The sequence below is a fragment of the Aeromonas sp. R5-1 genome (assembly GCF_040908265.1).
GTDB classification, from domain to species: Bacteria; Pseudomonadota; Gammaproteobacteria; order Enterobacterales; family Aeromonadaceae; genus Aeromonas; species Aeromonas caviae.
On the sequence record NZ_JBFODJ010000050.1, the window covers coordinates 1 to 40718 of the forward strand.

The following is a 40718-nucleotide window of genomic DNA, read 5'->3' on the forward strand; positions in this document are numbered from 1 at the left end:
TCAAGCAATACATTCAAAACCAGCGGGGCTGACGCCCCGGCGAAATTCCCCTCCCACCTACGTCGGAGGGAGTCCCCTTTCGCATTTAAGATGGATCCAGACCCACAGCCAGCAGGAGATGAGTTACCCCGCCCTGCACGGCTTCCTGTGCGCCCGTCTGACGGGGCCCGTTGCCCCCGACTGGCAAGATCCGCTGGCCGGCCTGCTGCCTCATGATGCAGCGCTGGACGGGAAGAGTGCCGAGGCGCTGCATCACCTGATCGCCGAGCTGGAAGCCCAGGCCGACGACGCGCAGCTGGCCCTGCCGAGCCAGTGTCGCCTCTCTACCGACAACCCGGAGCAGGTGTTTGACAAGCGCCATCCTCTGGGGCAATGGAGCTATGGCTTCAGTCAGGGGGTGGCCTGCTGGCCGGCGCCGACCGACCTGAACGATCCGGCGACCCGCCATCGCTTCAGCCTGGTGGCCGAGCTCTGCCTGTTTCGCGACAAGCCCATGGCCATGATGCTGCACCAGGCTGCGGCCAGCGAGCTCCCCTTCCTCGATTTTTGCAAGCGTCAACGCCAGCAGATGAAGACGGCCCTCAACCTCCTGCTCGGCCAGGATCACTACGAGGCCGAGCCTGAAGAGAGCCCGTCCCTGGACAACGAGCAGACTCGCCAGTGGCAGCAGTGGTTCGAGCTGGCGGCAGAGAGCCGCGATCCCCTCCCTCGCCTTGGCTGGTTCGAGCGCATCATTGCCGATGCCAACCTCCTGTTCGATGAGGCATTCTGGCAAGCCCACGCGGGCCATGGCTGGCAGGTCCCCGAGGCACGCCCTCTGATCGCGGCCAGGGCCGGTCGAGCCGATTGCCTGCTGCGACTTGGGCAGCTTGGGCAGGCACGGGATGAGTACCTGGCCCTGCTCGCCCTCTGCCGCGCCGACGAGCCCGCTTGCCGCCACCCCCTCTCCACCCTCTATGCCTGGCAAGGGGAATGGGATGCCCTGCAACAACTGCTGGTGCGCTTTGATGAAGCCTCCTGCTGGCTGCTCTACAACAAGGCCTTGATGAGCTTTGTCTGCGAAGGGGAAGCGGCGGCGCGCCCTCATCTGGCGGCGGCAATGGAGGTCAATCCCCATGTGCCCGCCACTTTGCTGGGCCAGCGCCGCTTGCCCAAGCAGGAGCCTCGCCGCTGGCAGGGAGGCAGCCGTGACGAGGCGGCGCTCTACGCCTTGCAGAGTCGCGAGGCCTGGCTGACCCACAACGCCTTGATATGGCTGCGAAAGAGTGCGGGCAAGCAGGCCAGTTGAGACCCCAATTGCCGATTCGATGACAGAACACGTGCGCAAACGCACATTTTTCTGGTGACTGGTCAGACAAATGCCCCTGTGTTACGTATCATCAAGGCCAAAGTATCAAGAGAAACTGCACCCGATGCAGCCGCCACAGCAGGATGTCATATGTCGAAGATCATTGAGCTGCTCGCGCACTACCCTCCTTATCAGCTGGTTCACGCCGCTGAGATGGTGCGCGATACCTTTGAACAGTTTTATCAGCAGCGGTACCAACTCACCGTGCCCCAGTGGCGCCTGATGATGGTGCTCGGCCCCCACTACCCCATCAGCCAGAAGGAGCTGGTGGAGGCGAGCGGCATGGACAAGGTACGGATCTCCCGCGAGATCCATCGTCTGGTGGAGAAAGGCATCCTGTTCACCGAGAACAGCGTGCAGGACAAGCGCATCAGCCTGGTCTCCTTCACCCCAGCGGGGCTCACCCTGTTCCAGCAGCTCAAGACGGAGGCGGGAAGCTGGCAGCACACCCTCACCGACTATCTGCCGGCCGAGGCGCGCCAGAGCATTCGCCTGCACCTGCAGAGCGTCAGCGATGCCATCGAACAACTTCACCTGCTGGACAACGAGCAACCCTCATGAAGCTGAACAACTTTGCCACCATGGATGTCAACATGCTGCTGAGCCTGGTCAACATGCAGCTACGTGATCACTACGAGGATCTCGATGATCTTTGCCGGGCGCAGGATCTCGACAAGGAGGCCCTGGTCGCCAGGCTGGCCAGCGGCGATTTCCACTATCAGGAAGATCAGAAGCAGTTCAGATAGGGATCCGGATCACAACCCGACCCATGCCGCTGGCTCCGTCGGCAAAAGCTGCTAAGGTGGTGGCTACCCGGTCCGTTGATGTTCGCAAGAGGTATGGATACATCTTGTTGTCACAGACCGCGGTTAGCCTCTTGTTCACCACCCGCAGCCAAGGATGACCCATGATGCGCCTCATTCGACCAACCAGCCTGATCACCCTCTGCACATTGCTGGTGATCAGCCTCTTCCTCCCCCAGGTCCCCAACAGCGCCGAGCAGTGGCTCACCACCCTGCTGCTGGCCTCCCTGGTGGCGGTCTTTCTGATGGTCGGCAGCGGCTGCCGCCACTTCCTGCGCGAATAACGACGCCAGAGCGCGATGACCGCCCAAAAACAACAACGCAGCCCGAGGGCTGCGTTGTTGTTTCAGGATACTGGGGGCCAAGGCCCCGAGTCGCATCAGTAAGCCAGGGTTTCCAGCTGCTCCTTGGCTTGCTCGATCCCCTTGGCTTGCGCCTCCGGACCCATGCCCATGCCTTCGGCATAGATGAAGTCCACTTCGGTGATGCCGATGAAGCCCAGCACGGTACGCATGTAGGGGGTCACCAGGTCGGTGGCATTGCCCACGTGCATGCCGCCACGGGGGCTGACCACCAGGGCGCGGGTGTTCTCCACCAGGCCGACCGGACCGGTCTCGGTGTAACGGAAGGTCACGCCGGCACGGGCCACCAGATCGATCCAGTTTTTCAGCTGGGTCGGGATGTTGAAGTTGTACATGGGGGCCGCGATGATCACCAGATCGCTCGCCTTGAGCTCGGCGACCAGCTCGTCGGACTGGGCCAGCACCGCTTGCTGACGCTCGTTCAGGTTCTCGCCACCACGCAGGCCCATGGCCAGCTCGCCGTCCAGCACCGGCAGGTTCAGGGTCGCCAGATCGCGTACCTGGATGGTGTCACCCTGGCGCTCGGCCAGGTAGCCGTCGATCAGGGCGTTGGATTGGGAATACTGGCCCAGGATGCTGGACTTCAGAACGAGGATATTGGCCATGGTGAAACTCCATTTGATTGTCAATTGAACAGCCAGGCTGTCGATGGAGGTCACTATAAAGACTGGCATTAAAGCCTGATAGCGAAAATAGATGCTCAAGTCATTCAAAAAATTTGATGTCTGTGCATTTCCTCGGCAGAGAGGGGCTCATCAAACTCCGCACCCTTGGCATGACAAACGATTGCCGTTATGATCCGCCGCACTTTTTGTACGTGATCCGGATCTCATGACCTCCTCCCGCAGGCACTCCCCCTTTGCCGGCGCCGTCTGGATGATGGTGGCAGGCCTCTGCTTCGCCGCCGTCAACAGCCTGAGCCAGTATGTCAGCTTCACGCTCGGCCTCCCCTCGACCCAGGTCGCCTTTCACCAATATCTGATCGCCCTGGTCTGCCTGCTGCCCTGGCTGGTGCGCCACGGTCTGCGCCAGTCCCTGATGACGAACCAGCTGCGCCTGCACCTGCTGCGGGTCGCCCTTGCGGTGACCGGCATCCAGTTCTGGCTCTGGGCACTGGCGGTCCCCGTCCCCATCTGGCAGGGGATCGCGCTCTTGATGACCTCCCCCCTGTTTGCCACCCTGGGATCAGCCCTCTTTCTCAAAGAGCAAGTGAGCCGGGCCCGCATTCTCGCGACCCTGGCGGGGTTTGTGGGCGCCATGCTGATCCTGGCACCCTGGACCGACGACTTCACCCTGGCCTCCCTGCTGCCGGTGGCGGCCGCCCTCTTCTGGGCAGGCTACTCCTTGCTGGTGCGCTATCAGGCGGCCAGCGAGTCGTCCCACACCATCGTCGTCTACCTGCTCGTCTTCAGCACCCCGTTCAACGCCATGCTGGCAATCCCTGAATGGCAGTGGCCGAGCGAAACCCAGTGGCTGCTGGTGGCCGCCTCTGGCGTACTGTCGGCACTGGCCCAGATGTCCATCGCCCGCGCCTACAGCGTGGCGGAGGCCTCCTTCGTGCAACCTTTTGATTTTGCCAAGCTGCCCATGAACGTGCTGGCCGGCTGGCTGGTATTTGGCTGGGCGCCCCCCGGTCGCTTGTGGCTGGGGGCGGCCATCATCATCGGCGCCATCACCCTGCTCACCCATCTGGAGCAGCGCGCCCACCCACCCACTTCCTGAGGTACGCCATGCGTACCTCTTTTTTTGCTCACCCGGATCAGCCCTGCTGACCACCGACCTCAGGAGAGATCAGATGTTTGGAACCGCCACCCGCCCCACTGCGACCCGCGCCCTGCTGCTGGGATCAGGCGAACTCGGCAAGGAGGTCGCCATCGAGCTGCAGCGGCTCGGTATCGAGGTGATCGCCGCCGACCGCTATGCCAACGCCCCCGCCATGCAGGTGGCCCACCAGGCCCGCGTGCTGGACATGCTGGATGGCGCCGCCCTGCGCGCCCTGGTGGCCGAGGTCAAGCCCGACCTCATCATCCCCGAGATTGAAGCCATCGCCACCGACACCCTGGCCGCCCTCGAGCAGGAAGGGGTCAAGGTGGTGCCCAATGCCCGCGCCACCCAGCTCACCATGAACCGGGAGGGGATCCGTCGCCTCGCCGCCGAAACCCTGGGACTGCCCACCTCTGCCTACCGCTTTGCCCAGAGCAAGGAGGAGTTTGTGGCCGCCGTCGAGGCCATCGGCTTGCCCTGCGTGGTAAAACCGGTGATGAGCTCCTCCGGCAAGGGGCAGAGCCTGCTGCGCGACCTCGCCAGGCTGGATGAAAGCTGGACCTATGCCCAGGAGGGGGGCCGTGCCGGTCGTGGCAAGGTGATTGTCGAAGGCTTCGTTCCTTTCGAGTACGAGATCACCCTGCTCACGGTGCGCGCCGTCGATGGCATCCACTTCTGCGAGCCTATCGGCCATCGTCAGGAGGATGGCGACTACCGCGAATCCTGGCAGCCCCAGGCCATGAGCGAGCTGGCCCTGGCCCGCTCCAAGGAGGTGGCGGCCAAGGTGGTCGAAGCCCTTGGCGGCTACGGTCTGTTCGGGGTCGAGCTCTTCATCAGGGGTGACGAGGTGTGGTTCAGCGAAGTCTCCCCCCGCCCCCACGACACCGGCATGGTGACCCTGATCTCCCAGGATCTCTCCGAGTTCGCCCTGCACGTGCGCGCCATCCTGGGGCTGCCCGTCGGCACCATCACCCAGTACGGTCCGAGCGCCTCTGCCGTGGTGCTGCGGGAAGGCCACAGCCAGGATATCCGCTATCAGGGGATTGGCGAGGCACTGGCCCTGGTGCCGGGTGCCCAGTTGCGTCTCTTTGGCAAGCCGGAGATCGCCGGTCGTCGTCGCCTCGGGGTGGCGCTCGCCCGTGGGCAGGATTGCCAGGAAGCCGTGGAGCAGGCCAAGACGGTGGCAGCCCGGGTAGAAGTACTGTTCTAGGCAATCCGCTTTACCACGCAAAAACAAACGTTTATCTGCGTGATCCGGCGCAAGGGGCAGGTGACTGCCCCTTTCCCATTGAAGCACCAGGCTTATAATCCCCCCTTCACCTATGTCAGGAGTACAAGATGTTAACTGCCGTGATCTTCGATATGGATGGTGTTCTGATCGACTCGGAACCCTTCTGGCAACGGGCACAGATGGCCGTCTTCGCCGAACTGGGCCACTTCCACACCGAGGAGGACTGCAACTCCACCATAGGGGTGCGCATCGATCAGCTGGTGGCCCACTGGTACCGGATCCGCCCCTGGAGCAGCCCCAGCCAGGAAAAGGTAGTACAGCGCATCCTGGATCAGGTGATCGCGCTCATCCTGCAAGAGGGACAGCCCAAGGCCGGGGTGCTGGAAGCCCTCGACCTCATCGAGGCCCAAGGGCTCAAGATCGGGCTCGCCACCTCCTCACCGTTTGCCATGGTCGAGGCGGTGCTCGGCAAACTCGGCATCCAGGACCGTTTCATGGCGGTCCACTCCGCCGAGGTGGAGCGCTTTGGCAAACCCCACCCGGATGTCTATATCCACGCCGCCGAGAAGCTCGGCGTCGAGCCTGTGCACTGTCTCGCCATTGAGGACAGCTTCACCGGCCTGCTGGCGGCCAAGGCAGCCTCCATGACGGCGCTGATCGTGCCGGACCCGGCGCTGGTCGGCGATCCCCGTCTGGCCATCGCCAACCACGAGCTGCGCTCTCTTGCCGAGCTGAACGCAGAGATGCTGGCCGGCTGGGTCAAGTAGGCAACACCCTGGCGGACTGACCTCCAGCCTCCCTTTATCCCGCTCATAAACGTGCGCTTGCTCGCGGTTGCGCCGCCCTGTGGCGACTAGAATCAGCAGGAGCACAGAGACGGCCCACGGGCCCGAGGAGGTCACCATGATCGAATACACCAGCAAGCGTATCGTCTGCCCCCACTGCGGCCACCACACCCGGGTCGAGCTGGATGCCAGCCAGGGGGATCAGGAGTTCTACGAAGATTGCATGGCCTGCTGCAACCCCATCCATCTGCGGCTGCACCGGGATGAAGCCCGCGACTGCCTGCAACTCTTCGTGGATGCTGACGACGAGCAGCTGTTCTGAATCCCCCTGTCCAGACACAGACAAAAACAAACGGGACCCTGTGGGTCCCGTTTGTTCTGGTGCCGTCGTCAGGCTGGGTCACGCCTCCCTCAAGCACGCCGCCTTCGCCGACGTCATGGTCGGAACAAACTCCACCACCTGATAATCGGCCGCCTCTGCCTGTTTGAAGGGATCCTCTGCCAGCATCGCCTCCAGGGCGTCTCGGCTCACGCCCTGCGCCAGTATGACGCCCCCGACTCGGGGTACCTGACGCCCGGACGCCAGAAAATGGCCTGCGGCATATTGCCGCTCCAGCCACGCAATGTGGGCCGGGATCAGGGCATCGATCTCCGCCAGCGGTTTCACATAGGTCAATGTCACGACAAACATAGAGAAGTCTCCAAGGCTCTGGGGCGGCGCCTCTTCCACAAGAGGGCGCCTTTCCCGTGATGCCGCCCTCCTCTTCGAACCCTGGGGGCAGCGCTCAGGTGGTTACTGGCGCGCCGCCAGCACCCGCTCCACCGTGTCGACGATGGCCTGGGTCTGGGGGTCTATCTCGATGTTGGTCCGCCAGCCGGCCTTGACCCAGCCCAGGTTGGTCCGGGCCAGGGTCTCGGGGATCAGGTTGACGCAGAACTCGCTGGCGCGCACCTCGCCCACGGTGAGGCTGATGCCGTCGATGCCGATGTAGCCCTTGGTCAGCACGTACTTCATCAGCGCAGGATCGAGGCGATACCACACCTGGCGGTTGTTGGGGGTGTCGATGACCGAGGTCACCTCGGCCGTCCCCATGATGTGGCCGGACATGGCATGGCCGCCAATCTCGTCCCCAAAGCGGGCGGCCCGCTCCACGTTGACCTTGTCACCCACCACCAGTTGCCCAAGGTTGGTGAGGCGCAGAGTCTCCTGCATCAGATCGAAGCTGACCAGATCCCCCTCCACCCGGGTGACGGTCAGGCAGCAGCCGTTGTGGGCCACCGAGGCCCCCAGGGCCAGCCCCTCGCCCCAGGCCGGGCTCGGCATGCGGATCACGTGGGTGCGAAAATTGGGCAGTGAATCGATGGCCACCAGTTCGGCGGTCCCTTGTACGATGCCGGTGAACATGAGTCTCTCCAGGCTGTGAAAATTGTCGGCAGGTTACCCCCGGCCACCTTGCAAGACAAGGGTGCCGGCTGACAAGGAGAAGCGCGATCGCTATAGTGACCCCAATCAATCCAGACTGAATGAGGAAACAAAAATGCAGGTATATCAATGCTGTGAAGCCATTCGCATCGCCTACAACCAGATTGGCTCCGGCGAGCAGGGTTATGTGCCCCAGGCCATCGCCGCCAGCATACGGGCGCTCAACGCCGTGGCCTCCGACGAGCGGGTACCAGAGGATCTGCGCGAGCAGGCGGCCTATGCCGCGGCCAACCTGCTGATCAGCGATCACGAAGACGCCTGATCCCGGCTACAAATCTGCCGCCGACCTTCCCCGTTGGCGGTTTTTCAGGCTAGAATGACACCCCCGCATTTTGTCTCCTCAGGACGAGGAGGCAAAAGCCCATCTCTCTTGCCCGCTCTTTCTCTTTTATCTGATCCACTCGGAGGTGTCAGTGCAACGTTATTGGTCCGAGGCGAAGCAGCTCGTTCGTCTAGCCAGCCCCATTCTAGTCGCCCAGGTGGCCCAGATCGCCATGAACTTCGTCGATACCGTGATGGCGGGACAGGTGAGCGCCGTGGATCTGGCCGCCGTGTCGGTGGCGTCCAGCTTCTGGTTGCCGATCATCTTGCTGGTGCAGGGCATCATCATGGCCCTCACCCCCATCGTTTCCCAGCTCAACGGCGCTCGCAAGCAGGACGAGGTGCGCCCCGCCGTGCACCAGGGCTTCTGGCTCGCCCTCATCGTCACGCCCATCGCCATGGTGGCACTCTACTTCAGCCCCCTGGCACTGCAATTCATGGACGTGGATCCCGTCATGGCGGCCAAGACTGCCGGCTACCTGCACGCCATCCTGTGGGGCCTGCCCGCCTTCGTGATGTTCCAGGTGCTGCGCAACTTCAGTGAGGGGCTCTCCCACACCATGCCGACCATGGTGATCGGTTTCGTGGGGCTCGCGGTCAACATCCCCGCCAACTACATCTTCATTCACGGCCACTTCGGCATGCCGAAACTCGGCGGCGTCGGCTGCGGCGTGGCCACTGCCATCGTGCTCTGGGCCATGCTGCTGGCGATGATCGTCTATGTGAAGTGCTCTGCCCACTTCAAGCGCATCAACCTGTTCGCCCAGCTGGCACGCCCCAACGGCAGCCGGATCTGGCGCCTGTTTCGCCTGGGGTTCCCCATCGCCATGGCCATCTTCTGCGAGGTGACCCTGTTTACTGTGGTCGCCCTGATGCTGGCCCCCTTCGGCGCGGAGACGGTGGCGAGTCACCAGATTGCGCTCAACTTCTCCAGCCTGGTCTTCATGCTGCCCCTCTCCATCGGTGTCGGCGTGACCATCCGGGTCGGTCACAACATAGGGGAAGGTCAACCGGATCAGGCCAGGGTCGCCGCCCGCACCGGCCTGATGCTGGGCATGGGAGTCGCCGCCGCGACCGCCGCCCTCACCGTGCTGCTGCGCGACCCCATCGCGGGGATCTACACCGACGACCTGCAGGTGATCGGCCTCGCCGCCACCCTGCTCTTCTTCGCCGCCATCTACCAGATCTCCGACTCGGTGCAGGTGGTGGCCGCGGCGGCTCTGCGCGGTTACAAGGACACCCAGGCCATCTTCTACGTCACCATCGTCGCCTATTGGGGGCTGGGTCTGCCCACCGGCATGATCCTGGGGCTGACCGACTGGGTGGTACCGCGCATGGGCCCGCAGGGCTTCTGGATAGGCTTCATCGTCGGTCTCACCTCCGCCGCCCTGATGCTGGGGGCTCGGCTGCGCGTCATCTACGGCCGCTTCGCCAGCCCCGCAGCCTGCACCGCCCTCTCTCGGGCGCAATAGGGCGCGGCCAGGGGCACGGGGAGCCGCACTTTTGGGACGGCTCGCCTGTAAAATCAACAGGCTGCACAAGAACTGGGCAAACAGTCTCCTTTGTGCATGTCCCTTGTTGACAGCCTTGGGGGCCATGGGTAGTATGCCGACCACGCCAGCAGTGCTGGCGGGATAAAACGGGTCTTCAGCCCGGTTTATGAAGTGGGTTTATAGCTCAGTTGGTTAGAGCACTACCTTGACATGGTAGGGGTCGTTGGTTCGAATCCAATTAAACCCACCACTTTTCGTGATGCGTCCTTAGCTCAGCTGGTTAGAGCACCACCTTGACATGGTGGGGGTCGGTGGTTCGAATCCACTAGGACGCACCATCACGAAACCCTGTTATGCGTCCTTAGCTCAGCTGGTTAGAGCATCACCTTGACATGGTGGGGGTCGGTGGTTCGAATCCACTAGGACGCACCATAACAGTTTGAATAAATTGCAGATATGAATTTGATGTGGGTTTATAGCTCAGTCGGTTAGAACAGTACTTTGACATGGCGTAGGCAATGTCGTTGGTTCGAATCCGGTTGAACACAGATGTGGGTTTATAGCTCAGTTGGTTAGAGCACTACCTTGACATGGTAGGGGTCGTTGGTTCGAATCCAATTAAACCCACCACTCCCCTGCAATGACACACAAAGTCGCTTTGCGCACCCTGCGTCCTTAGCTCAGCTGGTTAGAGCATCACCTTGACATGGTGGGGGTCGGTGGTTCGAATCCACTAGGACGCACCAGATTTGAAAAGCCCGCTTGATAGCGGGCTTTTTGCATTGGTCGGCTCTGACACCCGCTCTCCCCCGTCATCTGCCTCCCTCTGTTTCCTCTGGCACGCGGGCAGCCGTTGTCGTGCCATGGCCGCCGCGTTTACCTCGCGTTGTCAGAAGAGATCGAGCTGCTGGCCGCAGATCCGCTCGAACGACTCCCCCACAAAGGGAAGGATGGCGTCGGCGATGGGCCTGAGCTGCTTGTCGATGTAGTGCTCGTAGTCGACGGCGCTGCGCCGGTACTCCAAAGGCTCGGGGCCGTTCAGGGTCATCAGGTAGGCGATGGTGCCCCTGTGCTGATAGCGCTGGGGCAGGCCGCGGCGCAGGTTCTCCTCGTCCGCCAGGCGCGCCGCCCGTACATGGGGCGGCACGTTCTTCTGATACTCCTCGAGTTTCTGGCGCAGCCGCTTGCGGTAGATGAGCAGATCGTCGTGACGGCCCGCCCGGGTCTCGTCCACCATGGTGCGCACATAGCTGCTGGGATCCTGGTCGTGGAACACCATTTCGTAGAGCCGGGTCTGGAATGCCTTGGCAAGGGGGGTCCAGTCGGTGCGCACCGTCTCCAGCCCCTTGAACACCAGATGCTCCCCTTCCCCTTCGCCCACCAGTCCCGCATAGCGTTTCTTGCTTCCCTTCTCCAGCCCGCGAATGGTGGGCATCAGGAAACGGCGGTAGTGGGTCTCGTACTGGATCTCCAGATGGCTCGGCAGGTCGAACTCCCGCCTGATCAGCGCGGCCCAGTTGTCATTGATCATCTTCGCCAGTCGCTGGCCAATCTCGTCCGCCTGTTCGAGACGGATATCGCTCCCCAGGTGCACGAAGGTGGAGTCGGTATCCCCATAGATCACCTCGAACCCTTCTGCCTCTATCCACTCCCGGGTCTGCTGCATGATGCCGTGGCCCCGCAAGGTGATGGAGGAGGCGAGCCTTGGGTCGTAGAAGCGGCAGCCCCCCGACCCCAACACCCCGTAGAAGGAGTTCATGATGATCTTGATGGCCTGGGAGAGGGCCTTGTTACTGGCGGCCTTGGCCCGATCCCGCGCCGCCCACAGGGTGGCGATGAGATCCGGCAGGAAGTGGCGGGTTCGGGAGAACAGGGCGCCGCGAAAGCCTGGAATGGCGTTAACCGGGTGTTTGAGCCCCTCCACCAGCCCCATGGGGTCGATGCAGAAGGTGCGGATGATGCTGGGATAGAGGCTCTTGAAGTCGAGCACCAGCACGTGGCGATAGAGCCCCGGCTTGGAGTCCATCACATAGCCGCCGGGGCTTGCGAGCCCGCCGTCTGCCGGCAGGTTGGGCGCCACATAGCCACCGCGGTGCAGCCGTGGCAGATAGAGGTTGGTGAACGCCGCCACCGACCCGCCCACCCGGTCGAGCTCAAGACCGGTGAGGGAGGCGCGCTCGATGGCGAAGGGGATGAGGTGGCAGAAATCGAAGATCTCCCACACCAGCCTGCAATCTTCCAGGTTGTAGCGGGCCAGCGCCTCCTTGTCGGAGTGGAACAGCTCGGTGATCTTCTCCCCCCGGTTGGCCACGTCCTCGATGTCCTTGCCCCGCCCGAGCAGCTCGCTCGCCACCGCATCCAGGCTGTAGCTCGGGAACTGCCAGGTGGCGCTCTTGAGGGTATCGATGCCGTCCAGCACCATGCGCCCCGGGATGATGACGTTGCCGCTCTGGGGGTCGTTTCGGGACGAGCGCCAGAAGCAGAGCTCCCGCCCGCGCCCGAGCCGCAACCACCGCTTGTGGAGTTCGGCGCGGCGCAGCAGCAGGCGAAAGTCGAAATTCACCACGTTCCAGCCGATGACGAGATCGGGATCGTGCAGGCTGAACCAGCCCTCCAGGGCACCGAGCAGGGCAGGCTCGTCCGCCACCCACTCGACGGGGGTCTCCCAGTCCTGCGAGTCCGGCTCCGGGGCACCAATCATGATGACCCGCGCGTCCTCTTCGCTATGGAGCCCCACCGAGAAGAGGGTGCCATCCATGGCGCACTCCACGTCCAGGGAGACCCAGGAGAGGGTCGGCGTCACCGCCTGCGGCGCACAGCGCGCCTCGTTTACCTCCCAGTAACCCTGCCTGCCCCCCTTTCGCCTCGCCTTGCCGTCAAAGCGCATCCCGGCGGTGATGAAGCGCTCCATGAGAAAGCGCTCGGGCAGGCGGATATCCGCCTCGAAGTGCTCCAATCCGCGGATGAGCAGCAGCTCGATGGCGCGGTGAAAGGCGCTCAGGGTGGCAAAGTAGCAGCCCACCACCCGGCTCCCCTCGAAGGTGTGCATGGGGAGGCGGCGAAAACGCCCCCTCACCCCGGCCCCCTTGAAGAGCTCTGCCGCCTCCTCCAGGTGGCGTTCCGGCAGGAAGAAGACCGGCTCCTGCCCCGGCACCACCACCCGTACCGGTCCCTGTGCGCTCCAGAGCCACATCACGATCTCGGTACGCCCCTGCACATCCCGACCATGGCGGGTCAGGATGAAGCCGTCGAGCGGCGGGGTCACGGGAGGGAGGGGCTGGATGTCGGTCATGCAGGTGGTCGGGCTCAAGAGTGGGATGGGAGTATTGTACGTTCATACAGTACCCTGCTGCAATTGCCGGGCTAGGCCCTCAGGGCAGGCGCTGTGCCCCGTCTTTGCCATCCGGCGCCGGATTGGGGCATAGTAACCTCGGCATCACTCACCGGCACCGGGCGAGACGGCATGTCCAACTTCCGGCAGACGCTGCGGCCTGCGCGCGCCAACCTTTTCCTCGACAAGGAGCACCCCATGACACAACAGTGGCAACGCATTGCCTCCCGCCTCACCGATGTGGGCGGCATCCCGGTGGCTCGCGCCATCCCGGTCAAGGAGCGGCGCACCATCGGGCCCTGGTGTTTTCTCGATCATATCGGCCCGACCCGCTTTGCCCCCGGCGCCCCCGGCATGGATGTGGGGCCCCACCCCCACATCGCCCTGCAGACCTTCACCTGGATGCTGGAGGGGGAGATCCTCCACCGGGACAGCCTGGGCAGCAAGCAGGTGATCCGTCCGGGCCAGGTGAACCTGATGACCGCAGGACGGGGCATCGCCCACACCGAGGAGTCGGTCCCGAACCAGCCCGATCTGCACGCCGCCCAGCTCTGGATAGCCCTGCCAGAGGCGGATCAGCATACCCCGCCCCGCTTCGATCACTACCCGACGCTCCCCCGCTGGCAGCAAGGGGAGATCACCCTCACCCTGCTCATCGGCGAGCACGGCAGCCAGCGCGCCCCCACCCTGCACTTCTCCCCCATTCTGGGGCTGGATCTGCACGCCCCCGAGGGAGGCGAGATCACCCTCCCCCTGGACCTCGCCTTCGAGCACGGCCTCTTTCCCCTCGCGGGGGAGACCATCGTCGCAGGGGAGGCCCTGGCCCCGGAGCAGCTGCTCTACCTGCCCCCCGGCAACCGGGAGGTGGCGCTGACCCTGCGCCCGGGCGCCCGGCTGCTGCTCATCGGCGGCGAGCCCCTGCCCAGACCGCTGCAGATCTGGTGGAACTTCGTGAGCGTCGACAAGGAGGCCATTCGCACCGCCGCCGCCGACTGGGAGAGCGGTCATCCGCGCTTTGGCGAGGTGACGGGTTACCAGGGGCCCCGTCTCAAGGCACCGCCCCTGACCGGACTCTGAGCCAGAGTTCCAAAACAAAAGAGCGCCCATGGCGCTCTTGTTGATTGGAATGAAGGCCCGTCAGGACTCCTCTTCCTGCTCCGCCTGCAACCTGGCCCGGCGGGCCATGGCCTCCTCCTGGGCACTCTCTATCTCGTGCAGCACGCCATCCAGATCGATGGCCTCCCGGCTCTCTTCGAACAGGCCGGTGAGCTCGGTCTCGGGGCCCAGCTTGCCATCCTCGAACAAGGACCACATCTCCCGGGCATACCGGGTCTTGAGCAGCTCGGGGGCATACATGCCGTAGTAGTTGCGCATGTTGTCGACATCCCGCTCCAGCATGGCCCTGGCCTGGTTGTTGGCGGCGGCATCCACCACCTGGGGCAGGTCGATGATGACGGGCCCCTCTTCGTCCACCAGCACGTTGAACTCCGAGAGATCCCCGTGAATGAGGCCGGCGCAGAGCATGCGCACCACGTAGCGGATCACCTTGCCATGATCCACCAGAGCCTGCTCACGGGTCAGGGCCACGTCGTTGAGACGGGGAGCGACGTTGCCGTCGGCGTCGGTGATGAGCTCCATCAGCAGCACGCCATCGAGGCAGACATAGGGCCTGGGCACCCGCACCCCGGCCGCCGCCAGCTTGAACAGGGCATCCACCTCGGTGTTCTGCCACACCTCTTCGTGCTGCTTGCGACCGTACTTGGAGCCCTTCTCCATGGCGCGGGCATCGCGGCTGCTGCGTACCCGCCGCCCTTCCTGATAGACCACGGCCTGCTTGAAGCTGCGCTTTGACGCCTCTTTGTAGACCTTGGCGCAGCGGATCTCGTCGCCGCAGCGCACCACATAGACGTCGGCCTCTTTGCCGCTCATCAGCCGGCTGATGACATCGTCCACCAGGCCGTCATCAACCAGAGGTTGGATTCGATTTGGAATTTTCATGACCGCCCTTTTACCCTATTTGCACCTTGTTTGCACCTGTTTGCTGGTGGCCTGCCACCCCTGTCAGAAACGGCCCGCAAGGGGGCCGTGTCGATCAAGGTTCCGGTGGCAGCCCCTGGCGGATGCGGCGGATCCCCGCCTCGTAGAGACCGTCCTCGCCCTGATCGTGCTCCTGGGTTTCGAAGATCTTGAGAAACCACATGTACTGCTCGGGGAAGCGGCCAAGCTGCTGCTCCACCATGCGGTTCATCTGGTTGACGTCCGCCACCAGATCCGCGGTGGGATAAGGGTCGAACGGCGCCTCGATCTCCAGCCGGTAGCCCCCCTGATCCTCGTCGTAGCAGGCCAGAATGGGCACGGCGCGGGCACCGGTCAGCTTCACCAGCTTGGGCAGGGCCGGCAGGGTCGCCTTGGGGTGGTTGAAGAAGGGCACGAAGAGGCTCGCCTCCCGGCCGTGATCCTGATCCGGCAGATAGAAGAAGCTGTCGCCGCTGCGCAGGGCCTTGATGGCGGGCTTGATGCCGACGCTGCGCTCGTAGATACGCCCGCCCTTGCTGCGCTCGCGGTTGATATACCAGTCGAACACCGCATCCTTGGGGCTTTTCATCATGGTGCACATCTTGATCCCCTGGAGGGGGAAGTAGCGGCCAATCATGTCCACCGCCCAGGTGTGGGGCACCACGAAGATCATGGGGCGACCGGCTGCCCGCTCCGCTTCCACGTGCTCCCAGCCGCTCACCTTGACGCGCCCCTTGAGGAAGTCGGGGCTGCGCCAGGTCAGCTCGCCAAAGCCCAGGAAGGTCTTGAGCCCCACCCGGATGGATTTCAGCAGCAGGGCCTGACGGCCCGCCTCGTCGAGATGGGGGAAGCAGATCTTGAGGTTGGTGTCGGCGATGTAGGCCTGCTTCGTGGAGACGCGCAGCAGCAGGGGGGCCAGGTAGTCGGCCAGCTTGTCCCGTGCCCTTGCCGGCACCCAGGCCAGCAGGGAGAGCAGGGCGACGGCCAGCCAGCTGCCCCATAGACGGGGGTGCAGCAGGCGCGGATGAAAAGAGGTATCAAACACCGGATCTTGTGCGGACATGGTCGCCATCGAATCATCAAAACAGACCGTCATTTTAGTGATCCTGACAACTTTTTCTACCCTGCCCTGCACAGCGCCACCGCGCCAAGTCACTGATCAGACAAGTTAGAAATAAAAAGTGGCCCGCTTGGGGCCACATTTTTGCACCGGGTGAGCGCAAGGCTCAGGGATGAGGAGCAAGGCCCCGGCGGATGCGCCGGATCCCCTCTTCGTAGAGGCCATCCGGCCCCACCTGATCCTCACGGGTGTCGAAGATCTTGAGGAACCACATGTACTGGCCCGGGTGGCGGCAGAGCTGGCGCTCCACGCTGTCGTTCATGCGGCAGGTATCCGCCATCAGATCCGCGCTCGGGTAGTCGGCGTAGGGAGCCTCGACCTCCAGCCGGTAGCCGTGCGCCTGCTCGTCATAGCAGGCCAGCACCGGCAGGGCCCGGGCACCGGTCAGCTTCACCAGCCGTGGCAGGGCCGGCAACGTCGCCTTGGGGTGGTTGAAGAAGGGGGCGAACAGGCTCGCCTCCCGGCCGTGATCCTGATCCGGCAAGTAGAAGAAGCTCAGGCCGGATTTCACCGCCTTGATCACCGGCTTGATGCCGGCGCTGCGCTCATAGACGCGGCAGCCGTGCCGGGCCCGCGCGCCGTTGATGTGCCAGTCGAACACCGGGTTGCGGGCGCTCTTCATCATGGTGCACATGGGCAGGCCCCGCTGGGCGAAGTAGTAGCCCGCCGCGTCGATGGGCCAGCTGTGGGGCACCACCAGGATCACCGGTCGGCCAGCGGCCTGCTCCGCCTCGATATGCTCCCAGCCGCTGACCTGGATCCGCCCCATCACGTGGGCGGGGCTGCGCCAGGTGAACTCGCCAAAGCCCAGCAGGCTCTTGAGGCCGACCCGGATGGAGGTCATCAGGATGGCCTCCCGCTCGGCCTCGCTCTTTTCTTTGAAGCAGATGGCGAGGTTGGTCCTGGCGATGTAGATCTGCTTCTTCGAAATGGCGCATACCAGGGGCGTCAGAGCATCGGCCAGGCGATCCCGCCAGCGCGGGGGCACGAAGGCGAGCACACCGATGGCGCCGAGGGCGAGCCAGCTCAACCAGTAACGGGGGTGCAGCAGACGAGGCTGGAATCGGGCGTCAAACACGGGATCAGATGAGGACATGGGGCACGACAAAACAGTGGGAAGATAAAGTGGCGCGCATCGTGACAGGTATTACCAGTTAACGCCAACTGAATGTCGCCTGCATGGGCAACTATTTAAGCCACTTCACGGATTGACAAAATTAATCTGCTTCATTTGATTCCCCTCTGCGTCACTGCATCACGAACGGCAGACCCCGCACGGGCGGGGTCGATGACGAGGGGGGATGAAAACCTTGTGCCTAGCGGCGTGCGGGCTGCCCCGGCAGGTCATCCTGCACGGCCGGCAGGAAGAACATCAGGTAACGCAGGGCCACGTAACCCACCACCAGGGTGGCCACCCCCAGCTCCAGATAAGCCAGCTGATGGAGCTGCTCGGCATAGCGGGCCGCCTGTGGCCACTGCGACAGCAGGTGACTCACCTTGAACAGGGCGGTGGCCCCGATCACCAGGGGGAAGGTGAAAGCGGCGTAACCCGGCGAGAACGGCAGGCGCAGCAGCTTGATGAAGGCCAGGTAGATGATGCCGGTCATCAGCACGGCAATCCCGAGCAGCACCGCCACCAGCAGCAGGGAGGGATCCTGACTCACGGTGAGGTAGCCGGCCAGCGACAGGCTCGCCGGGGCGGCCAGGATGGCGATGGTGGGCTTGGCGGCATCCGGCACCTCGTGGCTGAAGATGAGGCGATAGAGCATCAGCGGCAGCATCAGGCCGTAACAGGCCATGCCGAACCAGAGCAGGCCGGTGGCCAGGGATGCGAAGGGACCGCCCGGGTAGGCCACGTCAGCCACGATGATCCCCACCGGCGGCACAAACCAGCTCGGCACCATGTGATGGATTTCAAACGCTCTGGCCCTGTGCCAGACGAAGGTGGCGAGGAAGACGAGGTGGACGATGACCGCAAACAGCCAGAGCCCCTGCCCCAGGGTCGGGGCGAGCAGGCCGACCGCCTTGGAGACCACCATGGTCCCCATGGCGTAGGTGGGCACCACGCTGCCCACCACGGGATGGGCGAGATCCTGCCACAGCAGGCGCGGGTGGATCAGAAACTTGAAGGTCAGGACGAGGAGCAGCACGGCGGCGATGGCGGCCCCCAGCAGTTGCAGACGGCCATCGAACTGACCGGCATTTTCCCAGCACCAGCCGAGGCTGGCGATCCCCAGAGCCAGACCGGCCATGGGGGTCGGGGCGGCGGCCAGGGAGCGGCGGGTTCTTGCGATCATGGCGGATACCCTCTTGATGATGACGATGGGCATAGGATAAAGGGGGTCTATCGTTTACGATATCTAAATGAATTGAACTTAGCGTTTAGGAAAATCAAACGATATGAAGCTCACCCTGCAACAACTCAAGGTGTTTGCCACCATCGCCCGCCACGGCAACCTGGGGGGCGCCGCCAATGAACTCTGCCTGAGCAAGGGGGCCGTCTCCCAGTCGCTGCAGGAGCTGGAGCGCCAGCTCGCCACGCCCCTGTTCGATCGGGTGCACCCGAGGCTTCAGCTCAACAGCGAGGGGCGCCTGCTGCAACCGGCCGCCGAGGAGCTGCTGACCCGGATGCAGGAGATAGAGCAGCTCTTCAGCCCCGATGCCGAGCCGAGCGGCCAGCTGCACCTCGGGGCCAGCCAGACCATCGGCAACTACCTGCTGCCCGCCCTGCTGGCGGAGGGGGCCCAGGAGCTGGGGGTCGCCCCCAGGGTCACCATCGCCAACACCCACCTCCTGTGCCATGCCCTCGCCCACTTCGAACTGGATCTCGCCCTCATCGAGGGGGAGAACCACCACCCGGACCTGGTGAGCGAACCCTGGCTGGAGGACGAGATGCTCATCATCGCCGCCCCCGGTCACCCCCTGGCGGATCAGCTCGAGCTGCCCCTGCGCCGGCTTGCCGGGGAAACCTGGGTGCTGCGCGAGGCGCAATCCGGCAGCCGCGAGCAGTTCGAGCAGCAGCTCCAGCCCCACCTGCCCCGCTGGCAGGCGGGGATAGAGCTCAATACCCTGGAGGCGGTGATGCTGGCGGTGGAGAAGGGGCTCGGCATCTCCTTCATCTCCCGCCTCGCGGTGGCGGATCGGCTGGCACAGGGGCGCCTGGTGGCCCTCACCCCGAGTCGCCGCTTCCCCCGCCAGCTCTCCCTCGTCTGGCACAAGCAGAAGTTCCACTCCGTCGCCCTGCGCCGCTTCCTGGCCTTCTGCCGCGCCCAGACCCTGGCGTGAGAAGCCCTTCGGATACGACAAGGGCGCCATTGGCGCCCTTGTCGTTCAGCCGATGCTCTCCCCGGCCATCAGCCCTTCCCCGGCCTCAGCCGGCGAGTCCCCCTTCAATCCAGCCGAGCACCTGCCGGGTCACGGCCTGGGGCACCCAGGGGGAGTCCAGCAGCCGGTGGCGCAGGCAATCGGCAAAGTGATCCGCCTCGTGCTGCATGCCGCCCCCCTCCACCGGCAGGTAGATGTCCGCCGGCCAGATGACGGGAGCAGGCCCCCCTTGCCAGCGAATGTGCTGGGGATTCCACCACTTGCCCTCGATGACCAGGCGCCATCCCTCCCCGGACAAGGACGCTTCCCGCTCGAGATCCTCGATGATGGAGGCCCCGAGTTCGGCCCGAAACGGCTCATCGAACGTGAAGCTGGCGGCGAGATCCACCTCCCCCGGAGCCCGCGTCAGCGTCACCTCGGGGGCGGTGCAGCCCAGCCCCAGCCGATGGCAGAGGGCGGCATGGAGCCAGAGGGGATAGACCCCCACGTCCCAGGCAGCGCCGCCATCCAGCGCCGGATCGAACAGCTTGCCCACCTTCGGCTGGGCCGAACCGAACGCCGCCCGCAGCTCGCGCGGCGGCGGCAGCAGGGGCAGGCGCTGCAACAGGGCGCGCATGGCGGGGAAGCACATTACCTTCATGGCCTCGAGCAGCAGCAGGCCCCGTGCGTGGGCGAGCGCCACCAGGGCGTCCCAGTCCGCTACCCGGGTCACCGCCGGTTTCTCCACCAGTACGTGCTTGCCCGCCAGCAGCATCTGCCTCACCAGGCCCGCGTGCTCCGGGTGGATGACCGCCACATAGACGGCCTCCACCTCGGGGCTGGCGGCCAGGGCCTCATAGCTGCCATAGGCGTGGGGCAGCCCCAGATCCCGGGCGAACTCGTCCGCCCGTCCCTGGTCCCGGGCGGCGATGGCCACCACCTCGGCTCCCCTGGCGTGCCCGTTCACATCGCGGCAAAAACGCCGGGCGATGGCCCCCGCCCCGGCAATGCCAAAGCGCAGGGGCGCCCTTGTCTCGTCGTGCATCGTCTCTCCTTGCTACCCAATGGTGGACCCCGGCATCACGCCGGGCGCGGGCTCCCGGCCAGGCTGCGCAGCCAGCTTATCTCCTCGCCCCAGATGGACTCGTCGATGGTCTCGAGGATCAGCGGGATGCCGTCAAAACGGTCGTCGTTCATGATGTGGTGGAACACCGCCTCGCCGAGGTTGCCCTCCCGCAGGCTGTGGTGACGGTCGACCCGACTACCGAAGGTACACTTGGCGCCGTTGATATGCATCCCCTTGAGGTACTCGAACCCCACGATGCGGTCGAAGTCGGCAAACACCGCCTCGCACCCCTCGGGGGTACGCAGATCGTAACCGGCGGCGAAGGCGTGGCAGGTGTCAAAGCAGACGCCGACCCGACTCTTGTCCTCTACCCCGTCGATGAGGGTGGCCAGGTGCTCGAACGACCAGCCGAGGTTGGTACCCTGGCCGGCGGTATTTTCGATCACCGCCGTCACCCCTTCACTGCGCTCCAGCGCCCAGTTGATGGACTCGCTCACGAGCTTGAGGCTCACCGCTTCGGGGATCTGCTTGAGGTGGCTGCCCGGGTGGAAGTTCAGGTAGCACAGCCCCAGTTGCTCGCAGCGCTTCATCTCGTCCAGAAACGCATCCCGGGACTTGGCGAGGGCATCGGGGTCGGGATGACCCAGGTTGATGAGGTAGCTGTCGTGGGGCAGGATCTGCTCGGGGCGAAAGCCCTCCTTCTCGCAGGCGGCCTTGAAGGCGCGAATGCTGGCCTCGGAGAGGGGCGCCGCCTGCCACTGGCGCTGGTTCTTAGTAAACAGGGCGAAGGCGTTGGCCCCGATGGCTTTGGCCCGGGCGATGGTGTTTTCCACCCCGCCCGCCGCACTGACGTGGGCTCCGATAAATTTCATCTCATCTCCTGTGCACTGTGACCGGGTGCCTGCCACACTGGCCACCGCACCCGTTGCCGGGGCGCCATTATGCCCAAGCCAACCCCTTGCGCCAAACCGGGATTGTCGATGGGGGCAATGGAAAAGGCGCCCGAAGGCGCCTTGATGAGAGACAGAACATCCCTGTCCGTCAATAGGCCAGACCGGCCCCGTAGGGATAGAGCGGGCTTTGTGAGTCCTTGGCCACGTCCGGGGACTGGGCCAGCACCGCCTGCCAGCTCGAGGGCAGCTCGAAGGGGAGCTTGCCGCGTGCCTTCTGGGTGCCGCTCATGACATCGAACAGGGCCTGATCCAGGGCGCCGAAGTTGGCCAGCAGCACCCGGGCCGCCGGGGCCACCTCGGTCAGGATGGCGGGCCTGTCCAGATAGACGGAGAGCACCAGGGGCACCCCGGCCTGCTCGATGGCCTGGATGGCGGCATAGTCATCCGCGCCGCGGTAGACCCCTTCGTGGGCCGTCTCCTGCACCACCTGATCATTGCTGGCAAAGCCGAGCTGGCCGAAGTGGATGCTGCCAAACGGGAAGCGGGGATCCTGCTCGCCCGGGGCGTTGACCCGCACGATGGCAAGCTCCGCGTCGGCCAGGTTCGTCACCACCGTATAGCCGTTGGCCCTGGCCACCTCGGCGTTGACATTGTGCAGATAGACCCGCTTGCCGTCCGCCTTCAGCGGCAGCAGGGCCCCTTCGTTCTTCAGCAGCACGTGAGACGCCGCCTGGGCGGCCTGGGCCTCCTGCTGGAACTCGGCCTTGCCCACCAGGGCCACCGCGGCCTCGGCATCCACATAGGGATTCTCGAAGAGCCCGAGGGCAAACTTCTGGGCCAGGATCCGCTCGGCCGAAGTGGTGATGGCCGCCTCGGTCACCAGACCGCTCTGCACCGCCGCCAGCAGGGGGGCTGGGTCTTCCACGCCACCGAACTGATCCACCCCGGCGTCGATGGCCTTGGCATAACGCTCGGCCTTGGTGAGCTTCTCCACGCCCCAGGACATGCCAAAGGGCACGGTCCAGGGGCTCACCCCGGCATTGACTTCCTCCTGGGTCAGCCCCTGCTCGCAGCGGCTGTCACAGTCATTGACGATGCCCCAGTCGCTCAGCACCACGCCGTCAAACTTGAAGTGGCCCCGCAACAGATCCGTGATGATCTGGCGGTTGAAACCAAACCCCACCTCCTCGACGGGCTGCCCATCCTGGGTCAGGCCCAGGGGCATGGCGTAATAGGGCATCACGGCGGCCACCCTGGCCTCGAAGGCACCCTCGAAGGGCACCAGGTGGTAAGCAAACTGGCCGCCGGGGTAGATCTGCTCCTTGCCCCAGGGGTTGTGGGCATCCAGCCCGTCCTTCTGGGGACCGGCCCCGGCGAAGTGCTTGACCACGGTGACCACGCTCTCCTTGCCTATCCCCTCGCTCCCCTGCTGGAAGCCCTCGATGTAGGCCTTGACCAGGGACTTGGCGAGCAGGTTGTCTTCCCCGAAGGTGCCGTTGATGCGGCCCCAGCGCGGCTCGGTCGCGAGATCCGCCTGGGGCGAGAGGGCCTCGTGGATGCCGACGGCCCGGTACTCCTGACGGGCGATGTCGCCAAAGCGCTGTACCAGGGCGGCATCACCGATGGCGGCCAGCCCCAGGGTCTCGGGCCACTGGGAGAAGGCCCCGGCACCGATGCTGGTGGCGTTCGGATCATGGGTGAAGTGGTTGCGGGGATCCGTGCTCACCGTCATGGGGATGCCGAATCCCACTCCTTCCAGCAGGGCCTGCAGGGTGTTGTTGTCCGCGGCGATGGCCGCCGGATCACCGGCCATGCGGGTGATGAAGGTGTTGACCCCGTCCTCGCGCAGCATCTTGTCCATGGCTGCGAGGTTCACCCGCCCCGCCCCGTCCAGCACCAGGGTGCCGTGCATCATCAGCCCTGCCTTCTGGGCCAGGGTGAGCCTGCCCACCAGATCCCGGGCTCGCTCGGCGGCGCCGAGGCGCCAGTCCTCGTAGGGGGTCAGGGTGCCGCTGCCATCGAGATCCTTGAATTGCAGGCCGTCCTGCTCGATGAGGGTGACGGTGCGGTGGCCCAGAACGGGCTGCTCGGGCTTGGGGGTGGAGTCGTTGTCGTTGCACCCTGCCAGCAGCAGGGCCCCGATGGCGAGGGCGACACGGGTTCGGGAGAGCGAGTGGTGTTTCATTGTTGTTATCTTCCTTGTGTGTGTAGGAGTCGCCACTCTATGCAAAAGCGGCCCCTCTCACTTGCCCGTCGGGTGCAGGAAGTTGCCGGTTGGGAGCAGGATTGAAAAGTGTGAAAAGGGTTGCAGGGTTACCCTTGGTTACAAATCTGAAACATGAAAGCGGCGCTGGCTCACGGCAATCCGCCGCCGTTGGCCGATGATGGTGGGCCACCGCTGACAAGGATTTTTGCCGTGAAGACCGTCTCCAACCGGATTGCCCTGCACTGCCTCAACCACTGGCAGGCCCGCGGGCGGGATCCTGCTGCCCTCCTGCACCCCTGCGGCATCGCTCACGAAGAGCTGCTGATCCCCCAGGGGCGGCTCGACACCGGGCGCCACTTCCGGCTGCTGGCCGGGGCTGCCCCCCACGTGGATCTGGCCCTCGACTGGACGCCCCCCGCCCTCCCCGGCCTCTTTGCCGACTTCATGTCGCTGGCGAGCCTGTGCTGCAACGCCGCCACCCTTCGCCAGGCCCTGCACTTCTTCCTCGCCTACCGCCCCCTTATCGGCGAGAGCGACGAGATCCGCCTGCAAGAAGAAGAGGGGCAGGCCAGGATCAGCTACCACTCGGAGTCCGACCACCCGGATGTCATCGCCCTGAGCAGCCTGGCCAACCTCTGCCACCTCTATGCCCTGCTCCAGTTCTACCACCCGGGCCAGGGGCTGCTGGTGCTGCCCACCCCGGTACGTCCCAGGCTGTGGCGTGAGCTGGCAGGCTGGCTGGAAGGGCGGTTGCAACAGGGGGCGGCCTTCGAGCTGCACTTTCCCGCCGCCTTGCTCGATCTCGCCCACGGGCAGTGCAACCTGCCCCTGCAACCCCTGCTGCTCGGGGAGCTCGACCGGCAGATGGCCCAGCTTCGCCCAAGCAGCCGCTACCGGGACAGGGTGATGGCACTCATCCGCCAGCAGCTGTGGCAAGAGAGCGCCGAGGCCTCCTCTCTGCTCGATGGGGTGTGCGAGCACCTCAAACTGACCCGCTGGACCCTCAACCGCCATCTGCGGGAGGAAGGGTGCCACTTCTCGGGCCTGCTGGAGCGGGTGCGCCGGGAGGAGGCCTGCCGCCTGTTGCAGGATCCCGCCCTCCCCCTGCAGACAGTGGGGGAGCGCCTGGGTTTTGCCCGCCAGAGCAGCTTTACCCGCTTCTTTCGTGAGGCGTTTGCCCTCTCGCCGAGGGAATTTCGCTCAAGACGCAGCCGCCTCTGAGGTGCCCCCGAGATGGGCGGCGAGTAACCCCGCCAGCCAGTGGATGAAGAGCTGGACCCTGGGGGCCAGTTGGCGGCGATGGGCATAGAGGGCGTGGATGGGGAGCGGCGGCGGCTGCCACTGGGGCAGGATGCTCACCAGCTCGCCCCCCGCGAGCAGGGATTCGACCCCCACCCGCGGCATCTGAATGATGCCAAGCCCCGCCAGCGCCGCCGCCAGGTAGGTCTCGCTGTCATTGACCATGAGGGCCCCCGCCATGGGCAGCAGGGCGCGGCGGCCATCTTCCGCCAGGTATTCAAAGCCGGGCTCGCTGCGCCCCTGCCCGGCACCAAACCCGGGACCATAGTGCACCAGCCGGTGGCCCGCCAGATCCCCAAGGGTGCGGGGCACCCCGTGGCGAGCCAGGTAGCCTGCGCTGGCACAGTTGATCTGGCGATAGTGACCAAGGGGCCTGGCCACCAGGCTCGAGGGCTCAAGCGCCCCGACCCGCACCACGCAGTCAAACCCCTCGCGCACCAGATCCACCCGCCTGTCCGTGCTGCTCAGCATCAGTTGCAGGGCGGGATGCTGCGCCAGAAAGTCCGGCAGGGCCGGGATCACCAGGTGGCGGGCCATCCGGCTTGGCATGTCGACCCGCAGTTGTCCCGAGATCTGCCCCCCCTGGCGAAACAGGCCGTCAAACTCCTCCATGTCCGCCAAAAGCTCCCGACATCTGGCATAGCAGAGCTGGCCGTCCGTGGTGAGCTGCACCCGCCGCGTGGTACGCAGCAGGAGCCGGGTCCCCATGCGCTCCTCCAGCCGGCGGATGGCGGCAGAGAGGGTCGCCTTGGGGATGCCCGTCTGCTCGGCGCAGCGGGTAAAACTCTCCAGCTCGGCAACCCGCACGAAGGCTCTCATCGCATCCAGTTGATCCATGGCCTGATTGTCTCGATAAACGGAACAGTGATTCTATTATCACGCTATTTATCCAGTTTAAAAGGAACAATACAGTGATCCGGTCGGCTCGTATCGAGCCTGTGTCCGCCACCCTGACAGGAGTCATACCATGACCAGACCCATCGCCCTCATCACCGGGGCCAGCCGCGGCCTTGGCAAGCACGGGGCCCTGGCCCTCGCCGCCAAAGGCGTCGACCTCATCATCACCTACCGCAGCCAGGCCGCAGAGGCGGAGACGGTGGTGACCCAGGCCCGCGCCCTCGGTGTCCGGGCCCATGCCCTGGCACTGGACGTGGGCGAGAGCGCCACCTTCGCGGCCTTTGCAGAGGAGGTGACGCAACTGCTCGCCCGGGAGTGGCAGCGCACCCATTTCAACTTCCTGGTCAACAACGCCGGGATCGGCATTCATGCCAGCTTCGAGCAGACCACGGAGCAGCAGTTCGACACCCTGCTCAACATCCACCTCAAGGGGACCTTCTTCCTGACCCAGGCGCTCCTGCCCCTCCTGGCAGATGGCGGTCGCATCCTCAACCTCTCCACCGGCCTCACCCGCTTCGCCATGCCGGGTTATGCCGCCTACGCCGCCATGAAGGGAGGCGTCGAGGTGCTCACCCAGTATCTGGCCAAGGAGCTGGGCCCCAGGGGCATCGCGGTCAACGTGCTGGCCCCCGGCGCCATCGAGACCGATTTTGGCGGCGGCGTGGTGCGCGACAACAAGGGAGTCAACGACTTTCTCGCGAGCCAGACCGCCCTTGGCCGGGTGGGTCAGCCCGACGACATCGGTGGTGCCATCGCCGCCCTGCTCTCCGATGACTGCCGCTGGATCACCGCCCAGCGCATCGAAGCCTCGGGCGGCATGTTTATCTAGGCGGTCATGGTTGCCTGCTGCACAAACAAGGAAGGCCCCCTCCGATGAGGGGGCCTTCCGGCATTGGGCAGACGAGGTGCGGCGCACCGGGCCCGTTACAGGGTCTTGCCACCGCTTGCAATGACCTGGCTGTACCAGTGGAAGCTCTCTTTCTTGATGCGACGAAGAGACCCTCCCTGCTCATCCCTGTCCACGTAGACAAAGCCGTAGCGCTTCTGGTAGCCGTTGAGCCAGCTCAGGATGTCGGTGAAGGACCAGGCGCAATATCCAATCAGCTCGACCCCGTCCTGCATCGCCTCCTGGCACGCCTTGAGGTGGCTGTGCAGATAGGCGATACGGTAGTCGTCGTTCACCCTGTCCCCGGCTTCCAGCTTGTCGAACTCCCCCAGGCCGTTCTCGGTGATCATCAGCGGCAGGGCGTAGCGGGAAGAGAGCCGGCGCAGGGCGATGCGCATCCCGGTGGGATCGATGGCCCAGTCCCAGTTGCTGGTCTCAAGGTGCGGATTGGGGGCCGTCTTGTAGAGGCCGGGAATGCCGCTGGAGGGCGTAGTGCCCTTCTTGCCCGTGGTGTTGATGCGCTGCATCGTCTGGCCGCCGAGGGGGTTGTCGGTGAAGGTCAGGGTGTAGTAGTAGTTGACCCCGATGTAGTCGGGGGTGCCTTCGCGCAAGAGCTCGAGATCGCCCGGCAGGATCTCCGGCGCCTCGTCGGTCTCCCGCAGATAGGCGAGCGCCGCCTGGGGGTAACGGCCGAAGCAGTAGGCATCCAGCCACCAGAGGTTGGTGAACTCCTCGGCATTCTCGAACGCCAGCATGTCGCTCGGGGCGCAGGAGGCCGGATAGGCGGGGGAGTACGCAAAGCTCGGCCCGATCAGGCCGTTTGGCACGTGCTGGCGAAACGCCTTGATGACCCGGGCATTGGCGAGAAACGCGATGTGGTTGGCGGCGAAGAAACGCTTTCTGTCCTGCACCGCGGGAGGATGGGTGCCAAGCTGGTAGGCGTTGGTCAGGTTGTAGTTCTGCTCGTTGAGGGACACCCAGTACTTCACCTTGCCGGCGAAGCGCTGATAGAGGGTCACGCAATAGCGCTCGAAGTCGTCGATGATGCGCCTGTCTTCCCAGCCGCCGTACTCATCCTGCAGGGCCTGGGGGAGATCCCAGTGATAGAGGGTCAGCACCGGCTCGATGCCGTGGGCCAGCAGGGCGTCGATGAGCCTGTCATAGAAGGCGAGCCCCGCCTCGTTCACCTCGCCACGCCCCGTCGGGTAGATGCGCGGCCAGCTCACCGAGAAGCGATAGGCCTTGAGCCCCATCTCGGCCATCAGCGCCACGTCCTCTTCCACCCTGTGGTAGTGATCCACCGCCACGTCTCCGTTGCTCCCTTCAAAGGTCTTGCCCGGCAGCTTGGTGAAGCTGTCCCATACCGAGGGGCCCTTGCCCTCCTCGTTCCAGGCCCCTTCCACCTGATAGGCGGCGGAGGCGGCGCCCCAGAGGAAGCCGTTCGGGAAGTCGTTGAACCTGTGATGATGCATCTGGTGTTGCTCCTTCTGCGCGGATGGCGGAGGCCATCCCGTGATACGTCGACCCCGTACAGGGGTCCGAAATGAGTTGGCACCAGCATCCAACACTTCTAGAATTCCGTCCAATGACAAATATGGCCACCTATCATTCCCATCTGGAATCAAGCGAGGCACCATGGAGTTGAGAGATCTGAAAGCCTTCGTCACCCTGGGGGAGGTATTGCACTTTGGTCAGGCGGCGGCGCGCCAGCACGTCACCCAGTCGGCCCTGAGCAAGCAGATCCGCCGGCTGGAGACGGACCTTGGCGGCGAGCTGTTCGAGCGCAACGCTGGCAGCACCCGGCTGACGGTGCTCGGGCGCGCCCTCTACGCCGACGCCTGCACCCTGGTGGCCCAGAGCGAACAGCTCGCCCGCAGCGCCCGCGACGTGCTGGCGGGCCACGCGGGTACCCTGCGCATCGGCTTCGGGGTCGCCACCAAGCTGCTGGTGCCCGCCGCCATCGCCCGCTTTCGGGCCAGCCGCCCCGGGGTCGCCATCGAGCTCAACGATCTCTCCACCCATCACCAGTTGCTGGCGCTGGCGGAGGGGCGGCTGGATCTCGGCTTCTGCCGCCTGCCCGCCCCCAAGGGCTGGCCGGTGCTGCCCGTGGTGCGCGCCCATTTCGTCGCCGTGATGCCCGCAGGCTATCAGGGGGTGGCAGGGCTCGCCGATCTGCAGGAGAAACCGCTCGCCATCCTGCGCCGGGACAAGGCCCCCTCTTTTTACGATCAGTTCATCCATTACCTCGCCCAGAGCGGCCTGCGCTTTCAGGACATCCAGTACGTGAACGACTTCGCCGCCGGCATCGCCACCGCGGCGGCCGGCATCGCCTGGACCCTGGTCCCCTCCTCCACCACCATTGAGCATCCCGATGTGCTGACCCTGCCCCTCGGGGAGGCCGACGCGAGCTGGATCATCGGGCTCATTCGCCCGCCGGGCAACGACAATCCCCTCGTCGCCCCCTTCTGGCAGACGGTGGCGGAGCTGGCGGATCCCGCCCTCACCGGCCTCATGACGACAGGGGACGGGGCTGCCGCCCGGGACACGCCATGAAAGGGAACCATTCGAGAATCACATTAACGATGGCATTGGGCGGACACCCCCCTTAAAATTGCCGCACTGCCCCGACGCCACGACAAGGATCCGTTTCGTTCATGCACTCTCACTGGCTGCTGAGGTTTGATCTGCATCGCCTCATCCTTGCGCTGGCCGTCATCGGCGTGCTGGCTACCTTTGGCAACAGCTTTTACGCCATCTATCAGGCACAAAGACAACTGCTCATCGACAGCACCCTGGAGGCAAACCGGGTCTATGCCACCAAGCTCGCCGCCTCCACCGAGACCATGCTGCGCTCGGCCCAGGGACAGCTGGCCTATGGCGCGGCCCGGCTCGCCCCCTTGCTGCAGGACAACGACCTCCATGGACTCGAGGAGGTGGCAGGCCAGTTGCGCCAGCAGACCAACACCTTCAACTCGGTGGCCATCGTGAACACCGATTCCGTCATCGTCGCCGTCTCTCCCGAGGCATTGCATGTGAAAGGGGTCAAGCTCACCTCGGCCAATGCGAGCCGGACCCTGGCAAGCCAGCAGCCCCTCATCGCGGATCCTCTGGTCTCCCTCACTGGCAACTACCTCATCAGCCTCTCCCACCCCATCTTCTCGGCAGACAAACGCTACCTCGGCTATGTTGCCGGCACCATCTATCTGGAGTCCGCCAGCGTGCTCTCCAGCCTGCTGGGGCAGCACTACTACCAGGATGGTTCTTATCTTTATGTGGTGGACCGCCAGCGCACCCTCATCTATCACCCGAACCCGGAGCGCATCGGCCAGAGGATTGGCAAGAACCGGGTGGTGGATGCGGTGCTCAAGGGGCAGGATGGCGCGCAAAGCGTGCTCAACTCCCGGGGCAGCGAGATGCTGGCAGGCTTTGCCCCGGTGGCGGACGCAGGCTGGGGGATAGTGGCCCAGCGCCCCCGCAGCGCCACCCTGGCCGGCCTGGATGAACAGATGCTGGAGATCCTCAAGGGGATGATCCCGGTCACCCTCTTCATTCTCTTCGTCATCTGGCTCTCGGCCACCATCATCGCCAGACCCCTGCGACAACTGGCCAACCGGGCCGGACTCATGGATCAGCAAGGGGCCGCCACCAGCATCTCGGGGATCCGCGCCTGGTATTTCGAAGCGGCCCAGTTGAAGCAGGCCATCCTCAAGGGGCTGGGGCTGCTCAACACCAAGATCGACAAACTGCACACCGACAGCCACACCGACCCCATGACGGGCCTGTTCAACCGCCGGGCCATGCAGCAGATGCTGGACGAGTACGAGGTCGAGCGTCAGCCCCTGACGGTGATTGCCCTGGACATCGATCACTTCAAGGCCATCAACGACCGCTTCGGTCACGACGTGGGGGATGCCGTCATCGTCTCCCTCGCCACCCTGATGCAGCAGGATCTGCGTTCCGATGCCGCCTTGTGTCGAAGCGGCGGCGAAGAGTTCCTGCTGCTGCTGCCCGGGGTCTCCCTTGCACAGGCGCAGAAGATCGCCGAGCGCCTGCGTACCCGGGTGGCGAGCCACGACATGGAGGTAGCAGGCCACATCACCATCTCCCTCGGCGTCGCCCACTGGGGAGCGGATGCCACCAGCATCGCCGCCGTGCTCAAGGAGGCGGACAAGGCGCTCTATGATGCCAAGAGCCAGGGCCGAAACTGCGTGGTGGTGGCCCTGGGCTGATCGGCCCAGGCTTTGCCGGACACCGTTCGGCCATAAAAAACCCCTGCCATGGCAGGGGTCGGACGGTATCCATGTCAGGAGATCAGAGCGTGACAGCCAGGCTCTCGACCGAGGCGGCGCTCGGGGTCACCAGTACGGGCACCGATTTGGAGGTGGGGGTGAAAGAGCCCTCCCCTATGCTCTCGATGGCCACCAGGGGGTTGGTCTCCGGGTAGTAGGCGGCGATGTTGCCTTTCGGGATCTCGTAGAAGATGACGCTAAAGCCCCGCACCACCCGCTCGCGCCCGTCGTTGCACACCGCACTCATGTCCACCCGCTGCTCCTCGGCGAGCCCCAGCCTCCTGGCATCCTCCTCGTTCATGAAGACCACGTTGCGTCGCCCCTTGATGCCGCGATAGCGGTCATCCATGCCATAGATGGTGGTGTTGTACTGATCGTGGGAGCGCAGGCTCTGAAGCAGCAGCACGGGCTGGTCCACCATCTGCTCCGCGTGGCTGGTGCACTCGGGCAGGATGGAGTCCGGCAAACGGCTCGCCCTGAATTCGGCGCGCCCGCTCGCGGTGTTCCAGCGCAGCAGGGCGGCGCTGTTCTCCAGATGGAAACCGCAGGGCTCCTCGATGCGGCGGTTGAAGTCGCCAAAGCCCGCGATGGTCTCCTCGATGAGATCCCGCAGCAGCCCGTAGTCATCCCGCAGCGCCAACCAGTCCACCCGATCGCTGCCAAGCGTTGCCTCGGCCATGCGGGCCACGATGTCTATCTCGGAGAGACAGAGCGGCGAGACCGGCTCGTTCATCCCGGTGGAGGCGTGCACCATGCTGAAGGTGTCCTCCACGGTGATCTTCTGCACCCCGGAGCGCTGCTGATCGAGCTCGGTACGGCCCAGGCAGGGCAGGATCAGGGCATCTTTTGACACCATGAGGTGGCTGCGGTTGAGCTTGGTGCTGATCTGCACGTTGAGCTCGCTCCTTCGCATCGCTTCATAGGTGAACTCGGTATCCGGCGCGGCGGCTGCCAGGTTGCCCCCAAGGCAGATGAGCACCTTGCTCTTGCCGCCATGAAGGGCTTTAAGGGCCTCGTAGACGTTGTGCCCCGGCGTGCGCTTGAAGCCCACCGGGAAGCGGCGCTCCAGGCGATCGAGGAAGGCGGCATTGGGTTTCTCGTTGATCCCCATGGTGCGGTTGCCCTGCACGTTGCTGTGACCGCGCACCGGACAGAGTCCGGCCCCCGGCTTGCCAATCTGGCCGCACATCAGGTGCAGGTTGACGATTTCGCGAATGGTGTCGACCGAATGCTTGTGCTGGGTGATCCCCATGGCCCAGCAGCTGATCACGCTCTCGCTGCTTGCGAAGATCTGCGCCGCCCGGGTGATCGCCTCCCGACCGAGACCGGATTGCGCCTCGATCTGCGTCCACTCCGTGGCCTTCACCTGGGCCACATACTGATCAAACTGCGTCGTATGCTGCTCGATAAAGGCGAGATCGATGCGCCCCCCCTCCTCTTCCAGGATGTATTTCGCCATGCCGCGAATGGCCGCCATGTCACCGCCAAGTTTTGGCGTGAGGTACTGGTGGCTGATGGTGGTGGCCGCCGGGGTCAGTAGCTCCGCCGGGCTCTGGGGGCTCGCGAAGCGCTCGAGGGCCACCTCTTTGAGGTTGTTGAAGGTGACGATCTGGCACCCCTGGCGCGCCGCCTTGCGCAGGGCGTTCATCATGCGCGGGTGGTTGGTGCCCGGGTTCTGGCCAAAGACGAAGATGGCTTTGGCGGCGTCGAAATCATCGAGCACCACGGTGCCTTTGCCCACCCCGACGGACTGGATAAGCCCCACCCCGCTCGCCTCGTGGCACATGTTGGAGCAGTCGGGGAAGTTGTTGGTGCCATAGAGGCGGCCAAACAGCTGATAGAGGTAGGAGGCTTCGTTGCTGGCGCGTCCCGAGGTGTAGAACTCCACCTCGTCGGGGCTGGCCAGGCTCTTGAGTTTGTCGGCGATGAGGGCAAACGCCTGATCCCAGCTAACCGGCTCGTAGTGATCGGTGGCCGGGTTGTAGCGCAGGGGCTCGGTCAGTCGCCCCTGGTATTCGAGCCAGTAGTCGCTCTGGGTGGCGAGGCGACGCACCGAATGCTCGGCGAAGAAATCGGCCCCCACCGTCTTGCCGGTGGATTCCCAGGCCACCGCCTTGGCGCCGTTCTCGCAAAACTGGAAGGCCCCCTGCTTGTTGTCACCCCAGGCGCAGCCGGGGCAGTCAAAGCCGTCGGTCTGGTTGACCCGCAGCAGGTTCTTGATGTTCTGGCGGGTCTTCTGGCTGCGCAGCACCTGCTTGAAGGTGGACTGCAGGGAGGAAAAGCCGCCGGCCTTGGCCGGTTTCTCAATATGACTGGACATGGGAGTCTCCAACGTGATCCTGGGCGCGGGGGCTGGCATAGCAGACCGGGGCATCGGATCGGGGCACATGGATCAGGGTCAGGTTGTACTTCAGGGCCAGTCGCACCGCGAGCTGACTGGGGGAAGCAAGGCTGATGAGGTGAGCGGCGCCAAATTGTACCGCCTTGTGAATGAGTTCGCTGCCGCAGCGACTGGTGATGACCAGGGTGGCAGCCTGCACCGGCTGGCGCAGCTGCATGCCGATGAGCTTGTCCAGGGCGTTGTGCCGCCCTATGTCCTCCCGGCAGGCCAGGATCTCGCCGCGATCATCCAGCGCCAGGGCGGCATGAAGGGCACCGCTCTGGCGGGCCTTGCTCTGCCAGGGGACGATGCGCTCCCGCAGATCCTGCAAAGAGGCGGTGTCGAAGGGGGCGCCCGGGGTCAGCGGGGTGAGCACGGGCAACGCATGTTCGATGGCCTCCACCCCGCAGATGCCACAGCCGCTGGCACCGGCCAGGCGGCGCTTGCGCTGGCCAAGCACTGCCAGACAGCGGTTGGCGATGGTGACATCGAGCACGATGCCGTGCTCGGACGGGGTGCTCTGGATATCGTGCACATCGTGGTTGCCCCCGATGATCCCCTCGCCAAACAGAAAACCGATGGCGAAATCGTCGAGATCGTCCGGGGTGGCCATCATGACGGCATGGTTGATGCCGTTGATGTTGACGGACACGGCCACCTCCTCCACCAGCTCATCCAGACTGGGCAACCGTGAATTGAAAGGGATCATGCGAGACGCTTATAAGCTGTATTCGGGCCTCAAGTTTAGATAAGCCGCCGCGCCAAAACCAATGAAACAAATCTATTCACCAATAGATAACTTCTATTGCCATCGGGATGTCGATTGATTAACTTTGTCAGCCATCCTCCACGTCAAACGCCCCTCTTCGATGAATATCAAGCAGTTGCACTATTTCTACGAGCTGGCCCAGCACCGTCACTTCGCCAAGGCGGCCAAGGCTTGCTTCATCACCCAGCCGACCCTGTCGGCCAGCATCACCGCTCTGGAGAAGTCACTTGGCACCGAACTGGTGGTGCGCAACAGCCAGTTCGTAGCCCTGACCCAGGCGGGGGAAGTGGTGCTGCACCACGCCGAGCGGATGCTTCAGGAGCAGGATGCCATGCGCCAGGAGCTCAGCCTCTTTCGGGGCGGGCTGTCGGGTGCGCTGCGCATCGGCGTCGTGCCCCAGTCGAGCATCGACATCATGCCGCTGCTCAAGGGGTTCAATGACGCCTACCCCAAGGTGGGCCTGCACCTCTGCGTGATGACCCATGCCACCCTGATGGAGCAGCTGGATCTGCATCGCATCGACATCGGGCTCGGCTTTGACGAGTTGCTCACCGAGCATCAGCGCCGGGCCCTCGACGTCCAGCTTCGCCACCCCAACCCCATGGCCCTGCTGGGCCCCCTGCCTGCCCACTGCGCCCCGACCGGGCCGCTGACCCTGGCGGACCTGCAAGATCTCCCCCTGATCCTGCCAAGCACCACCATGCAGTTTCGCCGCTACCTGGACGAGGCCGCCGCCCGCCAGCAGATCAGCCTGCGGGTGGTGCTGGAGACCGACTCCCTGTTCCACCTGGTCAACGGGGTGAGTCACGGCCTGGGCTGCGCCGTGGTCAGCGCCGGCATCGCCGCCACCGCCCAGCAGCTCTTCAAGCTGCCCTGCCATCACTTGAGCGATGCGAGCGCAGGCACCATCGCCTTCATCACCCGAAAACACAGTGTCACCCCCGCCATGAAGGCGTTTCTCGCCAAGGCTGGGGCATGAAAAAGGCAGCCCATGGGGGCTGCCTGCACTGATCAAGGGGGGAACTTGCGCCTCTCCTGGCGTCAGCCTGCCCCTTGCTGTTTGTCCAGCGCCGCGATGAAGGCGCTCGCCAGAGCGTGATCGGAGAAGGGATTCTGGCCTGTGATGAGCTCGCGATCGATCACAACGCCAGGCTGCCAGGGTGCCACGAACTGCATGCTGCCACCGGCCTGGGCCATGGCCTTCGCCGGGTAGTAGCGCAGCGTGTCACCCCCAAGGGAGCCTTCAAACACCGCCTCTTCCTTGTCGGAGAAGATGGTCATCCTGTAACCGTCGTAGATCCACTCTCTGGCGCCGTCCGCCTTGCCCGCAATGACCGACTGCTCGAACCCGGCCGGATCCGCCTGCGCCGCCAGCAGCGCGATGGGGCCGTGGCAGATGGCGGCCGTGGGTTTGTGGTTGTCATGGAAGTGGCGAAGCAGGGTCCCCACCTCGGGATCCTTGGCAAGATCGATGAGGGGCGCGTGGCCGCCGGGAATGAAGAGGCCGGCATAGCGCTCGGGACCGGATGCCAGCACCTCCCTCAGGGAGAGCACCTTGCCGGCGCCAAGCAGCCCCTCCACGACGGCGCCGATTCGCACCATCTCCTGCGGGTTGCCGCCAAAGTACTGGGGATCGACGGAGTGTTTGTCGACAACGGGCCGGTTCCCTCTCGGGGTCACCGGGGTCAGGGTATAACCGGCCTCCAGCAGGGCGGCGGCAGGCACCCCCAGTTCATTCTGGTAGAAGCCGGTGGTCAGGCTCTTGCCCCCTTGCAGCGGCAGTTCGGTCTCGCTCGAGAGCAGCACCAGGATCTCGCCTTTCGGGGCGGCGCTGGCCGCAGCGGAGGTCGCCAGCAGCAGTGAGGCCAGCACGGCCTTGAGGGTGTTCTTCATCGTGATCTTCCTTTTGATGGCAGTGATCGATCGGGCGGCCACAGGGCCGCCCGCGATGAGCAATTTACTGATTACCCAAGGATGAATAAACTCACACCATTGAACTTGATTATTTACATGGATGAACATATGTCCCGTGCCTTCGACCCCGTCCAGCTCGGCACCATAGAGCTCTTTTGCAAGGCAGCCGAACTTGGCAGCTTTACCGCTACGGCTCAGGTACTGGGGGTAACGCCCGCCTCGGTGAGCCGCTCCATCCAGCGTCTCGAGGCCAGGCTCGGCGTCAAACTCTTCCATCGCACCACCCGCAGCGTGCGCCTCACCCATGACGGGGAGCTCTATCGGGAGCAGTGCCAGCAGGCGCTCGAGCAGATCGCCGAGGCCGAGCGGGCCATCACCGGCCGCCAGCGCCACCCCAGAGGAGTGCTGCGCATCAGCGTGGGCACCGTCTATGCCCACCACCGTCTGGTGCCCCTGCTGCCGGGCTTCATGGCGGCCTATCCCGAGGTCGAGCTGGAGCTCAATGTCTCCAACAGGAACATCGACTTCGTGGAGGATGGTTACGATCTGGCCATCCGGCTGGGGGAGCCGCGCGATGGGCGGATCATCGCCCGCAAGCTGGAGGATGCCAGCCTCGGGGTCTTCTGCGCCCCCGATTATGCCGCCCGCCGCCCCGCGCCAACCTCCCTGGAGATGCTGTCGCAACATGATCTGATCCAGTTCATCACCCCGAGCACGGGTCGCCCCTTCCCCTGGCAGTTCGTGAACGAGCAGGGGGACCCTGTCGACCTTCATGTTCAGAGCAGACAGCGGGTGCTTGACGATGTACTGGCGGGCCTGGGCTGGGCGGTGGCTGGGGGCGGTCTGTTCCAGATCTACCATTTCGTGGCGGCCGAGGCGCTGTTGCAAGGCAAGCTGATCGAGGTGATGACCCCCTTTGCGGGGCGATCCCGCCCCTTCTACGCCCTCTATCCACAGCACCGTCACCTCTCGGCCCGGGTCCGGGCCTTCGTGGATTACCTGCTGGCAGCGGTGCACCCAGAGGGGTCGCCTGTGCCAGGGGAATATCCCCCTCTTCGCTGACGAGGGCCCCTCATCTGCGTGACTGCGCCCCCGATACCGGGGGCAAAAAGCAGATGGCACTCTGGACACAATGGTTGCCTAATTAAATAAATATGCATAAAAATCAATACAGGCAGGGCTCGATATATGAACTCTTCTGCTGTTTGTATGAAGCATCGTGCTGCTGAAAATTTTCTGTGAGCCACCTCCCGCCGTTTAATTCAAGAGCCTATAACCTTGACCCGTACAATAAAAACCTGACGTGTTCCGGTTTATTTCACCATGCATCACAAAGGAGTGTCATATGTATAAAAAAGTGAAACTGGCGAGCATTATCAGCACCCTTATTCTCTCGGCCACTGCATATTCTGCAGAGATGACCGTGGGCTTCTCGCAAATTGGTTCTGAATCCGGGTGGCGAGCTGCAGAAACATCGGTCGCCAAGAGCGAAGCCCAAAAACGCGGCATCATCCTGAAAATTGCCGATGCCCAGCAGAAACAGGAGAACCAGATCAAGGCCATTCGCTCCTTTATTGCCCAGGGGGTGGATGCCATCTTTATTGCCCCCGTGGTACAGACTGGCTGGGAGCCGGTATTGCAGGAGGCGAAAGAGGCCGAGATCCCGGTCTTCCTGCTGGATCGCAATATCACGGTAAAAGATGACGGTCTCTTCATGACCGGGGTCGCCGCCGACAGCGTCCACGAAGGGGAAGTGGCAGCCCAGTGGCTCATCAAGCAGCAGGATGGCAAACCGTGCAACGTGGTGGAATTGCAGGGCACGGTGGGTGCCAGCGTGGCGCTGGATCGCAAGAAGGGCTTCCTCGACACCGTCTCGGCCGTGCCCACCATCAAGATCATCCGCACCCAGTCCGGCGACTTCACCCGCAGCAAAGGCAAGGAAGTGATGGAGAGCTTCATCAAGGCGGAAAATAGCGGCAAGAATATTTGCGCCGTCTACGCCCATAACGATGACATGGCCATCGGCGCCATCCAGGCCATTAAAGAGGCCGGGCTGAAACCGGGCAAGGATATCAAGATCATCTCCATCGATGGCGTGCCGGATATTTTCAAGGCGATGATCGCAGGCGAAGCCAACGCCTCGGTGGAGCTCACGCCGAATATGGCGGGACCGGCCTTCGATGCCCTGCTGGCCTATAAGAAAGATGGCACCCTGCCCCCCAAACATATCAAGACGGAGTCCAAACTGTTTGAGCCCGGGAGTGCCGAGGCGCAGCTCGAGCTGAAAAAAGACATGGGTTATTAATCCCGCTCCCCCGCCAGACTGTCACATAGCGCGCCATATAAGTGATTGAACTTGTATGGCGCGCTATATCGGAGAGCCAATGTTCATGTCAGAGAACACTCACGATGTCGTATTGAATGCCCGCGGAATATGCAAGGCGTTTCCCGGAGTACGAGCCCTGCATCAGGTGGACTTCTCCCTGCGCCGGGGAGAGATCATGGCGCTGCTCGGCGAGAACGGGGCCGGCAAGTCCACGTTGATCAAGACCCTCACCGGTGTCTATCAGCGAGACGCCGGCCGTATCGAACTCGATGGCGTCCCCATCTCCCCGACGGACACCGCCCATGCCCAGCGTCTGGGGATAGGCACCGTCTATCAGGAGGTCAACCTGCTGCCGAACATGTCGGTGGCGGACAACCTCTTCATCGGCCACGAGCCACGCCGTTTCGGCTTCATCGACCGGGGCGCCATGACCCGGCAGGCCAGCGCCATCATGGCCAGCCACGGCTTCGAGATGGATGTCACCCTGCCCCTCGACCACTACTCGGTCGCCATGCAGCAGATCGTGGCCATCGCCCGGGCGGTGTCACTCTCCGCCAGGATCCTGATCCTGGACGAGCCCACCGCGAGCCTGGATGCCAGCGAAGTCCAGATGCTCTTCTCCCTGATGACGCGCCTGCGGGATCAGGGGGTGAGTCTCATCTTCATCACCCATTTTCTCGATCAGGTCTACGCCATCAGCGATCGCATCACAGTGCTGCGCAACGGCGAGCTGGTCGGCACCCGCGACACCCAGGCACTGCCACAACTGGAGCTGGTCAAGATGATGCTGGGACGCGAGCTGGACGACAATGCCCTCAAGCGGGCGGGCAAGACACTGCGCAGCAACCAGCCCATGGTGTCGTTCAGGGACTATGGCAAGCGGGGAGTCATCACCCCCTTCAGTCTCGACGTCATGCCCGGGGAGATAGTGGGCCTCGCTGGCCTGCTCGGGTCCGGTCGTACCGAGACCGCCGAGCTGATGTTCGGCATAGTGCCGAGCGACAGCGGCGAGTGCCGGGTGCGGGACAAGCCGGTGACCATCCGCTCTGCACGCCAGGCGGCCGCCAACGGCTTTGGTTTCTGCCCGGAGGATCGCAAGAGCGCCGGCATCATCGCCTCGGCATCGGTGCGGGAGAACATGGTGCTGGCCAGGGCCGACGCATGATCATTCTCTGCACAAGTTGATCAAGTCTCGATCAGTTGAACGGCTCCAAGTACGATTTTAATTGTACCTTGCGTTGCCAAGCTGTAAATAGTCGAGATCTTAACCAACTGTTTATTATTATGGCCCAGAAGTCTTTGCTCGACTACCTTGAATCAATCCCAGACCCACGCAATCAGGCCAAGTGCTCACATATCTTGTCAGAGGTTGTTTTCATGGCCATTTGCGCCATGATGTGCGGTTTTGATACTTGGAGCGAGATTACCTTGTTTGCTCAAGAGCGAGAGCCATGGTTCCGGCGCTGGCTGCGCTTGCCTGGCGGCATTCCATCACACGATACATTCAACCGCATCTTTGCCACTCTGCCTCCCGCCAGTCTGAAATCCATTTTTCAAGCGTGGATCGGCGACATCATGGGCGATGAAAAACTGGTTGGCCAACTAGCGGTTGATGGTAAAGCTCTTCGTGCTACCGCTAAAGGGCGAGGAGCCAACGTTGTTCATATGGTCAATGTCTGGTCAACTGAGCTGGGAATGTGTGTTGGCCAGCAAAAAGTCGCTGACAAATCTAACGAGATCACGGCAATACCTGAGCTACTCCAACTTCTTGAATTAAAAGGGTGTTTGGTCAGTATTGATGCAATGGGTACACAGGTCAAAATTGCTGACACCATCCTCAAGAAGTCGGGGGATTACCTGCTTGCGGTGAAAGACAACCAACCTAGCCTCAATACTGAAGTAAAAGAACAGTTCCAAGCGTATTGGGATAAGAATGAAAGCGATGTTTCGGGGCACGGCTTTACTGAACAATTTGACTCAGAACATGGGCGAAAAGAGCATCGACGTTGTTGGGTTCTGGTGGTTGATGAAAGCATGCCAGTTTGCCAGCAGTGGAAAGCGAAGACGATCATAGCCGTGCAGGCTGAGCGAATTGAAAATGGCAAAGGCTATGATTTCGTGAGATTTTATATAAGTAGCCGAGCGTTGGATGCCACCTCAGCGCTGAAGGCAACCCGAGCGCACTGGTCGGTAGAAAATCTGCTGCACTGGACTTTAGATATTGCGTTCGGAGAGGATCAACTTCAGGCCAGAGCGGGCTTCGCTGGGGAAAACTTAGCGGTCATCAGGCAGTGGATACTGAACATGCTGAAGCAAAACAAATCACGTAATCTAAGCATGGCCAACAAGCGCAGGCTCTGCTGTCTGAATGAACAATATTTGTTCGAATGTATGGGGTTGTTCAAAGTATAAACACTGATGCGTCAGCCCTGT

Annotated in this window: 37 protein-coding genes and 5 tRNA genes; 26 read left to right on the plus strand and 16 right to left on the minus strand. The window is 63.6% G+C overall.

Features of this window, described 5'->3' with window-relative positions:
- The first annotated feature begins 118 nt into the window (after positions 1 to 118).
- From AB5Y64_RS07030 to AB5Y64_RS07045, 4 genes are all read left to right on the plus strand, one after another.
- Positions 119 to 1288 carry a UPF0149 family protein gene (locus AB5Y64_RS07030; protein ID WP_319895080.1) on the plus strand — a complete coding sequence of 390 codons (1170 nt, stop codon included), beginning with the start codon at positions 119 to 121 and terminating at the stop codon, positions 1286 to 1288.
- 150 nt (positions 1289 to 1438) lie between these two features.
- Complete coding sequence (locus AB5Y64_RS07035; protein ID WP_010674639.1) at positions 1439 to 1909, plus strand: MarR family winged helix-turn-helix transcriptional regulator; 471 nt, start codon at positions 1439 to 1441, stop codon at positions 1907 to 1909.
- A complete protein-coding gene (locus tag AB5Y64_RS07040; RefSeq protein WP_043155974.1) occupies positions 1906 to 2094 on the plus strand; it encodes a DUF4250 domain-containing protein in 189 nt (62 codons plus the stop codon). Before AB5Y64_RS07035 ends, AB5Y64_RS07040 begins: the two co-directional genes overlap by 4 nt.
- A gap of 161 nt (positions 2095 to 2255) precedes the next feature.
- Entirely contained in the window at positions 2256 to 2435 is a 180-nt protein-coding gene (locus AB5Y64_RS07045) for a hypothetical protein (protein ID WP_010674636.1), read from the plus strand.
- A 95-nt stretch (positions 2436 to 2530) separates the two neighbouring features.
- On the opposite strand, the gene AB5Y64_RS07050 is transcribed toward AB5Y64_RS07045, so the two are convergent.
- Positions 2531 to 3118, minus strand: coding sequence for an FMN-dependent NADH-azoreductase (locus AB5Y64_RS07050; RefSeq protein ID WP_010674635.1), 588 nt, complete (start codon positions 3116 to 3118; stop codon positions 2531 to 2533).
- A gap of 226 nt (positions 3119 to 3344) precedes the next feature.
- Between AB5Y64_RS07050 and AB5Y64_RS07055 the strand changes: the two genes are divergently transcribed.
- The 4 genes from AB5Y64_RS07055 to AB5Y64_RS07070 all read left to right on the plus strand — a co-directional run bounded on the left by AB5Y64_RS07055 (position 3345) and on the right by AB5Y64_RS07070 (position 6615).
- Complete coding sequence (locus AB5Y64_RS07055; protein WP_041211382.1) at positions 3345 to 4235, plus strand: DMT family transporter; 891 nt, start codon at positions 3345 to 3347, stop codon at positions 4233 to 4235.
- A gap of 73 nt (positions 4236 to 4308) precedes the next feature.
- A complete protein-coding gene (gene purT, locus AB5Y64_RS07060; protein WP_041211381.1) occupies positions 4309 to 5487 on the plus strand; it encodes a formate-dependent phosphoribosylglycinamide formyltransferase in 1179 nt (392 codons plus the stop codon).
- A 128-nt stretch (positions 5488 to 5615) separates the two neighbouring features.
- On the plus strand, positions 5616 to 6275 hold the full coding sequence (hxpB, locus tag AB5Y64_RS07065) for a hexitol phosphatase HxpB (protein WP_113725379.1): 660 nt from the start codon (positions 5616 to 5618) through the stop codon (positions 6273 to 6275).
- A 136-nt stretch (positions 6276 to 6411) separates the two neighbouring features.
- Positions 6412 to 6615 carry a CPXCG motif-containing cysteine-rich protein gene (locus AB5Y64_RS07070; protein ID WP_005336871.1) on the plus strand — a complete coding sequence of 68 codons (204 nt, stop codon included), beginning with the start codon at positions 6412 to 6414 and terminating at the stop codon, positions 6613 to 6615.
- Positions 6616 to 6693: 78 nt separating this feature from the next.
- Here AB5Y64_RS07070 and AB5Y64_RS07075 read toward each other — a convergent pair whose 3' ends face one another.
- Together AB5Y64_RS07075 and AB5Y64_RS07080 are read right to left on the minus strand one after the other, a co-directional pair.
- Positions 6694 to 6984 (minus strand): YciI family protein, encoded by a 291-nt coding sequence (locus tag AB5Y64_RS07075; RefSeq protein WP_043155979.1) that lies wholly within the window; start codon positions 6982 to 6984, stop codon positions 6694 to 6696.
- A gap of 102 nt (positions 6985 to 7086) precedes the next feature.
- A complete protein-coding gene (locus AB5Y64_RS07080; RefSeq protein ID WP_039039091.1) occupies positions 7087 to 7698 on the minus strand; it encodes a riboflavin synthase in 612 nt (203 codons plus the stop codon).
- A 133-nt stretch (positions 7699 to 7831) separates the two neighbouring features.
- Between AB5Y64_RS07080 and AB5Y64_RS07085 the strand changes: the two genes are divergently transcribed.
- The 7 genes from AB5Y64_RS07085 to AB5Y64_RS07115 all read left to right on the plus strand — a co-directional run bounded on the left by AB5Y64_RS07085 (position 7832) and on the right by AB5Y64_RS07115 (position 10336).
- Positions 7832 to 8038, plus strand: coding sequence for a YaeP family protein (locus AB5Y64_RS07085; protein ID WP_113725377.1), 207 nt, complete (start codon positions 7832 to 7834; stop codon positions 8036 to 8038).
- Positions 8039 to 8189: 151 nt separating this feature from the next.
- Positions 8190 to 9569 (plus strand): MATE family efflux transporter, encoded by a 1380-nt coding sequence (locus AB5Y64_RS07090; protein ID WP_029314480.1) that lies wholly within the window; start codon positions 8190 to 8192, stop codon positions 9567 to 9569.
- 194 nt (positions 9570 to 9763) lie between these two features.
- A tRNA-Val gene (locus tag AB5Y64_RS07095) sits at positions 9764 to 9840 on the plus strand.
- Between the two features lie 11 nt (positions 9841 to 9851).
- Positions 9852 to 9928: transfer RNA gene (locus AB5Y64_RS07100), tRNA-Val, on the plus strand.
- Positions 9929 to 9945: 17 nt separating this feature from the next.
- A tRNA-Val gene (locus AB5Y64_RS07105) sits at positions 9946 to 10022 on the plus strand.
- A 121-nt stretch (positions 10023 to 10143) separates the two neighbouring features.
- Positions 10144 to 10220 (plus strand) — tRNA-Val (locus AB5Y64_RS07110).
- A 39-nt stretch (positions 10221 to 10259) separates the two neighbouring features.
- Positions 10260 to 10336, plus strand: a tRNA-Val gene (locus AB5Y64_RS07115).
- A gap of 143 nt (positions 10337 to 10479) precedes the next feature.
- Here the strand turns inward: AB5Y64_RS07115 and AB5Y64_RS07120 are convergent.
- Positions 10480 to 12882, minus strand: a complete 2403-nt coding sequence (locus AB5Y64_RS07120; protein WP_368203560.1) for a DNA polymerase II — start codon at positions 12880 to 12882, stop codon at positions 10480 to 10482.
- A 237-nt stretch (positions 12883 to 13119) separates the two neighbouring features.
- On the opposite strand from AB5Y64_RS07120, the gene AB5Y64_RS07125 reads away from it, so the two are divergent.
- Entirely contained in the window at positions 13120 to 13998 is an 879-nt protein-coding gene (locus tag AB5Y64_RS07125) for a pirin family protein (protein WP_201872779.1), read from the plus strand.
- Between the two features lie 60 nt (positions 13999 to 14058).
- On the opposite strand, the gene AB5Y64_RS07130 is transcribed toward AB5Y64_RS07125, so the two are convergent.
- The 4 genes from AB5Y64_RS07130 to AB5Y64_RS07145 form a co-directional block, all read right to left on the minus strand.
- The gene (locus AB5Y64_RS07130; RefSeq protein ID WP_029314478.1) at positions 14059 to 14919 is read right to left on the minus strand and encodes a PA4780 family RIO1-like protein kinase; all 861 of its coding nucleotides are present in this window, start codon (positions 14917 to 14919) and stop codon (positions 14059 to 14061) included.
- Between the two features lie 94 nt (positions 14920 to 15013).
- Positions 15014 to 16009, minus strand: coding sequence for a lipid A biosynthesis acyltransferase (locus AB5Y64_RS07135; RefSeq protein ID WP_049636402.1), 996 nt, complete (start codon positions 16007 to 16009; stop codon positions 15014 to 15016).
- A gap of 154 nt (positions 16010 to 16163) precedes the next feature.
- The gene (locus AB5Y64_RS07140; RefSeq protein ID WP_045524804.1) at positions 16164 to 17153 is read right to left on the minus strand and encodes a lipid A biosynthesis (KDO)2-(lauroyl)-lipid IVA acyltransferase; all 990 of its coding nucleotides are present in this window, start codon (positions 17151 to 17153) and stop codon (positions 16164 to 16166) included.
- Positions 17154 to 17373: 220 nt separating this feature from the next.
- Positions 17374 to 18354 carry a TDT family transporter gene (locus AB5Y64_RS07145; protein WP_045524935.1) on the minus strand — a complete coding sequence of 327 codons (981 nt, stop codon included), beginning with the start codon at positions 18352 to 18354 and terminating at the stop codon, positions 17374 to 17376.
- 103 nt (positions 18355 to 18457) lie between these two features.
- Here AB5Y64_RS07145 and AB5Y64_RS07150 point away from each other — a divergent pair, with 103 nt between their 5' ends.
- Complete coding sequence (locus tag AB5Y64_RS07150) at positions 18458 to 19342, plus strand: LysR substrate-binding domain-containing protein (protein WP_279982861.1); 885 nt, start codon at positions 18458 to 18460, stop codon at positions 19340 to 19342.
- 85 nt (positions 19343 to 19427) lie between these two features.
- Here the strand turns inward: AB5Y64_RS07150 and AB5Y64_RS07155 are convergent, their stop codons facing one another.
- The 3 genes from AB5Y64_RS07155 to AB5Y64_RS07165 all read right to left on the minus strand — a co-directional run bounded on the left by AB5Y64_RS07155 (position 19428) and on the right by AB5Y64_RS07165 (position 23504).
- Positions 19428 to 20405: a Gfo/Idh/MocA family protein gene (locus AB5Y64_RS07155; RefSeq protein WP_069785075.1), complete on the minus strand. Its 978-nt coding sequence runs from the start codon at positions 20403 to 20405 to the stop codon at positions 19428 to 19430.
- 35 nt (positions 20406 to 20440) lie between these two features.
- The gene (nfo, locus tag AB5Y64_RS07160) at positions 20441 to 21298 is read right to left on the minus strand and encodes a deoxyribonuclease IV (RefSeq protein ID WP_041215226.1); all 858 of its coding nucleotides are present in this window, start codon (positions 21296 to 21298) and stop codon (positions 20441 to 20443) included.
- Between the two features lie 169 nt (positions 21299 to 21467).
- Positions 21468 to 23504 carry a glycoside hydrolase family 3 protein gene (locus AB5Y64_RS07165; RefSeq protein WP_069785076.1) on the minus strand — a complete coding sequence of 679 codons (2037 nt, stop codon included), beginning with the start codon at positions 23502 to 23504 and terminating at the stop codon, positions 21468 to 21470.
- Positions 23505 to 23735: 231 nt separating this feature from the next.
- On the opposite strand from AB5Y64_RS07165, the gene AB5Y64_RS07170 reads away from it, so the two are divergent.
- Positions 23736 to 24746, plus strand: coding sequence for an AraC family transcriptional regulator (locus tag AB5Y64_RS07170; protein WP_069785077.1), 1011 nt, complete (start codon positions 23736 to 23738; stop codon positions 24744 to 24746).
- On the opposite strand, the gene AB5Y64_RS07175 is transcribed toward AB5Y64_RS07170, so the two are convergent.
- Positions 24726 to 25661, minus strand: a complete 936-nt coding sequence (locus AB5Y64_RS07175) for a LysR family transcriptional regulator (RefSeq protein WP_069785078.1) — start codon at positions 25659 to 25661, stop codon at positions 24726 to 24728. The two genes, AB5Y64_RS07170 and AB5Y64_RS07175, sit on opposite strands and share 21 nt — an antisense overlap.
- Before the next feature lie 130 nt (positions 25662 to 25791).
- On the opposite strand from AB5Y64_RS07175, the gene AB5Y64_RS07180 reads away from it, so the two are divergent.
- On the plus strand, positions 25792 to 26550 hold the full coding sequence (locus AB5Y64_RS07180; RefSeq protein WP_279987854.1) for an SDR family NAD(P)-dependent oxidoreductase: 759 nt from the start codon (positions 25792 to 25794) through the stop codon (positions 26548 to 26550).
- Between the two features lie 95 nt (positions 26551 to 26645).
- Here the strand turns inward: AB5Y64_RS07180 and AB5Y64_RS07185 are convergent, their stop codons facing one another.
- Positions 26646 to 28079, minus strand: coding sequence for a glycoside hydrolase family 1 protein (locus tag AB5Y64_RS07185; protein ID WP_368203566.1), 1434 nt, complete (start codon positions 28077 to 28079; stop codon positions 26646 to 26648).
- Between the two features lie 163 nt (positions 28080 to 28242).
- Between AB5Y64_RS07185 and AB5Y64_RS07190 the strand changes: the two genes are divergently transcribed.
- Together AB5Y64_RS07190 and AB5Y64_RS07195 are read left to right on the plus strand one after the other, a co-directional pair.
- The gene (locus AB5Y64_RS07190) at positions 28243 to 29160 is read left to right on the plus strand and encodes a LysR family transcriptional regulator (RefSeq protein ID WP_274798596.1); all 918 of its coding nucleotides are present in this window, start codon (positions 28243 to 28245) and stop codon (positions 29158 to 29160) included.
- Positions 29161 to 29261: 101 nt separating this feature from the next.
- Positions 29262 to 30836, plus strand: coding sequence for a diguanylate cyclase (locus AB5Y64_RS07195; RefSeq protein ID WP_103243187.1), 1575 nt, complete (start codon positions 29262 to 29264; stop codon positions 30834 to 30836).
- A gap of 82 nt (positions 30837 to 30918) precedes the next feature.
- Here AB5Y64_RS07195 and AB5Y64_RS07200 read toward each other — a convergent pair whose 3' ends face one another.
- Together AB5Y64_RS07200 and fdhD are read right to left on the minus strand one after the other, a co-directional pair.
- The gene (locus AB5Y64_RS07200) at positions 30919 to 33216 is read right to left on the minus strand and encodes an FdhF/YdeP family oxidoreductase (RefSeq protein WP_103243188.1); all 2298 of its coding nucleotides are present in this window, start codon (positions 33214 to 33216) and stop codon (positions 30919 to 30921) included.
- Complete coding sequence (fdhD, locus tag AB5Y64_RS07205; RefSeq protein ID WP_045524794.1) at positions 33200 to 33985, minus strand: formate dehydrogenase accessory sulfurtransferase FdhD; 786 nt, start codon at positions 33983 to 33985, stop codon at positions 33200 to 33202. Before fdhD ends, AB5Y64_RS07200 begins: the two co-directional genes overlap by 17 nt.
- Positions 33986 to 34145: 160 nt before the next feature.
- Between fdhD and AB5Y64_RS07210 the strand changes: the two genes are divergently transcribed.
- Entirely contained in the window at positions 34146 to 35024 is an 879-nt protein-coding gene (locus AB5Y64_RS07210) for a LysR family transcriptional regulator (RefSeq protein ID WP_010674609.1), read from the plus strand.
- A 62-nt stretch (positions 35025 to 35086) separates the two neighbouring features.
- Here the strand turns inward: AB5Y64_RS07210 and AB5Y64_RS07215 are convergent, their stop codons facing one another.
- Positions 35087 to 35938, minus strand: coding sequence for a type 1 glutamine amidotransferase domain-containing protein (locus tag AB5Y64_RS07215; RefSeq protein WP_045524933.1), 852 nt, complete (start codon positions 35936 to 35938; stop codon positions 35087 to 35089).
- A 129-nt stretch (positions 35939 to 36067) separates the two neighbouring features.
- Here AB5Y64_RS07215 and AB5Y64_RS07220 point away from each other — a divergent pair, with 129 nt between their 5' ends.
- From AB5Y64_RS07220 to AB5Y64_RS07235, 4 genes are all read left to right on the plus strand, one after another.
- Positions 36068 to 37021 (plus strand): LysR family transcriptional regulator, encoded by a 954-nt coding sequence (locus AB5Y64_RS07220; RefSeq protein ID WP_053059808.1) that lies wholly within the window; start codon positions 36068 to 36070, stop codon positions 37019 to 37021.
- A gap of 283 nt (positions 37022 to 37304) precedes the next feature.
- The gene (gene ytfQ, locus AB5Y64_RS07225; RefSeq protein WP_010674607.1) at positions 37305 to 38264 is read left to right on the plus strand and encodes a galactofuranose ABC transporter, galactofuranose-binding protein YtfQ; all 960 of its coding nucleotides are present in this window, start codon (positions 37305 to 37307) and stop codon (positions 38262 to 38264) included.
- An 85-nt stretch (positions 38265 to 38349) separates the two neighbouring features.
- Positions 38350 to 39450, plus strand: coding sequence for a sugar ABC transporter ATP-binding protein (locus AB5Y64_RS07230; protein WP_368203569.1), 1101 nt, complete (start codon positions 38350 to 38352; stop codon positions 39448 to 39450).
- A gap of 119 nt (positions 39451 to 39569) precedes the next feature.
- A complete protein-coding gene (locus tag AB5Y64_RS07235; RefSeq protein ID WP_053288160.1) occupies positions 39570 to 40697 on the plus strand; it encodes an ISAs1-like element ISKpn9 family transposase in 1128 nt (375 codons plus the stop codon).
- Positions 40698 to 40718: the final 21 nt, after the last annotated feature.

Bases quoted from the DNA above. Each gene is read 5' to 3' on its own strand.
- AB5Y64_RS07030 (WP_319895080.1), top strand. From the start codon at position 119: ATGAGTTACCCCGCCCTGCACGGCTTCCTGTGCGCCCGTCTGACGGGG.
- AB5Y64_RS07035 (WP_010674639.1), top strand. From the start codon at position 1,439: ATGTCGAAGATCATTGAGCTGCTCGCGCACTACCCTCCTTATCAGCTG.
- AB5Y64_RS07040 (WP_043155974.1), top strand. From the start codon at position 1,906: ATGAAGCTGAACAACTTTGCCACCATGGATGTCAACATGCTGCTGAGC.
- AB5Y64_RS07045 (WP_010674636.1), top strand. From the start codon at position 2,256: ATGATGCGCCTCATTCGACCAACCAGCCTGATCACCCTCTGCACATTG.
- AB5Y64_RS07050 (WP_010674635.1), bottom strand. From the start codon at position 3,118: ATGGCCAATATCCTCGTTCTGAAGTCCAGCATCCTGGGCCAGTATTCC.
- AB5Y64_RS07055 (WP_041211382.1), top strand. From the start codon at position 3,345: ATGACCTCCTCCCGCAGGCACTCCCCCTTTGCCGGCGCCGTCTGGATG.
- purT (WP_041211381.1), top strand. From the start codon at position 4,309: ATGTTTGGAACCGCCACCCGCCCCACTGCGACCCGCGCCCTGCTGCTG.
- hxpB (WP_113725379.1), top strand. From the start codon at position 5,616: ATGTTAACTGCCGTGATCTTCGATATGGATGGTGTTCTGATCGACTCG.
- AB5Y64_RS07070 (WP_005336871.1), top strand. From the start codon at position 6,412: ATGATCGAATACACCAGCAAGCGTATCGTCTGCCCCCACTGCGGCCAC.
- AB5Y64_RS07075 (WP_043155979.1), bottom strand. From the start codon at position 6,984: ATGTTTGTCGTGACATTGACCTATGTGAAACCGCTGGCGGAGATCGAT.
- AB5Y64_RS07080 (WP_039039091.1), bottom strand. From the start codon at position 7,698: ATGTTCACCGGCATCGTACAAGGGACCGCCGAACTGGTGGCCATCGAT.
- AB5Y64_RS07085 (WP_113725377.1), top strand. From the start codon at position 7,832: ATGCAGGTATATCAATGCTGTGAAGCCATTCGCATCGCCTACAACCAG.
- AB5Y64_RS07120 (WP_368203560.1), bottom strand. From the start codon at position 12,882: ATGACCGACATCCAGCCCCTCCCTCCCGTGACCCCGCCGCTCGACGGC.
- AB5Y64_RS07125 (WP_201872779.1), top strand. From the start codon at position 13,120: ATGACACAACAGTGGCAACGCATTGCCTCCCGCCTCACCGATGTGGGC.
- AB5Y64_RS07130 (WP_029314478.1), bottom strand. From the start codon at position 14,919: ATGAAAATTCCAAATCGAATCCAACCTCTGGTTGATGACGGCCTGGTG.
- AB5Y64_RS07135 (WP_049636402.1), bottom strand. From the start codon at position 16,009: ATGGCGACCATGTCCGCACAAGATCCGGTGTTTGATACCTCTTTTCAT.
- AB5Y64_RS07140 (WP_045524804.1), bottom strand. From the start codon at position 17,153: ATGTCCTCATCTGATCCCGTGTTTGACGCCCGATTCCAGCCTCGTCTG.
- AB5Y64_RS07145 (WP_045524935.1), bottom strand. From the start codon at position 18,354: ATGATCGCAAGAACCCGCCGCTCCCTGGCCGCCGCCCCGACCCCCATG.
- AB5Y64_RS07150 (WP_279982861.1), top strand. From the start codon at position 18,458: ATGAAGCTCACCCTGCAACAACTCAAGGTGTTTGCCACCATCGCCCGC.
- AB5Y64_RS07155 (WP_069785075.1), bottom strand. From the start codon at position 20,405: ATGCACGACGAGACAAGGGCGCCCCTGCGCTTTGGCATTGCCGGGGCG.
- nfo (WP_041215226.1), bottom strand. From the start codon at position 21,298: ATGAAATTTATCGGAGCCCACGTCAGTGCGGCGGGCGGGGTGGAAAAC.
- AB5Y64_RS07165 (WP_069785076.1), bottom strand. From the start codon at position 23,504: ATGAAACACCACTCGCTCTCCCGAACCCGTGTCGCCCTCGCCATCGGG.
- AB5Y64_RS07175 (WP_069785078.1), bottom strand. From the start codon at position 25,661: ATGGATCAACTGGATGCGATGAGAGCCTTCGTGCGGGTTGCCGAGCTG.
- AB5Y64_RS07180 (WP_279987854.1), top strand. From the start codon at position 25,792: ATGACCAGACCCATCGCCCTCATCACCGGGGCCAGCCGCGGCCTTGGC.
- AB5Y64_RS07185 (WP_368203566.1), bottom strand. From the start codon at position 28,079: ATGCATCATCACAGGTTCAACGACTTCCCGAACGGCTTCCTCTGGGGC.
- AB5Y64_RS07190 (WP_274798596.1), top strand. From the start codon at position 28,243: ATGGAGTTGAGAGATCTGAAAGCCTTCGTCACCCTGGGGGAGGTATTG.
- AB5Y64_RS07195 (WP_103243187.1), top strand. From the start codon at position 29,262: ATGCACTCTCACTGGCTGCTGAGGTTTGATCTGCATCGCCTCATCCTT.
- AB5Y64_RS07200 (WP_103243188.1), bottom strand. From the start codon at position 33,216: ATGTCCAGTCATATTGAGAAACCGGCCAAGGCCGGCGGCTTTTCCTCC.
- fdhD (WP_045524794.1), bottom strand. From the start codon at position 33,985: ATGATCCCTTTCAATTCACGGTTGCCCAGTCTGGATGAGCTGGTGGAG.
- AB5Y64_RS07210 (WP_010674609.1), top strand. From the start codon at position 34,146: ATGAATATCAAGCAGTTGCACTATTTCTACGAGCTGGCCCAGCACCGT.
- AB5Y64_RS07215 (WP_045524933.1), bottom strand. From the start codon at position 35,938: ATGAAGAACACCCTCAAGGCCGTGCTGGCCTCACTGCTGCTGGCGACC.
- AB5Y64_RS07220 (WP_053059808.1), top strand. From the start codon at position 36,068: ATGTCCCGTGCCTTCGACCCCGTCCAGCTCGGCACCATAGAGCTCTTT.
- ytfQ (WP_010674607.1), top strand. From the start codon at position 37,305: ATGTATAAAAAAGTGAAACTGGCGAGCATTATCAGCACCCTTATTCTC.
- AB5Y64_RS07230 (WP_368203569.1), top strand. From the start codon at position 38,350: ATGTCAGAGAACACTCACGATGTCGTATTGAATGCCCGCGGAATATGC.
- AB5Y64_RS07235 (WP_053288160.1), top strand. From the start codon at position 39,570: ATGGCCCAGAAGTCTTTGCTCGACTACCTTGAATCAATCCCAGACCCA.